Genomic DNA, 57,671 nt, shown 5'->3' on the forward strand with positions numbered 1-57,671 from the left:
CGCCGGCACCGTCGCCGAACTCGGCAACAACGGCATCGGCATGGCCGGCGTGGCCTTCGACGCCAAGGTACTGCCGGTCCGCGTGCTCGGCCGCTGCGGCGGCTACACCTCCGACATCGCCGATGCCGTGGTCTGGGCGTCCGGCGGCAGCGTGGACGGAGTACCGGACAACGAGAACCCGGCGGAAGTGATCAACATGAGCCTGGGCGGCGGCGGCAGCTGCGGCGCGGCGATGCAGAGCGCGATCGACGGTGCCGTCGCGCGCGGCACCACCGTGGTGGTCGCCGCCGGCAATTCGGCCGCCGACGCGGCCGACTTCTACCCGGCCAGCTGCGGCAGCGTGATCGTGGTGGGCGCGAACCGGATCAACGGTGGAATCGCCGGCTATTCCAACTACGGCGGCACGGTCGACCTGTCGGCGCCGGGTGGCGGTGGCGGCGTCGACGGCAATCCGGGCGGGTATGTCTGGCAGTCCTGGAACGACGGCGAGACTTCCCCGGGCGAGCCCGCCTACGTCGGCATGACCGGCACCTCGATGGCTGCGCCGCACGTCGCCGGCGTGGCGGCGCTGGTGCAGAGTGCGGCCGAGACTCCGCTTGCGCCGCAGGCGCTGGAGCAGCTGCTGCGGGACAGCGCGCGCCCGTTCCCGGTGGTGATCCCGACCGGCACGCCGATCGGCGCGGGCATCGTCGACGCGGCCGCCGCGCTGGAGGCGGCGCTCGCCGAGCCTTGCGATCCGGAGGTCGAGGAGTGCGGCCCAGAGGCGATGCCGCTGGTCAACCGGGTTCCCGTCAACGGGCTGATCGGCGGCGGCGGCGCGCAGCTGCTGTTCAGCATCGACGTGCCGGCGGGGACGCGCAGCCTCAACCTGCGCAGCTACGGGGGCAGCGGCGACGTCTCGCTGTATGTCGCCCATGGCCGCGCGCCGACCGTGCAGGTGCACGATCGCGCATCGACCCGGCCCGGCAACAGCGAGGCGGTGGTGATCACCAATCCGGCCGAGGGCAGCTACTACCTGCTGGTGGTCGGCGACTACGCGTTCACCAACCTGAGCGTGCTGGGCCTGTTCCAGTAACCGTTTCCGGTTGCGGTGCGGCTCGATTCCGTCGGGCCGCACCGCATTTTTTTGCTCTTCCTCCGTTTCCGGGAGAGCGTGCGGAGTCGCCTCCGCGAAGCGATGCTTTCTCCATGAAGGGAGAGGACAGGCAGATCGATCGAGAGCCGAGCCGCTCGCTTTCGTGGCCTGCCTTCGAGGAAAGACAGGCACCGCACGCGAAAAAAACCCCCATGCTGTCCCGGAGATCGGAGCAGAAGCATTCTTTCCCGTCGGCAGGCGCACGCCGGAGTGCTAAATTCCGAGGCTGTTTCCGTTGCATGGGGTGTCGCGGCGCCAGATGCCGGTTCGTGTTGCCAGGAGTCGCGGCTTTTCGCTGCTGGAAGTGCTGATGGTGGTCGCGCTGATCGCGGTCGCCAGCGTGCTTGCCGTCGGCGTGCTCGGCGGCGGCATCGAACGCCTGCAGCTGCGCTCCAGCGCCAAGGAGCTCGCGGCGAACCTCCGCTTCACCCGTGCGCATGCGCTGGCGACCGGCGCGCCGCAGCGGTTCGTGATCGATCCCGTCGCCCACACCTGGCAGGGGCCGGCTGGGCGCCAGGGCAGTGTTCCGGACACGCTCGATATCGTCTTCACCGGCGCGCGCGAGGTGCAGCCGCGCACGGACCAGGGTGCGATCGTGTTCTTCGATGACGGCGCCTCCACCGGCGGGCGCGTGCAGCTGCGCTCAGGCGACGTGGCCTGGAACGTCGACGTAGCCTGGTTGACCGGCGAGGTGCGGCTGCACAGGGGAGAGCGGCGGCGATGAGGAGTGGAGCGGCAAAGCGCCGGCGAGTTGTTGTCGCAAGCCGTGCCGATGGCGTCGTTCGAACCGGTTCGGTAGATGGATGGGAGTCGAAAAGCGGCTTGGATCGGCGATTCATTGGCGTCAGCCGTGGCGACGGCATCATTCGGACCGGTTCGGTAGGTGGACGGCAGCGCAGTGGGCGGGGGCTGAAAAGTGACTCCAGTCGGCGATTCATTGATGTCAGCCGTGGCGACGGCCTCATTTCAACCCGTTCGGTGGGTGGACGGCAGCGCGGCTACACCCTGATCGAGGTGCTGGTCGCCTTCGCGGTCCTGGCACTGGCGCTGACATTGCTGCTGGGCACGCTGTCCGGCGCCACCCGCCAGGTGCGTTGGTCGGCCGATGCCGGGCGCGCGGCGCTGCATGCGCAATCGCTGCTGGCGCAGGTGGGGGTGGGCGAGGTGCTGCAGCCCGGACGCAGCGACGGCACGTTCGACGACGGCCGCTATCGCTGGGTGCTGGAGGTTGCGCCCTACGTCGACCCGGAGTTGCCGCCGGCGGTGACCGTCGATCCGTTCGCGCCGCAGATGCTGGCGCTGCAGCTGACGGTGACATGGGGGCGGGGCGGCGCGCGCGAGCGCCTGCAGGTGCAGTCGCTGCGGCTGGTGCAGCCGGATCCCGACACCGGGTTGACGCTGTGATGCGGCGGCGCGTGGAGTCGAAAGGCGGTTCCTGCCGGCGATTCATTGACGTCGGCCGTGGCGACGGCATCACTGGCGCGGGAATGGCAGGAGGGTGGCAGCGCGGCGTCAGCCGTGGCGACGGCATCATTGGCGCGGGTTCGGTAGATGGACGGGCGCGCGGTGGACGGGAGCCGAAAAGCGGTTTGGATGGGCGATTCATTAGTGTCAGCCGTGGCGACGGCATCATTGGCGCGGGTTCGGTAGGTGGACGGGAGCGCGGTGGACGGCAGCGCGGTTTCACCCTGATCGAGATCCTGCTGGCGACGGTGCTGCTGGCGGCGGGCCTGGCGCTGGCCTTCGCCACCCTGCGCGCGGCCACCGCGACCGTCGAGCGCGGCGACGACCTGGCGCGGCGCAGCGAGCGCATCCGTGCCGCCGAGGGTTTCCTGCGCCGGCGGCTGGTCTCGGCGCAGCCGATCAGCTTCGCCGTCGACGAGCGTACCGGTGCCCCGGTCCGTTTCCTCGGCGAATCGCAGCGGATGCGCTTCGTCGCCGACCAGCCGAACTACCTCGGCCGCGGCGGCCCGGCGCTGCACGAGATCGACGTCGGCCGGGACGACGAGGGCGTGCGCCTGCAGGTCGCCTTCTCCACGGTGCTGGCCGGCGAGACCGTGGAGGAGCGCGATCCGCGTCCGCCGGAGCCGCTGGCGACGGGCCTGTCCGGCGTGCGCTTCAGCTATCGCGGGCTGAACCAGGACGGCCGCCTGACCGGCTGGCTGGACGCCTGGACCGCCAGCCAGCAACTGCCGGTGCAGGTGCGGGTGGAAGTGGAAAGCGAGCGCGACGGTCCCTGGCCGGTGCTGGTGGTGGCGCTGCCGCAGGGCAGCGGCCGGATCGCGGACGACGCGTTGCAGGAAGTGGCGCCATGAGGCGTGTTGCGTCGGCGAAGACGAGGACACGCACGCGCGGTGCCGCGCTGCTGCTGGTGCTGTGGCTGATCGCGTTGCTGACGGCGCTGGTCGGCGCGTTCGCGCTGACGGCGCGGATCGAGCACATGCAGGGCCGCGTGCTGCATCGCGGCGTGGCCGGCGACCAGGCCGCGCGCGCCGGGCTGGAGTACGCGATGGCGCGCCTGTCGGACCCGAATCCGGCCACGCGCTGGCTGCCGGACGGCCGCGACTACGCGTGGACCTTCGCCGGCGCGCCATTGCGAGTGCGGATCGTTGACGAGAGCGGCAAGGTCGACCTGAACGCGGCCGACCAGCCGCTGCTGTCGGCGCTGCTGCGGGTGGCCGGTGCCGATCCCGGCCAGGCCGAGGCGCTGGCCGGCGCGATCATGGACTGGCGCGACGCCGACGACCTCGGCCAGCCGCAGGGCGCGACCGAGGATCCGCAGTACACCGCCGCCGGGCTGCCGTACGGCGCCAAGGACGCACCGTTCGAGAGCGTCGCCGAACTGGAGCTGGTGCTGGGCATGACCGCGGACCTGTACGCCGGCCTCGCCGAGCACGTGACGGTGCACAGCGGCCAGGCGGTGCCCGACCAGCGCTTCGCCGGCGCCGAGGTGCTGCAGGCGATGGGCGTCGACGCGGCACCGTTCCTCGCCCAGCGCGGTGAAACACCGGGCCCGGAACTCGAACCGGACCTCGTGGGCGGCGGCACCGGCACGTATAGTATCGACAGTCGCGCGCGGCTGCCGGACGGCCGCGACGCGGTCTTGCAGGCGGTGGTGCGCATGGGCAGCAATGGTCTGCCGGGCGCGGTCTACACGCCATTGCGCTGGAAGGAGGGGACCTCGGCACCTGATGGCTGACGCCGACGACATCGCTGCGCGACCTTCGATCCGGCAGCGTTTCGGGCGCGTCGGCGGGCGGCTGCGTCCGGGCGTGCAAGGCTTCTGGTCGTGGTGGACCGGGGCGCTGCTCAGCTGGCTGCCGTTGCGGGCGCGGGAAGTGCTGGGACTGGTGGAGCAGCGGCTGCTGCTGCGCCGCGAAGGCGACGGTCTGGCGGTGATCCTGGAGCGTGGCGGACAGCCGCGCGCGCTTGGCCATCTGCCGTGGCCGGCATCGCCGCCGGACGAGGATCTGCTGGGCCGCGTGCTGCGGCCGCAGGCCGCCGAACTGCCGCGCTGGCTGCTGTTGCCGGTGTCCGCTGGGCTGCGCCGGCGCATGGCGCTGCCGGCGGCGGCGGCCGACCGGCTGCGCGAAGTGCTCGGGTTCGAGATCGACAGGCAGACACCGTTCGCCGCGACCGAGGTCTGTTTCGACGCGCGCCTGCTCGGCCGGCGCGACGACGGCCAGCTCGATGTCGAGCTGGTGGTCGTGCCGCGGGCGGCGCTGGATGCCGCGCTCGCCGCGCTCGGCCCGCTCGCCGACGGACTGGCCGGCGCCGACCTCGACGACGGCCGCGGCGAGACCCTCGGCATCAACCTGTTGCCGGAAGCGCGCCGCCACCGCCGGGCCGACCCGTGGCAGCGCTGGAACCTCGCCCTGGCCGTCGTCGCCGTGATCGCGGCGGCGGCGGGGCTGTGGCAGATCCTCGAAAACCGCCGCGCCGCCGCCGAGGTCTTCGCGCAGGCCTCGCAGCCACGGATCGAGCAGGCGCGTGCCGTCTCGGCGCAACGCCAGCAGCTGGACGACCTGATCGAGGGCATGCGCTATCTCGAGGACATGCGCGCCGCGCGCCCGACCATGGTCGAACTGCTGGACGAACTGAGCCGGCGCCTGCCCGACAACACCTATCTGGAGAAGCTGGCGATCGAGAACGAACGCCTGCTGCTGATCGGCCTCAGCAACGAGGCCTCGGCGCTGATCAAGCAACTGGAGGATTCGCAGCTGTGGCGTTCGCCGGCCCTGACCGGTGCGCTGCAGCCCGACCCGCGCAGCCGCCGTGACCGCTTCACCCTGACCGCGGAGGTCGCCGTGGCCGCACCGCCGGCGGCGCCGGCCCGCGACGCGGCAGCGGCCGACACGGGAGGTGCCGATGCGCAACGAGATCGCTGACCGCGAGCGTTGGGTGGCGCTGGCGATCCTGCTGGCGCTGCTGGCGCTGGGCTATCTGGTGCTGATCCATCCCTGGTGGACGCGGCCGATGCTGGAACTCGGCGAGCGCATCGACACCCTGCAGCAGCGCGACCTGCGCGCGCGCATGGTGCTGTCGCAGGCGCCGCAGTTGCGCGAGCGGACCGAGGTCTTCCAGGAGCAGGTGGCGCGGCTGCCCGGCTTCCTGCCCGAGCGCAGCCCGGAGCTGGCCACCGCAGCGCTGGTGCAACGGCTGGAGACCGCGGTGCTCGAGGCCAGCCCGGGCAACCGCAGCTGCGCGATCATCAACCGCTCGCCGCTCAGCGACGTGCGCCAGCAGCGATTCCCGCGGGTGGTGGTGCAGGCGCGCATCCGCTGCGGCAGCCCGGAACTGGCGGCGGTGCTGCACGCGCTGGAGAGTGGTTCGCCGCGGTTGTTCGTCGACAACCTCAACATCCTCTCGCAGGCGCATTACATGGCCGCCGAGCAGGTGGACCAGGGCCTCGGCCTGGACGTGAGCTTCGACCTCTACGGTTATCTGCAGCCGCTGCCGGGGAGCGCCGATGCGCGCTGACACCGCCGGCGCCCGTACCCGATTGCTGGCGGCGATGGCGCTGTGGGCGGTCTGCGTCTGGCTGCTGGCGCTGTTCGGCCTTGGCGGTCGGGTCCAGCCATTGCCGGAGGACCCGGCATTGCTGCAGCCGCTGCCGCAGGGCAGCGCCGGCGCCGAGGAGCGTCTCGGGCCGCTGTCGCAGTACACCGAGATCGGCGAGCGCCCGTTGTTCGCCAGCGACCGCCGCCACCGCCCGTTCTTCCTCGAGCCACAGGCCGAAGGCGAGGAAGGCCCCGGTGAATTCGATGTCGTGCTTACCAGCGTGCTGATCACGCCGGGCCTGCAGATGGCGATCGTGCAGCCGCGCGAGGGCGGCGAGCCGTTGCGGGTGAAGGTCGGCGAATCGCCGCGCACCGCGCCGGCATGGTCGCTGCTCTCGGTCGCGCCGCGCAGCGCGGTGTTCGCCGGCCCCGAAGGTGAACGCACGCTGGAGTTGCGGGTGTTCGACGGCGTCGGCGGACAGCCGCCGACGCCGATCACGAGCGGCGACGACCGCCGGGCGCAGCGCCTGCCCGCGCCGCCGGCCGCCACGCCGGCGCGCCGGGCGCCGCAACCGCCGCCGCCGCCGCAATCCGGCGCCGAAGCCGCCGCCAACGAAGCGGCCGAAACAGCCGCCGCCGAAGCCGAAGCCGAAGCCCAGGAGATCACCCCGGCAGCGCAGGCCGAGGCGATCCGCAGACGCATCGAAGCCCGTCGCGCGCGGCTGCGCCAGGAGGCGCAGCAGCCACCGGCAGGCCGGCAGCAGAACCCGTAGAGTGCATGCAATGAAGCTTCCCACCCCGACCAAGGCGGCGATCGCCGCTCTTCTCGCCACCCTGCTCGCCGCCTGCGCCACGGTGCCGGTACCCGACGTGCGCCGTGAAGGCGAGCTGGCGCGTTCGTCGTCCGAAGGTGTGCAGGCCGAGCAGTTGGAGGACGACGGCCTGCCACAGGCGCAGATCCGCCGTGGCACCGGCCAGGTGATCAACCAGAGCGCGGCGGCCTCGCCGCCGCCCGGCATCGGCGGCACCAGCGGCTCGGCCCAGTTCAATTTCGAGGGCGAGTCGGTGCATGCGGTGGTCAAGGCGATCCTCGGCGACATGCTCGGCCAGAACTACGTGATCGCGCCGGAAGTCCAGGGCACGGTGACCCTGGGCACGCCCAAGCCGGTCAGCCCGGCGCAGGCGCTGAGCCTGCTGGAGATGGTGCTGGGCTGGAACAACGCGCGCATGATCTACAGCGACGGCCGCTACAACATCGTCCCCGCCGACGGCGCGGTGGCGACCGGCACGGTGGCGCCGCGCACCGGCACCGCCACCGGCGCCCGCGGGTTCGAGGCGCGCACGGTGCAGCTGCGCTACATCTCCGCGACCGAGATGGAGAAGGTGCTGGAGCCCTACGCGCGGCCCGATGCAATCGTCGGCGTCGACAACGCGCGCAACGTGATCACCATCTCCGGCAGCCGCTCCGAACTCGAGAATTACCTGCGCACGATCGAGATCTTCGACGTCGACTGGCTGTCCGGCATGTCGGTCGGCGTGTTCCCGATCGATTCGGGCAGCGCCGCGCAGGTGGTCGGCGACCTGGAGAAGGTGTTCGGCGAGGATAGCGGCTCGCCGGTGGCCGGCATGTTCCGCTTCATGCCGCTGGAGGGCGCCAACGCGGTGATGGTGATCACTGCGCAGCCGGCCTACCTGGACGAGATCCAGCGCTGGCTCGAGCGCATCGACAGTGCCGGCGGCGAGGCGCGCCTGTATTCCTACGAACTCAAGTACGTCAAGGCCATCGACCTGGCCGACCGACTGGCCGAGGTGTTCGGCGCCGGCGGCGGCCGCCGCAGCGGCGGCGGCAGCGCCTCGCTGATGCCGGGGCTGGAGTCGACCCAGGTGCGCGGCAGCGGCGTCGGCGGGCGCGACAGCACCGTTCCGATCGGCGGTGACAGCGGCAACGGGAGCGGGAGCCGCAGCCAAAGCCGCGGCGGCGGGACGACTGGCGGCGGTAGCGGCAGCGGCGGTCAGCTGCAACTCGGCGACAGCGGCCCCGGCTCGGGCAGCGTCACCCTCGAGGTCGACGGCAACCAGGTCGGCGTGTCGGCGGTGGAGGAGACCAACACCCTGCTGGTGCGCTCCACCGCGCAGGCGTGGAAGTCGATCCGCGATGTGGTCGAGCGCCTCGACGTGATGCCGATGCAGGTGCACATCGAGGCGCAGGTGGCGGAGGTCACGCTGACCGGCGACCTGCGCTACGGCGTCAACTGGTTCTTCGAGCGCGCGGTAACCGATGCTGGCTTGCCGGACGCATTCCGGCGAACGACCTGGAGCGGCCTGGCCGGGAACATCAGCGGTACGACGACGGGCAGCGTCGGACCCGGACTGAGCTGGACCTTCCTCGGCCGCAACGCGGCGGCGATTATTTCCGCATTGGACGAGGTGACAGACCTGCGTCTGCTGCAGACGCCGTCGATCTTCGTGCGCAACAATGCCGAAGCCGAGCTCAACGTCGGCAGCCGGATTCCCGTATCGTCGGTCTCGATCAACCCGATCGCCGGCAGCGACAACGCGATCAGCCAGGTGCAGTACCTCGATACCGGCATCATCCTCAAGGTGCGTCCGCGCGTGACCCAAGACGGCATGGTGTTCCTCGACATCGCGCAGGAAGTCAGCTCACCGCAGAGCGAGGTGGATGCCAACGGCAATGTGCGCATCGACACCCGCTACATGAAGACCGAGGCCGCGGTACAGGCCGGCGACACGGTGATGCTGGCCGGGCTGATCAGCGACGGCTCCACCCGCGGCTCGACCGGTTTCCCGGGCCTGAGCCGGCTGCCGGTGATCGGCGGCCTGTTCGGCCAGCAGCGCACCCGCAACGAGCGCAGCGAGGTGATCGTGCTGCTGACCCCGACCATCGTGCGCAATCCGGCGGAAGCGCGCCGCTTGACCGACGAGTACGGCCGCCGCTTCCGCTCTTTGGAACCACTTAGGGAAGACTAGATAGCAGCACCTATAGAATTCAAGGCAGTCAAGCGTCTAATTCATCCTTGATTTAGATCACACATAGAAAAGAAAGTAAAAAAAAGCACCAAAGTTAACAAAACAATAACGCGCCACATGGAAGCGTGGAATTGCTGAGTAATCCTACCTCAGCCAAGGAGAAATGAAATGAATCGGAAATATACGTGGGGTCTGATCTTTACAGTAATGGTTGCACTTCCTGTGTCAGCAGTGATTCGGAATGTGGAAGGCCATTATATTAATAACTTTACGGATCAATCTGGAACAGAAACAAAGGCGAAGCATCAAGCAAACTTTAACTGTGTATATGGGGGAGGGTCTCCTGTAGGAAATGCATATATCAGTTACAGTTCAGCGATTGAGTTTGGGGGGTGGCATGCAGTTGCTATCCAGCCTTGTGATTTTTGATTAAGTGCGATGCGCAATAAGCTAAAAATAGTTTGATTAGTTTCGCTTTAGTCTGAATTCGTGTTGTAGTGGGTGAGCCCGTATGAATTCAAAGTGTGCGGTCATTTGTGCGGGTCCCCTTTTCCGCTAAGGGATTCGGGTCTGTTTTATCTTCAGTTTGGCAGGGCGCAGGGGTTACTCATGGCCTGCCCGTAGGGGTCGACGCAAAGCGCAGCCTAGGTAGTGAATCAGCCTATGATGTTGTATGACTGACCTGCCGGTCGTACTGCTGCCGCTCGGCGCCGACGACGACGCGCTCGACGCCTGCCTGGCGGCGCTCGATGCCGGCACCTCGGCGGGCACCCGCGTCTGGCTCGCCGACGACGCGCGCGCCGGTCCGCGCGGACTGGCGATCGTCGAGCGCTGGCTGGCGGGCACGCGGCTGCGTGCCGACTACAGCCGTCGCCAGCGCGGCATCGGCGAGGTCGCGCACCTGGACGAGGCGCTCGCCGCTTGCGGCGACGCCGACGTGCTGGTGCTCGCACCCGACGCGATCCCGGCGCCGGGCTGGGCCGCCGCGCTGGTCGCCTGCTTCGCCCGCGACGCCTCGATCGCCACCGCCACGCCCTGGTGCAATGCCGGCGAGAGCGCGGCCTGGCCGCGGATCGGCGAGATCTCGCCGATCCCGGACGACCTGGACCGCCTCGCCCGCGCCTGCGATGCGCTGCCGCCGCTGCATCCGGAGTTGCCGGCTGCGGTCGGGCATGCGGTGCTGCTGCGCGGGAGCGCCCGGCGCAAGGCCGGCGGCCTGGACGCCAGCAGCTATGTGTCGTGGTATGCGGCGCTGATCGACCTGTCACTGCGCCTGTCCGGCCTGGGCTGGCGCAACGCGCTGTGCGAGACCGCGTTCGTCGCCCGCGGCGGCGAGGGCGGCCCGGGCGAGGGCGACATGGAGGTGCTGGCCGCACGCTGGCCGGACTGGCACGCACGGCTGGCGAATTTCCTGATGCGCGATCCGCTGGGCGACTGCCGCGAGCTTCTGTCGCGCCACTGCGCGCGGCTCGATACGCGCCCGCCGCAGCGCGAGCTGTTCCCCGCGGCGCCGAACGCGCGCGACCCGGCGCCGAAGACGCCGAATGCAGCGGCCGCCGCCCGGCAGGAGCCGCCGCCGCCCACCGACCCGGATGACGGAGCCGCCACGGCACCCGCGGAAACGCGGAAAGGATGAGGCGCCGGTCATGAGCGTCCCCGCCCTCGCCCCCGACGGCATCGCCGCCGTCGTCGTCACCTACCGCAGCGCCTCGACCATCGACGATTGCCTGCAACGGCTGCGCGCGGCCGACGGCGTGGTCCAGATCCGCGTGGTCGAAAACGATTCCCGCGACGGCACCCTGGCGATCGTGCAGCGCCATGCCGCCGCCGATCCGCGCCTGCGCTTCATCGCGAATCCCGACAACCCGGGCTTCGGGGCGGCCTGCAACCAGGGTGCGCGCGCCTGCGACGCGCCGTGGATCGCCTTCATCAATCCGGACTGCCTGCCGGCACCGGACGCGCTGGCACGCCTGCGGGCGCATGCGCAGGCGGTTGCGGGCGAGGCGCTGCTGGGCGCCGATCTGGTCGACGAGGCCGGCACGCCCGACGGTGCCGCACGCCGCCGCGATCCGGACTTCGGCGCCATGCTGCTGGCCGCCTCGACTCGTGCGCTCGATGTCGCGGTGGATCCGGCGCAGCCGCTGCAGCCGGTCGAAGCGGTCTCGGGCGCGCTGATGCTGCTGCCGCGCGCGCTGTTCGAGCGGATCCACGGCTTCGACGAAGGCTACCGCCTGCACGCCGAGGATCTCGACCTGTGCCGGCGCGCGCGCCGGGCCGGCGCGTACGTCGGTGTCGCCAACGACGTCCGCGTGGTGCACGTGCGCGGCGTCTCCAGCCGTTCGCGGCCGCTGTTCGTCGAATGGCACAAGCACCGCGGACTGGCGCGCTACTTCCGCAAGTTCGAGGCGCCGCGGCGCGGGTTGCCGGTGCGCGCCGGGGTCTACGCGATGATCTGGCTCCGCTTCCCGTTCGCGGTCCTGCGCGCCGTCGCCCGCGCCATCGTCCCGTAGGAATACGTGGTGCGGGCGATGCCCGTGTGGCTGGAAACGGGATTGACGAGGCCGCCCGAGGCCGCCGGGCAGAGGCGCGCTGCGCGGCCGAAACATGCGGAAAATGGTGGTGCAATGCACAACATTCGGCCCCGGGCTTGGTTTCGGCAGCGTCGACAGAGCCGGCCCGTCGACGCGGCGGCGTGACCGCGGTCGCCGCCCGGCCGTGCGCTGCGGCAGGTTTCGATGCTACCGGTATCAATGGCGCCGTTACGAGCTTTGCACCTGTGCGGCCGGACGCTGCAAGTTAGCGTCCGCCGTCGGATTTCGGGCGCTCGAGTCCTGCGTTGCAACGACGGATTTGCCCGCCCGAGGCCGTTACGTCTGCAACCGAACGGCGGTTGCGGCGGGTCGTGCTGGACAAACAAAAAGAGAAGTGTTAGCGGTAACACTTGGCAGCGTTGTCATCGCCGGTGCGAGCGATGCGATGGCTGCCCCGCTCGAGGAGGGAGACATGTCCAGGAAGTGCGCAGGGGAATCGACGCAGTCCGGCGCGGACGAGGGTTCGGGCAACCGGGCCGGGAAGTCCGGGGGCATCGTTGTTCGGCGGCGGCGCGCAGGCGGCGCGGCGCGCCTTCCGACCTGCACCTGAGGATCGGCGCCGCCTGCGGGCGATGCCCGTCGCGTGGCAAACATGATCTGCAGGGGGCTTTTGCAAGCAATTGACAGCGCTATCAGGACCGGGCCACGTGATCCGGTTCGACGCAAAAAGGGAGGGAGACGATGAATTACCTGCGACACGAAAGGCTGGAACCCGGGCCATCGGCTGCGAGGCCGGGCCGGTATGCGCGTCCGAAGCCGAAGCGGCGCAACGCCATGCCCGATCTGCTTACTGACCGGTTCGGCACGGCCGGACCTCCCACCGACCGACATCCGCATCCGCTCCCGCGTCTTTCGTGAGCTTGCGGACAGTGCGCCTCTGCGCCCCCGAGGCGGCGGTCGCAATGAGTCGGTATCTCAAGACCAGCGATGCGATTTGCCAGGATCTCGGATCCGGTAATCGGTGCCGCTGAAAGGTCGCTGAAAAAGCGGGCGCTCGATGCGCACATCCATCCATCCATCAGCCAGGAATCAGGCACGCCCATGAATCACGACAAGTTCAAGCGATTCAAGTCGAAGGCCCTGTTCACCATCGTCGGCGGCGCGATCATCATCAATCCCGCCTTCGCGCAGGAACCCCAGGACACCCAGGAGGAGGCGCAGACGCAGACCGTGCCGGATGCGACCACGCTCGATGCGGTGACCGTCATCGGCATCCGCAACAGTCTCGAGCACGCCATGAACATCAAGCGCGACGCCACCGGCATCGTCGACGCGATCAGTGCCGAGGACATCGGCAAGTTCCCGGACACCAACCTCGCCGAATCGTTGCAGCGCATCACCGGCATCTCGATCGAGCGCCGCGACGGCGAGGGCGCGACGGTCACCGCGCGCGGCTTCGGTCCCGAATACAACCTCATCACGCTCAACGGCCGCCAGATCCCAGGCGCCGACGGCTTCAGCAGCGGCGGCCTGGAAATCGGTGGCGTCGGCGCGGGCACGCGTGGCTTCAACTTCGCGCAACTGGCCTCCGATGCGATCAGTGGCGTCACCGTGTACAAGACCGGCCGCGCCCACACGCCAAGCGGCGGCATCGGCGCCACCATCGATATCCTGACCGACCGCCCCTTGAACCACGATGGCGTGGTCGCGAATGTCGGCGCCAAGGCCGTGATGGACGAGTCGGCGCTGTTCCACAACGGAGCCACCCCCGAGCTGTCCGGCATCTTCAGCTACACCAATCCGGACAAGACCTGGGGCATCGGCGTGAACGGCAGCTACCAGAAGCGTCACGGTGGCTCGGTGCAGGCGACCGAGAATGGCTGGAACGTCGCCCGCTGGACCGGCACCGACGGCAAGCTGCTCCCGGGCGCCGTCGTCGAGAACGCGCCGGAGATCGGCCAGCTCTACAGCATGCCCAACGACCTGCGCTATGCGTTCTCGGACTTCGAGCGCGAGCGCGTCAACGGCCAGGCGGTGCTGCAGTTCGCCCCGACCGATGCCTTCACCTTCACCCTGGACTACACCTACTCGACCAACGAGATTTCCCAGGTCCGCGGCGAGCAGACCATGTGGCTGCAGAACCGCCTCAGCCATGTCACCTTCGACGGGAACGACCAGGTCGCCACGCCGATCTACATCCGCGACATCACCGGCAGCGCCAAGGATTTCGGCTTCGAGCAGCAGCGCGACGAACAGGAGGCCAAGCTGGGATCGCTGGGCTTCAATGCGCGCTGGGACGTCAACGACCGGTTCAACCTGACCTTCGACGCGCACAACACCAAGGTCGACAGCCGCCCGAACGATCCGATCACCGGCGGCAGTTCCACCGCCTTCAGCCTCGCCGGGCTCGCCCCGAATCGCGCGACCAACGACTGGACACAGGAGTACTGGTTCAACAGCGGCCTGCCGATCATGGCGCGCACGCTCTTCCCCACCGAGGGCGACGCGGAGGCCAACACCAATGGCGTGCTCAATCCGGACTTCCCTCCGGAGCAGCTGGGCACCCAGATCATGCGCATCTGGTCGACCCGCCAGGATTCCGAGGTCAAGCAGGGGCGCATCGATGGCGAACTGCACTTCGACAGTGGCCGCTTCCAGTTCGGCATCGATTCCTCGGATGTGTCGATGCGGCGGCTGACCGTGGACGGCCATGGCCACCTGATGACCCTGGGCAACTGGGGCGTGGGCGACGTCGGCCAGGCGCCGGGCATGATCGAGCTGCTGAACACGATCAACATCGGCGGACTGTTCAAGGACTTCAGCGCCAACGGCTCGCCCACGGGGGCGTGGTGGGGCGACGCCAGCGCGCTGGCGCAGTGGGCGGAGGATGCCTGCGCCAGCGGCACCACGCCGGCGGCGTGGCAGTTTGAAGATGGTACTCATGCTTGCGACAGCATCAGCGCCCGTGTGCGCACGACCTATGACAACGACGACCTGATCGAAGAGAAGACGAAAGCGGTCTACATCCAATGGGTCCAGGACTTCATGCTCGGCAGCATGCCGGCCAATGTCGTCGTCGGCCTGCGTTACGAGGAGACCGACCTGACCTCGACTTCGGTCATCCAGGTGCCCAGCGCGATCAACTGGATGTCCAACAACGACTTCGGCTACGTCCAATCGGATGAAAAGATACCGTTCTCCGAGGAACACAGCTACGACTACCTGCTGCCGAACCTCGACTTCAGCATTGACCTGACCGACGACATCAAGGGCCGCGTATCAGCAAGCAAGACCATAGCCCGCCCGCCGTACGGCAATCTGTACGCGGGTCCGACCGCGGGCGGACCCAGCGGCTCGGTCCTGTTCGGCGAGCAGTTCCGCGCGACCGGCAACGCGCAGACCCCGACGCTGTCGCCGCTGGAGTCGAAGAACTTCGACCTCGGCGCCGAGTGGTACTTCGCGCCGTCCAGCTTCGTGGGCGTGACCTACTGGCGCAAGAAGGTCGACAACTTCATCGGCAACACGGTGGTCCGCGAGAACCTGTACGGCATCACCGACCCGACCTCCGGGCCCGATGCGCAGGCGGCACTGGCGTTCATCGACAGCCAGGCATGTATCGACCAGGTGAGCGCGGCGGGCAACAACGTGAGCAGAGGCTGCACCGGCGACTACACCACGCTGTTCACCGCGTTGGCGATGCTGCGCAACGACGCGGCGACCGGCGGCCTGGCGGCCTACGACGGCAGCAATACCCAGCAGATCAGCATGGAAACCCGTTTCGACATCTTCGGCCAGGCCGACGATCCGCTGTACATGTACGACGTCAACCGCCCGGTGAACCAGCGCGAGGCCACGCTCGATGGCTGGGAGATCGGCGGGCAGTACTTCTTTGGCGACAGCGGCTTCGGCATCCTGGCCAACTACACCATCGTCGAAGGCGACGTGGGGATCGACCGTGCGGCCGATCCTGGCACGGACGTGTTCGCGTTGGTGGGCCTGAGCGACACCGCCAATGCCGTGCTGATGTACGAGAAGTACGGCTGGTCGGCCCGCCTGGCCTGGAACTGGCGCGACGAGTACCTGCTGGCGGCAAACCAGAACGGCAACAACCGCAACCCGTACTTCGTCGAGGAGTACCAGCAGTTCGACCTTGCCGTGTCGTACAACTTCAGCGATAACCTCTCGGTGTTGCTGGAAGCGATCAACCTGACCGGCGAGGACGTCCGCTGGAGCGCCCGATCGCACAACCAGATGGTCCGTCTGGTGGATCAGTCGCCGCGCTACATGATGGGTGTCCGCTACAAGTTCTGATCCCGCCCAGGCCAGTGTGCTGGCACGGGCCGGTACCGCCGCGGTGGAAGCGGCGATACCGGTCGTCCTCCCCGGATGGCCGAGGAGGGCATCCGGGCCCGGCCATGCCGGGCATCGAATTCCCCACTGCGGAACGCAAGGGCTCGCCTTGCGATGTCTGCGCCATTCCGGAATATTTGGCATCGTGGGCAGGGCCGTGCGTCCGCTCTCTCGACGGAATCGAAATGGCACGATACGAACTGCTCAACAACATGGCGCACAAGGACCTGCGCGTGGTCACGCGCTTCGGCCGCGAGTTCGGCGACCAGGTCGGCATGGTGCCTGCGTTCCCGACCGAGTACGCAGAACTGCAACGCGAATATCCGATCTTCTTCCGCAAGGAGCGGGAAGGTGGCGAATACCAGTCGGTGGCGATGCTCGGCTTCGACAAGCAGGAGAACCTGTTCCTGCAGGGAGACCACTGGAACGCGGCCTACCTGCCCGGCTATGTCGCCAGGGGACCGTTCCTGATCGGCTTCCAGGAGCAGTGGGACGAAGGCGAGCTGCGCAAGGAGCCGGTGATCCATGTCGATCTCGACCATCCGCGAGTCAGTTTCGACGAGGGCGAGCCGGTATTCCTCCCGCAGGGCGGGCACAGCCCCTACCTGCAGCACATCACCACCGTGCTGGGCGGCATCCACGACGGCGTGGAGGGCGGCAAGGCGATGTTCGCCGCGTTCGAGTCGATGGGCCTGATCCAGCCGGTCAAGCTGGAGGTCAAGCTGGATGCCGAGCACGGCGTGGACCTGACCGGGTTGTACGGCATCGACCGCGAACGGCTGGCCGCGCTGGAGGCCGACAAACTGCATGCCCTGCACCGCTGGGGCTTCCTTGAAGGCGCCTTTCTCGTGCTGGCCTCGATGCACAACATGCGCCGGCTGATCGCCGAAAAGCAGCGCCGCCTGCGCCTGCAGGCCGAAACCGGGCCGACGTAGAATGCGGCGTGAGGCGGCCTGAGTAGTAGCATGGACGCCATGAGCATGGGTGTCACAAGCACGGGTGTCACCAGCACGGCCGTCACAGACAGCGGTGGTGCAAGCGCGGCCATCGGCGGCCGGGTCACGGCCCATGTCCGCGAACGCGAGGCCGGCGGGCCAGACGCGCTGCCACTCGACGAACTGCTGGCCGCAGGCGAGCCGGTGGTGTTGCGCGGACTGGCGCGCGACTGGAGCCTGGTGCGTGCCGGCCTGGAATCGCCGCGGGTGGCGATGGACCTGCTGCGCTCGCATTACAACGGCCGGCCGGTGCAGTACAACTGGGGCGAGCCGGAGACCGCTGGCCGGCCCTTCTACCGGGAAGACTTCACCCGGCTGAACTGCGAGGTCCGCCGCAACGGACTGGACCAGGTGCTGGACGAGCTGGCCTCGCTCCTGGACGAGCCGCGCCCGCCGACGTACTACCTCGCCTCTCTGCCGGTGGACAGCGTGTTGCCGGGGCTGCGCCAGGCCAACGACCTGGATTTCGCCGCCCACGGCGTGGACGCGCCGCCGAGCATCTGGATCGGCAACCGGGTGATCGCGTCCTGCCACTACGACGCGCCGAACAACATCGCCTGCGTCGCCGTCGGCCGGCGTCGTTTCACCCTGTTCCCGCCCGACCAGATCTGCAACCTCTACCCCGGCCCGCTGGAGCCCACGCCCGGCGGGCAGGCGGTCAGCGTGGTCGATTTCGTCGAGCCCGATTTCGAGCGCCACCCGCGCTTTCGCGAAGCGCTCACGGTCGCGCAAACGGCACTGCTGGAGCCGGGCGATGCGATCTTCATCCCGAGCATGTGGTGGCACCACGTCGAGGGGCTGGATGCATTCAACGTGCTGGTCAACTACTGGTGGAGCAGCATGCCGGCGTACATCCCGACTCCGATGCATGCGCTCTATCACGCGCTGTGGACGATCCGAGATCGCCCGGAGCGGGAGAAGCAGGCCTGGAAACAGGTGTTCGAACACTACATATTCGGCCCTGCAGACGGGGCGGGCGCGCACCTGCCGGAGCAAGCGCGTGGCGTGCTCGGGCCGGTCGACGAGACGATGGCGCGACAGCTGCGGGCGATGCTGATCGGCAAGCTCAACCGCTGAGGCGGGAGCGACATCCGGGCGCGGCGGGGAAAACCGCGGGGCACGGGACGAAGGGTGCGACGCTCGCGCCACAACCATTCGAACGGGGAGTACGGATTTGGACAGCGTCGAGAAGGGCAGGATCCGTAAGGTCGTCATCGCCGGCGGCGGCACCGCGGGCTGGGTGGCCGCCTGTGCGCTCACCCACCAGTTCCGCGACCTGCTCGACATCACCCTGATCGAATCCGAACAGATCGGCACGGTCGGCGTGGGCGAGTCGACGATCCCGACGATACGCACCTTCCACCGCCTGCTGCAGATCGACGAGCGCGAGTTCCTCAGTTCGGTCGCCGGCAGCTTCAAGCTGTCCATCTCCTTCGAGAACTGGAAGCGTCCGGGCGACCGTTACTTCCATCCGTTCGGCACGACCGGGATGAACACTTGGTCGTGCGACTTCCACCAGTTCTGGCTGGACAGCCTGCGTCGCGGCATGAAGTCCGAACTGGGCGATTTCTGCCTGGAGACGGTCGCCTCGCGGGCCGACCGCTTCGCCCTGTTCGACCAGGCCGGTGCCGGCGCCCAGCAATGGTCCATGCGCTGGGTCAAGCCGGCCGCGCTGGAGCGCGCCGACGTCAGCTACGCCTACCATTTCGACGCGGTGTTGTACGCCGCGTTCCTGCGCCGCAAGTGCGAGGGCCGCGGCCTGACCCGCGTGGAGGGCAAGATCCGCGAGGTGCGCCAGGACTCGGGCAGCGGCTACGTTCAGGCGCTGGTACTGGAGGACGGGCAGGTGGTCGAGGGCGACCTGTTCATCGACTGCACCGGTTTCCGCGGCCTGCTGATCGAACAGACACTCAAGACCGGCTACGAGGACTGGAACAACTGGTTGCCGTGCGACCGCGCGGTGGCCATGCAGATCGAATCGGTCGAGCCGCCGGTGCCCTACACCCGCGCGATTGCCCACGAGGCGGGCTGGCGCTGGCACATCGCCCTGCAGCACCGGGTCGGCTGCGGCTGGGTGTTTTCCAGCGCGCACATGTCCGACGACGAGGCCGCGGCGAAGCTGGCGGCCGCCAACGACAATGTGCCGGTGGTGCGCGAGCCGTGGATCGTGCCGTTCCGCACCGGCCGCCGGCTCAAGGTCTGGAACAAGAACGTGGTCTCGTTGGGCCTGGCCAGCAGCTTCATCGAGCCGCTGGAGTCGACCAGCATTCACCTGACTCTCAGCGCGGTGACCCGGCTGGTGCAGATGTTCCCGCACGCCGGCATCGACGAATCGATGGTGGACCGCTACAACGACGTCAGCCGCGCGGAACTGGAGCACGTGCGCGACTTCGTCATCATGCATTACCACCTCAACCAGCGCGACGAGCCGCTGTGGCGCGAATGCCGCGAGATGCGCCTGCCCGACGAGTTGGCGCGGCGCATCCAGGTGTTCCGCGACAGCGCCTACGCCTGGCAGGGCGAGGACGAGCTGTTCCGGCTGGATTCGTGGACCCACGTGATGCTGGGGCAGGGCGTGGTGCCGCGCGACCACCATCCGCTGACGCGGGGGCTGGGCGATGCGGACCTGACGCGGCTGTTCGATGCCGTGCGCCAGCCGATCAACCGGGCGGTGGAGGCGATGCCGTCCCACGGGAAGTTCATCGAGCGCTACTGCCCGGCCGATCCGTCGGTATGGAGCCTGCGCCGCGCACCGATGCCGGCGCCGGCCGGCGCCTGAGCGGACCGCGCGCAGCATGATCCTGGAACCGCATCCGGACCTGCGCGTCGAGCGGCGCGCGATCGGAGCCGAGCAGGCCCCGCTGCTGGTCATCGACAATGTCGTCGCCGACCCGCAGCGGCTGGTGCGCAAGGCCGCCGGCCGCCATTACACCGGCCAGCACAGCATGTTCCCCGGCATTCGTGCGCGGGCGTCGCTGTCGTACGAGTATTTCCTGGAAGCGTTGCTGAAACCGCTGCTGGATGACGGCTTCGGGATCAAGACGGGGCGGTTCCGGTTCCCGATGGCGCACTACTCGCTGGTGACCCTGCCGCCGCAACGGCTGGCCTTCCTGCAGCGGATCCCGCACATCGACTCGGTGTCCGGCAACGGGTTGGCGACGGTGCACTACCTGTTCCACGGCGACTGGGGCGGCACCGCCTTCTATCGCCACCGCCGGACCGGGTTCGAATACGTCGATGCGGAGCGTCGCGAGGCGTACTTCCGCTGCCTGGACGGCGAAAGCCGCAGCAGCGACGCCCCTTCCGGCGGCTACATCGACGGCGATACGGCCCTGTTCGAGCAGATCGAGCGGGTGGACGGCGTGTTCAACCGGATGGTGGTCTATCGGCGCAATTCGCTGCATTCGGGCAACATCGACGACGGCCGCATACCGCCGGCCGACCCGCTGGCCGGGCGGCTGTCGATCAATACGTTCATCGATGTGATGTCCTGAGCGTCAGCGGTAGCGGTTGATCGTCTCGCGCAGCGCGCTGGCCGCCGCCGCGGCCGCTTCGGCATAGTCGTCGCCGCTGGACGCATACAGCACTGCGCGCGAGCTGCTGACGATCAGGCCGGTGCCGTCGGCGGTCTTCGCATTGCGCACCACCGCCTCGACATCGCCGCCCTGCGCGCCGACACCCGGTACCAGGAACGGCATGTCGCCGACGATCCCGCGGACCTGCTTCAACTGCTCCGGCCAGGTCGCGCCGACCACGAGGACGCAGTTGCCGTTGCCGTTCCACTCTCTCGCGATCGTTTCGGCGACGTGCTGGTACAGCGGGCGATTGTTGCCGCCGCTATCGGACACGATGAGGTCCTGCAGGTCGCCGGCGCCCGGGTTCGAGGTCCGGCACAGGATCACCACGCCCTTGTCGGCGCGGTCCAGGAACGGCTGCAGCGAGTCGCGGCCGAGATACGGGTTGGCGGTGACCGCGTCGGCGCGGTAACGGTCGAAGGCCTCGACGGCGTAGTGCTGCGCGGTGCTGCCGATGTCGCCGCGCTTGGCGTCGAGGATCACCGGGATGCCAGGATGCGCGGCGTGGATGTGCACGATCAGGCGGGCGAGGGCGTCCTCGGCGCCGAGGGCGGCGAAATGGGCGATCTGGGGCTTGAAGGCGCAGGCGTGTTCGGCGGTGGCGTCGGCGATGTCGCGGCAGAAATCGAACACCGCATCCGGGTCGTTGGCGAACTTCGACGGGAACCGTGACGGTTCCGGGTCGAGGCCGACGCAGACGAGGGAGTCTGCGTCGTGCCAGCGGCGCCGCAGGTTCTGCAGGAACGTCATGGCATTGCGCTCCGAACCGAGAAGTGAGGAGTGAGAAGTGAGAAATGAGAGCAGTGCATTGTGCCGGGAGACATCTGCCATACACGGGGGTTCCCTCTTTTCTCACTCCTCACCACTCGTTTCTGCCTCATTTCAGCGCTTTGAACCGCAGCCGGTGCGGCTTGGCGCCTTCCTCGCCCAGGCGGCGCTTCTTGTCTTCCTCGTATTCGCGGTAGTTGCCCTGGAAGAACTCGACGTGGCTGTCGCCCTCGAAGGCGAGGATGTGGGTGGCGATGCGGTCCAGGAACCAGCGGTCATGGCTGATCACGAACACGTTGCCCGGGAATTCCAGCAGCGCGTCTTCCAGCGCGCGCAGGGTCTCGATGTCGAGGTCGTTGGACGGCTCGTCCAGCAACAGCACGTTGCCGCCCTGCAGCAGGGTCTTGGCCAGGTGCAGGCGGCCGCGTTCGCCGCCCGACAGGTTGCCGACCAGCTTCTGCTGGTCCTGGCCCTTGAAGTTGAAGCGGCCGATGTAGGCGCGCGACTGGATCTCGATGCCGTTGATGTTGAGGATGTCGGCGCCGCCGCTGACTTCCTGGAAGACGTTGTGGTTGCCGGCCAGGGCTTCGCGGCTCTGGTCGACATAGGCCAGCTTGACGGTCGGCCCGGTGGCGATCTCGCCCTTGTCCGGCTGTTCCTGGCCGATGATCATCCGAAACAGGGTCGACTTGCCGGCGCCGTTGGGGCCGATGATGCCGACGATTGCGCCCGGCGGCACGATGAAGCTGAGATCGTCGATCAGCAGGCGGTCGCCGAACGACTTGGTCACGCCCTTGAACTCCATCACCGAGTTGCCCAGGCGCTCGCCCGGCGGGATGAAGATCTCGTTGGTCTCGTTGCGGCGCTGGTAGTCGACCGACTGCAGCTCCTCGATCCGCGCCAGGCGCGCCTTGCCCTTGGAGCGGCCGCCCTTGGCGTTGCTGCGCGCCCACTCCAGCTCGCGGGCGATCGCCTTCTGCCGCGCCTTCTCCTGCGACTCCTCGCGCTTGAGGCGGTCTTCCTTCTGCACCAGCCAGTCGCTGTAGTTGCCCTTCCACGGGATGCCGCGGCCGCGGTCGAGCTCGAGGATCCACTCGGCGGCGTTGTCGAGGAAGTAGCGGTCATGGGTGACGGCCACGACGGTGCCGGAGTAGCGGGCCAGGAATTCCTCCAGCCATTCCACCGACTCGGCGTCGAGGTGGTTGGTGGGCTCGTCGAGCAGCAGCATGTCGGGCTTGGACAGCAGCAGCCGGCACAGCGCCACGCGGCGTTTCTCGCCGCCGGACAGCGGGCCGATCTTCGCGTCCCAGGGCGGGATGCGCAGCGCGTCCGCGGCGACTTCCAGCTGCTGTTCCAGCAGATGCGCATCGCCGGAGGCGAGGATGGCTTCCAGCCGCTGTTGCTGCGCGGCGAGCTTGTCGAAGTCGGCGCCTTCCTCGGCATAGGCGGCATAGACCTTGTCCAGCTCGGCCTGCGCCTGCAGGATCTCGCCGACGCCTTCCTCCACCGCTTCGCGCACGGTCTTCTCCGGGTCCAGCTCCGGCTCCTGCGCCAGGTAGCCGACCTTGATGCCGGGCTGCGGGCGCGCTTCGCCGGAGTAATCGGTGTCGACGCCGGCCATGATCCTGAGCACCGTGGACTTGCCGGCGCCGTTCAGGCCCAGCAGGCCGATCTTGGCGCCGGGGAAGAACGACAGCGAGATGTCCTTGATGATCTGGCGCTTCGGCGGCACGGTCTTGCTGACGCCGTTCATGGTGTAGATGTATTGCGACATGGAGGCTCCGGTGCAACGAAGCCCGCCGCGCGGCATCGGCACGCGGGGCGGGTGGGGTACGGGGATACCGGCAATTATACCGGGCCCGCCGCGGCCGGGCTGCCCCGCGCGCGCGGTTGCTGCGGTCCGCTGGCTGGGGATTCAGCCTCCGAAGGCAGTATCTGAAGCAAAAGCCGGCACCGCAGGGGGCGGGCCGCGGGATCCGCGCCAAGTCGCTCCCCGATACTCGCTTGGTTGGCGCGAATCCCGCGGCCCGCTCCGACCATCGTCGCGGTCGGCAGGAAGAGCGGCAGTCGGCTGCGATGGAGTGGCGGCACGATTCCGGTGCGCAGGGCCGATGTTGCGAGGGCGGGCCGCGGGATCCATGCCAAGTCGCTCCCCGATACTCGCTTGGTTGGCACGAATCCCGCGGCCCGCTCCGACCCTCGTCGCGGCTGGCGGGAAGAGCGGCAGTCGGCTGCGGCGGAGTCGCGGCACGGTACCGATGCGCAGGGCCGATGTTGCGAGGGCGGGCCGCGGGATCCATGCCAAGTCGCTCCCCGATACTCGCTTGGTTGGCACGAATCCCGCGGCCCGCTCCGGACTGTGCCGCGATCTGGCGGGAAAGCAGGCTGGGCACGCTCGCCGGCGCTACTGTTGCTGTTGCAGCCAGCAGCGGTGAACTTTCGACCATCGGGCGGGGTGGCCCCGCAACCAAGCGAGTATCGGGGAGCGACTTGCGGGGCCACCCCGCCCGATGGCCCGCGGCGACCGGTCACAGGCTCCGACCGCACTGTCGCCCCCGCCCGCAGCGTGACGGGCGGTACAATCGCTGCTCGCCGAACCCCTGGAGCCGGAATGTTCCCGCGTGATGCCCGCATAGAAGGTTACGACCCCGAACTGGCCACGGCGATCGCCGACGAGCGCCGTCGCCAGGAGGATCACGTCGAGCTGATCGCCTCGGAGAACTATGCCAGCCCGCGCGTGCTCGAGGCCCAGGGCAGCGTGCTGACCAACAAGTACGCCGAAGGCTACCCGCGCAAGCGCTACTACGGCGGTTGCGAATACGTCGACGTCGCCGAGCAGCTGGCGATCGACCGGGTCAAGCAGCTGTTCGGCGCCGACTATGCGAACGTGCAGCCGCATTCGGGCTCGCAGGCCAACCAGGCCGTGTACCTGGCGCTGCTCCAGCCCGGAGACCGCATCCTCGGCATGTCGCTGGCCCACGGCGGCCACCTGACCCACGGCGCCAAGGTCAATGTCTCGGGCAAGCTGTTCGACGCGGCGCAGTACGGCGTCGACGACGACGGCCTGATCGACTACGACGAAGTCGAGCGCATGGCCGTCGAGCACCGGCCGAAAATGGTCGTCGCGGGATTCTCCGCCTATTCGCAGGTGGTCGACTGGGCGCGGTTCCGCGCCATCGCCGACAAGGTCGGCGCACTCCTGTTCGTCGACATGGCCCACGTCGCCGGCCTGATCGCCGCCGGGGTTTACCCGAGCCCGCTGCCGCATGCGCACGTGGTCACTTCCACCACCCACAAGACCCTGCGCGGCCCGCGCGGCGGCATCGTCGTGGCCAGCCGTGCCGCCATGGGCCCGGCCGCCGAGGAGATCGAGAAGAAGCTGCAGTCGATCGTCTTCCCCGGCATCCAGGGCGGGCCGCTGATGCACGTCATCGCCGCCAAGGCGGTGGCGTTCAAGGAAGCGCTGGAGCCGGAATTCAAGGCCTACCAGCAGCAGGTGGTGAAGAACGCCCAGGCGATGGCGGAAACGATCGTCGCGCGCGGCTACAAGATCGTGTCCGGCGGCACCCGCAATCACCTGATGCTGGTCGACATGATCGGCAAGGGCATCACCGGCAAGGCAGCGGAGGCCGCGCTCGGCAAGGCGCACATCACCGTCAACAAGAACGCCGTGCCGAACGACCCGCAGAAGCCCTTCGTCACCTCCGGCCTGCGCATCGGCACCCCCGCGGTGACCACCCGCGGCTACGGCGAGCGGGACTGCATCGACCTGGCCGGCTGGATGTGCGACGTGCTCGACGCGCCGGAGGACGAGGCCGTGATCGCCGCCGTGCGCGAGAAAGTGACGGCGCAATGCCGGAAGTGTCCGGTCTATGGCTGAAGGCGAGGAACGAGAGATGAGGAACGAGGAACGAGTGAAGGCATCGTTGCGGGTTCCCGCCGGCTCCGGTCCGTCGGCCGGCTCCCGGGTTTCCACTCGTTTCTCGTTCCTCTTCACTCGTTTCTAGACCATGCATTGCCCCTTCTGCCAGCACGTCGACACCCGCGTCATCGACTCGCGCGTTTCCGAGGACGGTGCGACGATCCGTCGCCGGCGCGAGTGCGAGGCCTGCGGCGAGCGCTTCAGCACGCTGGAGACGATCGAGCTCAAGCTGCCGGTGATCATCAAGGGCGACGGGCGCCGCGAATCGTTCGACGCGCGCAAGCTGCGCCTGGGCTTCGATCGCGCGCTGCACAAGCGGCCGGTGTCGGAGGAACAGATCGAGGCGGCGGTGCGTGCGGTGGTGCACCAGCTGCGCATGACCACCGAGCGCGAGATCTCCTCGCGACGGGTGGGCGAGTTCGTCATCGCCGAGCTGCGCAAGCTCGACCACGTCGGCTTCGTGCGCTTCGCCTCGGTGTACCGCTCGTTCGAGGACGTCGCCGACTTCCGCGAGGAACTCGACCGGCTCGAGCGCGACCTGCCCGGCGAAGGCCAGCTGCCGCTGCTGACGGGCGACGTGGTGCCCTTCGAGAAGGGCGGCGGCAAGGGCCGCAAGCGGTGAGCGGAGCGGCGTGCGGTGCGTCTGCGAAACAAAAATCCTTGCCGCGGATCGACGCGGATGAACACGGACAAGGCAAAAACCTGCTGTGAATATCCGTATTCAGCCGCGTCGATCCGCGACTGAAGCATTGCCGTACGGATGCAGCCAGACGAGAACAACAGGAGCCAGATGACCGAATTCACCGCTACCGACCACGCCTTGATGGCCCGCGCGCTGCGGCTGGCCGAGCGCGGCGCGTACACCACCAAGCCCAATCCGATGGTCGGTTGCGTGCTGGCGCATGGCGACGAGGTCGTCGGCGAAGGCTGGCACCAGCGCAAGGGTGGACCGCACGCGGAGGTGTTCGCGCTGGAGGCCGCGGGCGGGCGGGCGCAGGGCGCCACCGCCTACGTCACCCTGGAGCCGTGCGCCCACACCGGTAGCACCGGACCCTGCGCCGACGCGCTGGTCGCGGCCGGCGTGGCGCGGGTGGTCGCGGCGATGCGCGATCCTTTTCCGCAGGTCGACGGCAAGGGTTTCGAACGGCTGCGTGCCGCCGGGATCGACGCCGTCTCGGGGCTGATGGAGGAACCGGCGCGCGCGCTCAACCGCGGTTTCCTGTCGCGGATCGAGCGCGGCCGGCCGTGGCTGCGGGTGAAGCTGGCCATGAGCCTGGACGGCCGCACCGCGTTGGCCAACGGCGATTCGCAATGGATCACCGGCGAGGCCGCGCGCGCCGACGTGCACCGCTGGCGCGCGCGCAGCGGCGCGATCCTGTCCGGCGCCGGTACCATCCTCGCCGACGATCCGCGGTTGACCGTGCGCCTGCCAGATGGCGCGGAGTTCGTGCCGCCGCTGCGCGTGGTGCTGGATCCGGGCCTGGCCACCGTCGCCCGCGGCCGCGTGCGCGAAGGCGATGCGCCGACCCTGTACCTGCACGCGCCCAACGTGAAGCCGCCGCGCGAACTCGACGCGGCGCGTGCGGCGGTCGCCACGCGCGACGGCTATCTCGACCTGGAGGCGGTACTGAAGCTGCTGGCCGAACGCGAGATCAACGAGGTCCATGTCGAGACCGGCGCGACCCTGGCGGGCGCGTTCCTGTCCGCGGGCCTGGTGGACGAACTGCTGCTGTACGTCGCCCCGGTGCTGCTCGGCGATCGTGCGCGGCCGCTGTTCGCGGGCCTGCACATCGAGGAAATGGCGCAACGGTGGCGGTTGCGGGTGATCGAGACGCGTACGGTCGGCGACGACCTGCGGATGCTGCTGCGGCCCGCGTAGAGCCGAGCTTGCTCGGCTGCGGGGGCTCCGGAGCCCAAAGCAGCGGAGCAAGCTCCGCTCTACGGCGGTGGCGGACGGTCTTCGGCATTGGCGGCAGGCATGACGGACAAGACAGCATTCCACGACCATTTCTCCGCGGTCGCCGCGGACTACGCGCAGGCGCGGCCGGAGTATCCCGAGGCGCTGTTCGACTGGATCGCCGGCGCCGCGCCGCGGCGCGGCCGCGCCTGGGAGGCCGGCTGCGGCAGCGGCCAGGCCAGCCGCAGCCTGGCGAGGCGTTTCGCGCAGGTCCATGCCAGCGACCCCAGCGCCGCGCAGATCGCACAGGCGCATGCGCCGGAGAACGTGCATTTCGCGGTCGAGCCCGGCGAGCGCTGCGGCTTGGCGGATGCCTCCGTGGATGCGGTCTGCGTGGCGCAGGCGCTGCACTGGTTCGACCGCCAGGCGTTCTTCGCCGAGTGCATGCGGGTGCTGCGGCCGGGCGGGCTGCTGGTGGCCTGGGGTTACCAGGACATCGAGACCGACCCGGCGATCCGCGCCGCGGTCGATGCCTTTCGCGACGACATCGCCGCCTGCTGGCCGCCCGAGCGCGCGCTGGTCGACAGCGCCTATGCCGGCTTCGAGTGGCCGTTCGCCGCGGTCGAGGCGCCGTCGTTCGCCATGACCGCGGACTGGCCGCTGGCGCGCTTGCTGGGCTACTTCGGCAGTTTTTCGGCGACCAAGCGCTATCGCGAGCGGCGAGGCGAGGATCCGGTGGCCCGCCACGCGCCGGCGATCGCCGCGGCCTGGGGCGATGCGGACCGCCCGCGCCACCTGCGTTGGCCCCTGTTCGTTCACGCCTGCCGCAAAGCCCCGTAGGAGCGCGCCATGCGCGCGATGCCGCGGGCATTTCGCCGCCACGGGACTCCGGCCGCCGGCGTGCCTTCCGGCTGGCGACGGGACCGCCCATGGCCGAGACCGGATACGTCGCCGGCTTCGCGCGCATGGCGCGCTCCTACGGAAATTTGGTTCGCGCGATGTCTGGGTGCGAGGCCGCCATTGATGGAACATTGTGTCCCTGTCGGTGCCGGGTCTTGTCTCGTGACGAAGAGGACTGCCTGGCGCGGCTAGTCATTCACACTGCCCGTGGCGACGGGTTCTTGTTTCACTGCGACGGATAGACCTGCCTGGCGCGGTCTTTTCTCACCGTGACGGATAGATCTGCCTGGCGCGGCGCGTGTAGAATCCACGGTGCCGGTTCGCCGGCGATCCAGAACACAACCAGACGTCTTCAGGGCGGGGTGGAAGTCCCCACCGGCGGTAGGCGTGGCGCTTCTGCGAAGCCGCCGCGCGAGCCCGCGAGCGCTTGCGGCGGTTCCTTCGGGGGCGACGCAGGGTCAGCAGATCCGGTCCGATGCCGGAGCCGACGGTCCGGGAATCGATGCGCGGCGCGGTGCGCCGGACACCGGTTCCCCACAGTCCGGATGAAAGAAGACGACATGCGCGGCCGGCGGCTGCGTGCATGTCCCGCGCCCGGGACGTTTTTCGCTTCCACTGCGGGAAACGTGCATGTCCCAACCGTTCCGTTCCGTCCCGTTCACCGTCCTGCGCGGCCGCGTCGCACGAGAGGCGTGCTGATGTTCACCGGCATCATCGAAGGCGTCGGCCGCCTGATCGCGCGCGCGCCGCGCGGTGGCGATGCGCGCCTGCACGTCGACGCCGGTTCGCTGCCGTTCGACGACGTGCGCACCGGCGAGAGCATCGCGGTCAACGGCGTCTGCCTGACCGTGGTGGCGTTCGATGCCGCCTCGTTCCAGGCCGATGCCTCCAACGAAACCCTGGCCCTGACCACCCTGGGCGGGCTGGCCGACAATGCCGCGCTCAACCTCGAGCGCGCGATGCGGCCCGACGACCGCCTCGGCGGGCATCTGGTCAGCGGCCACGTCGACGGCGTGGGCCGGGTCGAGCGCATCGAACCGGACGCGCGCGCGCAGCGCTGGCGCTTTTCCGCGCCGCCCGGCGTGCTGCGCTACGTGGCGAAGAAGGGTTCGATCTGCGTCGACGGCGTCAGCCTCACCGTCAACGCGGTGGACGATGCCGGGTTCGAGGTCGCGCTGATCCCGCACACCGTCGCCAATACCGCCTTCGCGTCCACGGCGGTCGGCGATGCGGTGAACCTGGAGGTCGACCTGGTGGCCCGCTACGTGGAGCGGTTGATGGGAGCAGGGTTGATGGGAGCAGGGTTGATGGGAGCAGGCGCCGGGCGCTGAGCCGCCGCCCCTGCCATCCGACGATGTCGTTCCGCCGCCGCCGAAAACCGCCGTCGTCCCAGCGCAAGCTGGGATCCATTTTGATCTTGGCCCAGGCCGTACGAGCGCGAAAGCAACCGCAAATGGATGACCAGCCTTCGACTGTCGTGAAGCGCCTCCAGCCCGTGCCGGGATGACGAGCAAAAGCAGCCGGGTTTTCCAGAGCCCTCCGATACCCGAACCAGATTCAAGACCCAACCTCCAACTTTCCGGCCCCTGACCTCATGCCCTTCTCCCCGATCCCCGAACTGCTCGAAGAGATCCGCGCCGGCCGCATGGTCGTCATCGTCGACGACGAGGATCGCGAGAACGAAGGCGACCTGATCATGGCCGCCGAACTGGTGCGGCCGTCGGACATCAACTTCATGGTCACCCACGCGCGCGGCCTGGTCTGCCTGTCGCTCACGCGCGAGCGCTGCACGCAGCTCGGGCTGCCGCCGATGGTGCGCGACAACACCTCCGCCCACGGCACCAACTTCACCGTCAGCATCGAGGCCGCCGAGGGCGTGACCACCGGCATCTCCGCCTACGACCGCGCCCATACCATCCGCACCGCGGTGCGCCCGGACGCGCGGCCGCCGGACCTGTCGCAGCCCGGGCACATCTTCCCGCTGCAGGCGCAGCCCGGCGGCGTGCTCAGCCGCGCGGGCCACACCGAGGCCGCGGCCGACCTGGCGCTGCTGGCGGGGCTGGAGCCGGCCGGGGTGCTGGTGGAGATCCTCAATCCCGACGGCAGCATGGCGCGACGCCCGCAACTGGAGACGTTCGCGCGCGAGCACGGCCTGAAGACCGGCTCGATCGAGGACCTGATCCGCCACCGGCTGGAGACCGAGCACACCATCGAGCGCGTCGATGAACGCGGGATCGACACCGTGCACGGCCGGTTCCGGCTGGTGACCTACCGCGACCGCCTCAGCCAGGGCCTGCATCTGGCGCTGGTGCACGGCACGCCCGATCCCGAGGTTCCGGCGCTGGTGCGGGTGCAGCCGCTGAATCCGCTGGCCGACGCGCTGCACTGGCGTCGCGACGACTTCGGCCCGGCGACCGGCAACGTGCTGGCACGGCTGGTCCGGGAACCGGCGGGCGCATTGGTGCTGCTCGAGGAACGCGCGGATGCCGACGCGCTGCTGGCGCGCATCCGCCAGGCGCCGGGCGACGGCCCCGCCGCGCCCACGCGTGCCGGGGCGCTGGCGGAATGGCGCCGCAACGGCGCCGGCAGCCAGATCCTGGCCGACCTCGGTTTCGGCCGCCTGCGCGTGCTCGGCACCCCGCGCAAGCAGGTCGGGCTGGCCGGCTTCGGACTCGAGGCGGTGGAATACGTCGAGCCGTGATGCCCCGCCAGCCCCGTAGAGCGGAGCTTGCTCCGCTACTCCAGTCTCCGGAGCCCGTGTAGCGGAGCAAGCTCCGCTCTACGGCATTGCGGTGGCAACCGGGCAGGCGCGCTAAACTGATCACCCCTGTTCGAATCCCGTCCGCATGACCCATTACGAAGGCGACCTGCGTGCCGCTGAAGGCACGCGTTTCGCGATCATCGCCAGCCGCTGGAACCCGCGCATCAGCGACACCCTGGTCGCCGGCGCGCGCAAGGCCTTCGCCGACAACGGAGTGGCGGAGGACGCGATCGACGTGGTCCGCGTGCCCGGCGCCTGGGAAATCCCGGCGGCAGCGGCCCGGGTCGCGGCCGCCGGCGGCCACCGCGCGATCGTCGCGCTCGGCTGCGTGGTGCGCGGCGACACCCGCCACTACGAGCAGGTCGCCGACGGCTGTTCCGACGGGCTGATGCGCGTCGCCCTGGATTCCGGCGTCCCGATCGCCAACGGCGTGCTCGCGGTCGACCGCTTCGAGGACGCCGAGCGCCGGGCCGGCGGCAGCCACGGCAACAAGGGCGAGGAGGCCGCGCTGGTGGCGATCGAGATGGCCGAGCTGATGGGGAAACTGCCGTGATGGCACCGGGATGCGGAAAGCGGAGAACGAAGGCCGGCATTCCCGGGGTTGCGCGCGCGCCATGGATGGACGCCGGCCCGGGAGCTGCGGCATGAACCGGCCGCACCGCAAGGGCGGCATCGATCCGGCACTGCGCACCCGTGCGCGCCGACGGGCGCTGCAGGCCGTCTACGCCTGGCAGCTGTCGGGCGGCTCGGCGCAGGACGTCATCGCCCAGTTCGCGCACGAGCAGGCGCACGAAGTGGCGGACCTGGAGTACTTCGAGGACCTGGTGCGAGGCGTCCTGACGCAGCACGCCGCACTCGATGCGTCGCTGCAACCGTTCCTCGATCGCGACATCGGCGAGGTCGACCAGATCGAGCGCGCCATGCTGCGCATCGCCGCCTACGAACTGCAGCACCGCCTCGACGTGCCCTACCGCGTGGTCATCGACGAGGCGCTGAAGACGGTCAAGCGTTTCGGCTCGGAGCACGGCCACACCTATGTCAACAGCGTGCTCGACCGCGCCTGCGCCGAATGGCGCGCCGTCGAAAGGCGAGGAGCGGGAGGCGAGGAGTAAGCAATGAGCGACACGCTCATGGCATTGAGCCACCCTTGACCTTGAAATGCCGCACTCAGCCCCCTTGAGTCAAGGGGGCGGCATCGGCGCGTAGCGCCGATGCGGGGGTTGTGGAAGCATGTCGCAAGCGCGCTTTGCACCGCAAAGCGCGCGTCCTTCCGGAGCCAGGCTCCAACAAGCTCGCCACGTATCGCACTAATGGAATTCGACCTGATCGCCCGCATCCGCGCCCGTGCCGGGCAGCGCGACGACGTCGTGCTCGGCATCGGTGACGACGCCGCGATCCTGCGGGTGCCCGAGGGCAGGCATCTGGTCGTCGCCACCGACGCGCTCAACGCCGGGGTGCATTTCCCCGCCGCGACCGCCGCGGCCGACATCGGCTGGAAGGCGCTGGCGGTGAACCTGTCCGACCTCGCGTCGATGGCCGCACAGCCGGCTTGGTGCATGCTGTCGCTGTCGCTACCGCAAGCCGATGTCGACTGGATCGACGGCTTCCTCGACGGCTTCCTCGCACTCGCCGCGCAGCACGGCATTGCCCTGGTCGGCGGCGACACCACGCGCGGGCCGCTGTCGGTCTGCGTCACCGCGCACGGCCTGGTCGAGCCGGGCCGCGCCCTGCGCCGCGACGGCGCCCGCGTCGGCGATGATGTCTGGGTCACCGGCAGCCTGGGCGATGCCGCGGCCGCGCTGGCGCTGCTGGCCTCGCCGGAATCCGCGGACGGGCATCGAACGGAAGCGGGCGATGCCGCCGCCGGCGCGTCGGCATGGCTGCGCCTGCGTCTCGACCGGCCGCAGCCGCGCCTGGCCGTCGGCGCCGCCCTGGCCGGCGTCGCCCATGCCTGCATCGACGTCTCCGATGGCCTGCTGGCGGACCTCGGCCATGTCTGTGCCGCCAGCGGCGCCGGCGCCGAGGTGCGGGTCGATGCGCTGCCGGCATCGGATGCGCTGTGCGCCCGCTTCGGCCACGAAGCCCGACGCGAGTTGCAGGCGGCTGGCGGCGACGATTACGAGTTGTGTTTCACCGCGCCGCAGGAGATGCGCGATGCGGTGGCGGGCATCGGCCTCGAGGCGGCTGTCGCCGTCACCCGCATCGGACGCATCGTCGCCGGTGACGGGGTGCGCGCCTGCGACGGCGACGGACGGACCTGGCGGCCTGGCCGTGCCGGCTACGCGCACTTCGCGGGTTGAACGCCGGTAACGCCGTGCTCAGGCGGCAATCGCCGCAACCGCTTCGGCCATCCGCGCGAGCGCCCGTTCCAGGACCGGCCGCGGCATCGCGAAGTTGATCCGCACATGGCCGGCGCCGGCCTCGCCGCATTCGCCGCCGTCGGTCAGCGCCACGCCCGCCTTGTGGCGGAAGAACAGGTGCGGCGCCTCGGGCAGCGGCAGCCGGCGGCAGTCCAGCCACGCCAGGTAGGTGCCCTCCGGCTCGACGCAGTCGACCAGCGGCAGCCGCTCGCGCAGCAGCTGCATCATGCGTGCGCGGTTGCCCCGCAGATAGTCCACCACGCCGTCCAGCCACGGACCGCCTTCGCGATAGGCGGCGATGTTGGCGATCACGCCGGGGGTGGCGGTGGCATGTCCGGCCAGCGGCGCCATCCGCCGCCACTGCCGCAGGTCGTCGTCGTTGCTCAGGATCAGCTGCGCGCACTTCAGCCCGGGCAGGTTCCAGCCCTTGGAGGCGGAGGTGGCGGTGATCGCCTGCGCCGCGGCCCGCTCGCCGAGCGCGGCGTAGGGCAGGTGGCGGTGCGGCGCGAACACCAGCGGGGCGTGGATCTCGTCGCAGAACACCCGGCCGTCGTGGCGCGCGACCACCTCGCAGAAGTGGTCCAGCTCCTCGCGCGCGAACACCCGCCCGACCGGGTTGTGCGGGTTGCACAGGATCGCCAGCCGCGCGCCGTCGGCGAAGGCGGCGTCCAGCCCGGCGTAGTCGAAGCGCCAGCCGTCCGGCGTGCGCAGCATCGGCACCTGGATCACGCGGTGGCCGAGCATCCGCAGCAGCGGCAGGAACGGCATGTAGTTCGGCGTCGGCAGCGCCACCGCGGTGCCCGCGGGTAGCAGATGCCGCAGCGCCAGCTCCAGCCCGGTCAGCACGTCCGGAAGCGGCTGCACGCGCCGCGGATCCAACGCCCAGCCGTAGCGCTGTACGTGCCAGTGCGCGCAGGCCTCGGCCAGTTGGTCCAGCAGCGGGAAGGTGAGATAGCCGAACTGCTGGCGGTCCAGCATGGCCCGCAGCGCGGCGTGCACCGGTGGCGCGGTGCCGAAATCCATTTCGGCGACGAACGCGCCGATGCAGTCTGGATAGGTCGTCCACTTCAGGCCGTTGGCCGTGCGCAGCTGCGCCTCGGTCAGGGCGTCGAAATCGGCGGGATCGGAATGCGGGCGATCAGTCATGCCCGCAAAGGTACCAATGCCGGTTGCACGTGTCGCGAACGGCTGCGCCGCGCCAGGCAGCCCCTTCCGCCGCAGTGAAGCATGGGCCGTCGCCACGGGCGGTGTCAGTGAATAGCCCGCACCTCAACCAACGGGTGAGTGTTGGTCCATCGTGAAGGGCTCGGCGATTGATTGGCACCGCCCGTGGCGACGGTGTTTGTCTCGCCGCAACGGAGAAGGCTGCCTGGCGCGGCATCGCGCGCATGGCGCGCTCCTACGACAGACCGCGGCGTCAGGCCGCCGGCAGCACCTTGCCGGGATTGAGGATCCCGTCCGGATCGAGCGCCGCCTTCACCGCGCGCATCGCCGCGAGCGTCGGCGCATCGAACGCCTGCGCCATGAACGCGCGCTTGGCGACACCGATGCCGTGTTCGCCCGAGAGCGTGCCGCCGAGCGACAGCGTCAGCGCGAACAGCCGCGGCAGCGCCGCATGCGCGCGCGCGCGCTGGCCGGCATCGTCCGGGTCGTAGAGGATGTTGGCGTGCAGGTTGCCGTTGCCGGCGTGGCCGAAGGCGATGATCGGGATGTCGAACTCGCGCGACAGCGCCTCGATCCCGGCGACCAGCGCCGGAATCCGCGATACCGGCACCACCACGTCCTCGTTGAGCTTGGCCGGGGCGATCGCGCGCTGTGCGTGCGACAGCGACCGGCGCGCCGCCCACAGGCGCTCGCCCGCGGCCGGGTCCGGGGCCGTGTCGAGCGCGAGCAGGCCGTCGCCGCGCGCGGCGCGCTCCAGCGCCGCGACCGCGAACGGCAGCGTGTCGACATCGCCGTCGGCCTCGATCATCAGCAGCGCGCCGGCCTCGGCGATGTCTGCGCCGCCGACCTCGCGCGCCAGGCGGATGCAGGCCGCGTCCATGAATTCCAGCATCGACGGCGCCACCGGCTGCGCCATGATCCGCGCCACCGCGGCCGCCGCCGCCGCCGCGTCGGCGTAGAGCGCGCGCAGGCTGGCGCGCGCTGCCGGCAGCGGCGCCAGCTTCAGCGTCGCCTCGACGATCAGCGCCAGCGTGCCTTCGCTGCCGACGATCAGGTGGGTGAGGTCGTAGCCGGTGGCGTCCTTGCTGGTGGCGCTGCCGACGCGGACGATCTCGCCGCTGCCGGTCACCGCGGTCAGGCCGAGCACGTTGTCGCGGGTGGCGCCGTATTTCACCGCGTGCGGGCCGCCGGCGTTGCAGGCGAGGTTGCCGCCGACGGTGCAGTCGTCGGCGCTGGCCGGATCCGGCGGCCAGAACAGTCCGTGCGCCGCGAGTGCCCGCTGCAGGGCGCCGTTGATCACGCCGGGTTCGACGATCGCGACGCGATCGTCGGCGCGGATCTCCACGATGCGGTCCATGCGCGCGAACGAGACCGCGATCGCGTCGCCGGCCAGCGCCGCGCCGGTACTGCTGGTAGCGCTGCCCCGGGCGACCAGCGGCACGCGATGACGGCGACAGGCGCGCACCAGCGTGGCCAGCTGTTCGCGGTCGGCGGGCGTGGCGACGCCGAGCGGCAGCGCCACCCGCCGCGAGCCGTCGCCGGCATGCGCGGCGCGCGCATCGTCGTCGGCGCGCCAGCCGTCGCCGAGCAGGGCGGAGAGTTCGCCTTCGAGCACGGCGGGCAGGGTCGAGGCCATCGCGGCATTGTAGGCGTCGGAGCCCCGTAGAGCCGAGCTTGCTCGGCTGCATGGGCTCCGGAGCCGAGAGCAGCGGAGCAAGCTCCGCTCTACGCGTCGTCGGCGCGGAAGGCGTCGCGGATCCAGTTGAGCCGCGGCGCGGCGGGATCGCCGTCGGCCTCGATCACGTCGAAGCGGCATGGCGCGTTCGCAAGCCCACGATGCCCGAGCAGGAACGCTTGCGCCGCGCGCACGATCCGCCGGCGCTTGCCGGCAGTCACCGAAACCGCGCCGCCGCCGAAGGCGGCCGAACGCCGGTAGCGTACTTCGACGAACACCACGATCGCGCCGTCGCGCCCGCTCCCGTCGAGCATGACCAGATCGAGCTCGCCGAAGCGGAAGTTCGCGTTCGCCGCGACCTCGCGCAGGCCGGCGGCCAGCAGATGCGCGCGCGCGGCACGCTCGACGGCGTCGCCGCGTGCGCGGGTCGTGCTCAACCGCCGCTGCCGCCCAGCGGCACCACGTGGCCGCCGCTGAAGGTGGCCCAGGCCGGCGTGCGCAGCACGTTGCCGAAGCCGTCGATCCGCAGGGTGCCGGTGGCGCCGCGCAGTTCGGCGTCGGTGCCGGTGACCAGGCGCTCCATGAACGCGGTCAGCATCCAGGCGTCGTAGCCGAAGGCGAACAGCCGCGCCGCCGGACCGCGCGCGGTCGGCAGCACGCCCGCCACGCTCGAGGCCGTCGGCAGGCCCGCCACCCCGGTCGCGGTCCAGCGCTCGGTTGGGAATACGATGCCGTCGAGCGCGGCATCGTCCTCGTTCCTGCCGCTGCCGTAGAGCTGCGAGGTCCCCACGCGCGGACGCGTGGCGTAGCCGGCGGCCGCCAGCTGCGGCGCGACCGCCCGTGCCTGCGTTCCGCGCAGCGCCAGGAACACGGCCTCGGCGCCGTCGGGCTTGAGCATGGCGTTGCGGAACATCTCGGTCATGTCCGCCGGCGTCTCGCCGGTGACCACGAACATGTCGCTCACCGCGCCGCCGCCGGCTTCCAACTGGCGCCGGAAGGCATCGACGCTGCGACGGGCGTTGTCATCGCCGCCGTTAAGCACCATCACCCTTTGCACGTTGCGGGCGAGCAGGTAGTCGGCCGCGGCGATGCCGTCGTCCTCCGGCGCCAGCGCGAAGCTGAAGCTGCCGGTCGGCGCCTCCTCGCCGACGCGGTTGAGCGCCAGCACCGGCACCCGCAGCAGCGCCGGGTTCGCCAGCACCGCCGCGACCTCGTCGCGTCCCAGCGGCCCGAGCACGTAGTCGGCGCCTTCGCCCACCGCACGTTCGTAGGCGGCGTTGGCGCCGCCGGCGGTTCCGGCGGTGTCGTAGAACACCACTTCCGGACGCTGCCGGCGCTCGCCGTAGTAACCGGCCAGCAGGCCGTCGCGCACCGGCGCCGCAGCGGTGGCCAGGTTGCCGGACAAGGGCAGCAGCACCGCCAGCTTCAGCGGTGGGCGGTAGCCGTCGCGATCGGCGGCGGGGCGGTTGCCGGCATGCACGTTCCACAGCGTGGCGAGGTCGAACGGCCGCGGCAGCGGCAGATTGCGGGCGAGCAGGGCGCGGCCGGCGAAGCTGTACAGCGGATCGCCCTCGGGCAGCGCGGCGGCCGCGCGCGCCAGGGCGTCGTCGTCGACCGCCGCCAGCAGGCGCTCGATCTCGCGCGCGCTGTCGACGCGCGCCTGGCCGCTGAGCGCGACATGGTCGCGGGCCAGCTGCGCCGCGGTCGCCAGTTCGGGGCTGGCCGGCGCGGCCGGCTGGGTCGGGCCGGTGACCCGCACCGAGGCGCAGCCCGCCAGCAGCAGGAACGCTGCCAGCAGCAGGAACATCCGGTTCGGCGATGGGTGCATGGGGTGCCTGTCCGTGGTGAAGAACGGCTACGATTCTAACGCCCTGGGGCCTGTTAACACCTATGGAGCATGCCGCGCCGGCCCGGCCCTCCGGGTTGCTTCCCAATGGCCGCCATGCGGCGCCGCGCCGCTTGACCTTGCAGGCAGCAAGGCGCGGCGCAACACCACCTGACGGCCATTGGGAAGCAACGCGGCATACTCCATAGGTGTTAACAGGCCCAGGCGAATAGACGATGCCCGACCTCGAATCCACCGCAGGGACGCTGCACGTCGTGGCCACCCCGATCGGCAATCTCGGCGACCTGTCGCCGCGCGCGCAGCAGATCCTGCGTGCGGTCGACGCGATCTGCGCCGAGGACACCCGCCACAGCCGCCAGCTGCTGGCCCACTTCGGCATCGAGACGCCGCTGCTGGCCCTGCACGAACACAACGAGGACCGGCAGGCCGGCCGCCTGGTGGCGCGGCTGCAGGCGGGCGACTCGCTGGCGCTGGTCAGCGACGCCGGCACGCCGCTGGTCAGCGATCCCGGCTACCGGCTGGTGCGCGCCGCGCGCGAGGCGGGGATGCGGGTCAGCCCGGTACCGGGGCCCAGCGCGCTGGTCGCGGCGCTGAGCGTGGCGGGGCTGGCGAGCGACCGGTTCGCGTTCGAGGGCTTCCTGCCGGCGAAGGCGGCCGCGCGCCGCGAACGGCTGGCGCGACTCGCGGGCGAAGCCCGCACGCTGATCTTCTACGAATCCGCGCACCGGATCGCCGAATCGCTCGATGCCCTGCGCGAGGCCTTCGGCGGCGAGCGGCCGGCGGTGCTGGCGCGCGAACTGACGAAACTGTTCGAGACCGTGCTCGACGGCAGCCTCGACCGGCTGGCTGAAGCGGTCGCCGCCGACCCGAACCAGCGCCGCGGCGAGTTCGTGATCCTGGTGCAGGGTGCCGGCGACGACACCGATGCGCGCCTGGCCGAAGGCCGGCGCACGTATGCCGCGCTCAGCGCCCACCTGCCGCCGTCCACGGCGGCCAAACTGGCGGCGGAGCTCACCGGCGCCCCGCGTCGCGCGCTCTACGGGGGCGGGGCCGGGTAGAGCGGGGGGCGGGAAACCGGCAACGAGAGGGGGGGCAGGTGCTTCGGGTCGGCGATGGAACGTCGCGCCTGCGGAGGCGGTCCAGGGCGGCGATCGCCTGCCGGCTTCGGCTTCGAAGTCCGGAACAGCCGGGCTCGGCTCGACGCCGTGGATACACGCGGCGTGCCGCGGGTTCGTTCATTCCCGAATCCGGGCTTCCCGTACAATGGATCGCGGCGGAGTCGGCCAGACAGTCGCGTCATCCGCGTCCATTTCGATGGCCGCGGGTGCCGAGGAAAGTCCGGGCTCCACAGGGCACGGTGCCAGGTAACGCCTGGGCGGCGCGAGCCGACGGAAAGTGCAACAGAAAGATACCGCCGATGGCCCGCAAGGGATCAGGTAAGGGTGAAATGGTGCGGTAAGAGCGCACCGCGAGTCCGGCAACGGACCGGTACGGCAAACCCCACCGGGAGCAAGGCCAAATAGGGACCTCATGACGTGGCCCGCGTCGGGTCCGGGTAGGCTGCTCGAGCGTAGCGGTGACGCTGCGCCTAGAGGAATGACTGTCCACGACAGAACCCGGCTTATCGGCCGGCTCCGCCGCTTTTCCTGGGCTATGCCCAGGAAAACCCAAAGTTCGCGCAGCGAACTTCGGGCCCGCTTCCGAAGCTCGAGGATTCCCCGGCGCCGCCCACGATGTCGACGGAGGGCGTCTCCTTCGTAGGAGCGCGCCATGCGCGCGATGCCGCGCCAGGCAGCCCTTTCCGCCGCACCGAAGCAAGGCCCGTCGCCACGGGCGGTGTCAGTGAATAGCCGCACCTCGAGCCAAGTTGAGGGCGTTGATCCATCGTGATGAGCTTGGCTATCGATGTACCGCCGATGGCGATGGGCCTTGTCTCGTCGCAACGGAAAAGGCTGCTTGGCGCGGCGATTCATTGACGGCACCCGTGGCGACGGCCCATTTCTCACTGCGGCGGAAAGGTTTGCCTGGCGCGGCGCGCTCCTACGAGAGCGGCCGGGTGGCAGACGGCAAACCCGATCGTCGTAGTCGCCGGTCTCGGCGGCGGCGGCTGGTCCCCGCCTCCCTTTCACACGGCCTTTACACGAGCCTGAACGGCGTCTCGCGCTGCCGGAGAATGTGCGCTGTCTCAAAATTTGAGACGAAACAGCAGCTTGTGGATAAAGCTTGAACAAGTCTCTGAAGTTGTCCGCAAGTCATTGACCTGATTGGTGAAAATCTGCCGGCAAAGTTGTTGACAACCCATTTGGCGGGTCATAAGGTGGCGAGGCGTGGGATTGCCGGGAAACTGGTGGTATTCCGCGGCATTGAAGCCCGCCGCAGACGGGCATACCGGGCAGGACTGTTGTGTTCCAGGGCGAGACCGCCATCACCATCGATGACAAGGGCCGGCTGGCGATCCCGACGGCCTACCGGGACCTGATCGCGCGCGCGTGCGGCAACCGCCTGGTCATCACCTACAACCCTTTCGAGTCCGGCTGCCTCTTCCTGTATCCGGAAAAGGAGTGGGAACGCGTGCGCGACGCGGTCAATGCCTTGCCCGGCACGCTGTCGGCGCACCGCCGCATGCAGCGCAACCTGGTCGGCTCCGCGGCGCCGGTCGAGCTCGACGGCAGCAGCCGGATCGGCATTCCCGCCAGCCACCGCAGCGCGGTCGGCATCGAGAAGAAGGCCGTGCTGCTGGGCATGGGCGACAAATTCGAGTTGTGGAGCGAGCAGGCGCATCACGCGCAGATCCGGCAGACGATCTCTGACGAGGATCTGAGCGAGCACATGCTCGAGCTGAGGTTGTGAGCGTGGGTGGCGCGGACGCCCGGTCCGGCCACCTTCCTGTGATGGTCGCGCAGGTCGTGGAGGCGCTGCGGGTGATCGAGGACGGAGCCTATCTGGATGGCACGTTCGGCCGCGGCGGCCATGCCCGCCGGGTGCTGGAGCGCCTGGGCGCGGGAGGCCGGCTGCTGCTGATGGACAAGGATCCCGACGCGATCGCGGTCGCCGAGCGCGAGTTCGGCGCCGACCCGCGCGTGGCGATCCGCCGCGGCAGCTTCGCCGCGCTGGCCGACTGGGACCTGGCGCGCGCCGGCCTGGACGGGGTGCTGTTCGACCTCGGTGTCTCGTCGCCGCAGCTCGACGTCGCCGAACGCGGCTTCAGCTTCGGCAAGGACGGCCCGCTCGACATGCGCATGGACCCGGACGCCGGCGAAAGCGCGGCCGAATGGCTGGCGCATGCCGACGAGCGCGAGATCGCCGACGTGCTGTGGACCTACGGCGAGGAGCGCATGAGCCGGCGCATCGCCCGTGCCATCGTCGCCCGCCGCGCCGAGGCGCCGCTGACGCGGACCGCGCAATTGGCCGAACTGATCGCCGCAGTTGTGCCGCGCGGTCGGCAAGACATCCATCCGGCCACGCGCTCGTTCCAGGCGATCCGCATCCACGTCAACCGCGAGCTGGCCGATCTCGAAGCCGGGCTCGACGCCGCGCATGCGGTGCTGAAGCCGGGCGGGCGTCTGGCCGTGATCAGCTTCCACTCGCTGGAGGACCGGATCGTCAAGCGCTTCATCGCGGGCCGTGCGAAGGCGCCGCCCGGCAACCGCCGGCTGCCGGCAGCGGAGGATTTCGAGCCGACGCTGCACGCGATCGGCGGCGCGCGGAAGGCCGACGACGCCGAGATCGCCGCCAACCCGCGCGCGCGCAGCGCGGTGCTGCGGGTGGCTGAGAAGCCGGGAGTCGGGAATAGGGAATCGGGAATCGAAGAGCCGGGAATCGGGAATCGGGAGTCGGGAATCGGAAGGACAAAAGCAAAGAGCGCCGGCGCAGCGGCAGATCGTGGCGGCGCGCTTTTCCGATTCCCGATTCCCTATTCCCCATTCCCGGCCGCAGCGGAGCTGCGGCCATGATCACGCGCATCCTCCTGGCCGTGCTGCTCCTGGCCAACATGGTCACCGCGATCGGCGTGGTGCACGCGCGTCACCAGCACCGCCAGCTGTTCGTCGAGCTGACCCGGCTCGAGCGCGCACGCGACGAGCTCAACATCGACTTCGGCCGGCTGCAGCTGGAGCAGGCGACCTGGGCCGAGAGCAACCGCATCGACCAGGTCGCACGCCAGCGGCTGGGAATGAAGTTCCCCGAGACCGCGGACATCGTGGTGATCCGGCCATGAAGGCGACCGGCCCATGAAGTTCAAGCGCACCCCGGGCGGCACCGCCAAGCGGCCGCGCACCCGCGCGCAGTTCAACCTGCGCGGGCGGCTGGCGCTGGTCGCGGGCGCGCTCGGCCTGTGTTCGGTGGTGCTGGTTGGACGCGCGGTCGACCTGCAGCTGATCGACAACGCCTTCTACCAGCAGAAGGCCGATTCGCGCTTCCTGCGCGAACTGCCGATCGCGACCTCGCGCGGCATGATCACCGATCGCAACGGCGAGCCGCTGGCGATCTCCACCCCGGTGGCCTCGCTGTGGGCCAACCCGCAGGAGCTGGTCAAGCATCCCGAACGCATCGCCGAACTGGCCGCCGCGATCGGGGTGCAGGAGGAGGCGCTCGCGCGCAGTGTGACCCAGCGCGCCGACAAGGAGTTCATGTACCTGCCGGGGCAGCGCAGGATCCATCCCGCCGCGGCGCAGAAGGTGCTGGCGCTGAGCGTGCCCGGGGTCTTCAGCCAGCGCGAGTTCCGTCGCTTCTACCCGCAGGGCGAGGCGCTGGCGCACGTGCTCGGCTTCACCAACATCGACGATCGCGGCCAGGAAGGGATCGAGCTGGCGTTCGACGATTGGCTGCGCGGCAATCCCGGCGCGCAGAAGGTCATCCGCGACCGCCGCGGCCGCATCGTCGAGAACGTCGACCTGGTGCGTCCGGCCGAACCCGGCAAGGACCTGACGCTGAGCATCGACCGCCGCATCCAGTTCCTGGCCCACCGCGAGCTGCGCAGCGCACTGGCCCGCACCGGCGCCAGCGCCGGTTCCGTGGTGGTGCTCGACGTCGCCACCGGCGAGGTGCTGGCGATGGCCAACCTGCCGGGCTACAACCCGCACGTGGTCTCGGGCGGCGATCGCGACGCGCGCCGCAACCGCGCGGTCACCGACCTGATCGAGCCGGGCTCGACGATGAAGCCGCTGACCGTGGCCGCCGCGCTCGAGGCCGGCGTGGTGACGCCGACGACGCGGGTGGATACCAGCCCCGGCTGGATTCCGAACGGGCGCTATCGCACCAGCGATTTCCGCAACTACGGCGTGCTCGACGTCACCGGCGTGATCACCAAGAGCTCCAACGTCGGCGTCTCCAAGCTGGTGGCCATGCTGCCCAACCGGCAGTTCTACGAGTTCCTGCGCCGCTTCGGCTACGGCACCAGCACCCGCAGCGGTTTTCCCGGCGAGGCCTCGGGCCTGTTCCCCGAGCCCGAGAACTGGAGCGGCACCACCAAGCAGACGATGTCCTATGGCTACGGGTTGTCGGCGACGCCGCTGCAGATCGCCGTCGCTTACGCCGCGCTCGGCAACGGCGGCCGCGCGCTCGCGCCGACCTTCGTCAAGGGCCAGCACAACGAGCCGCGCCAGGTGCTCGATCCGGCGATCGCGCAGCAGATCGTGTCGATGATGCAGACGGTCACCGAGCTTGGTGGCACGGCGACGCGCGCCGCGATCCTCGGCTACCACGTCGCCGGCAAGACCGGTACAGCGCGCAAGGCCAGCGGCGGCGGCTACGCGCGCCGCTACGTGGCGTTCTTCGCCGGCCTGGTGCCGGCCGTGAATCCGCGCTTCTCGATGGTGGTGGTGATCGACGATCCCGATACCTCCACCAACATGTACGGCGGTGGCTGGGTGGCGGCGCCGGTGTTCAAGAACGTCATGGAAGGGGCGCTGCGGCTGATGGACGTGCCGCCGGACGACATCGAGACCTGGCTGGCGGCACAGGCCAAGGAAAAGCCGGAGCTCGGGACTCGGGGGTCGGGGACCGAAAGCACAAGAACAGAAGCGGGGCGTCCCGCGCCGCGCGCAGGCGATGCATCGACCACGCGTGCCGGTGCGGCTCTGCCGCGCCCGATCCCCGAGTCCCGAGCTCCGGCCTCCGCGGGAGGTGCGCGATGAGCGCCGCCATGCGCCTGGCCGACCTGCTTCCCGACATCGCAGCTATGCCGCCGGCGCTGACCGTGAGCGGGCTGGCGCAGGACAGCCGCGAGGTGCGCGAGGGCGATGCCTTCCTCGCGATCCCGGGCTTCGGCAGCCATGGCCTGCGCTTCGTTGCGCAGGCGCGGGCGGCCGGCGCGCGCGCGATCCTGTTCGAGCCGCCGGCGCCGGACGACGCGCCGCCGCCCGCCGACGCCATCGCGGTGCCGGCGCTGCGCACACGCATGGGCGCGATGGCCGATCGCCTGTACGGCGCGCCCTCGGCGGCGATGACCACCGTCGGCGTCACCGGCACCAACGGCAAGACCTCGACCGTGCAGCTGCTGGCGCAGGCGTGGACGCTGCGCGGCCGCCGTGCGGGCAGCATCGGCACGCTCGGCGCCGGGCTGCACGGCGAAGTCGAGGCGACCGGCTTCACCACGCCACAGGTGGTGCAGATGCATGCGCTGCTGGCACGGCTGCGCGATGCCGGCGCGACCGCGGTGGCGATGGAGATCAGCTCGCACGCGCTCGACCAGGGCCGGGTCGACGGCGTGCACTTCCGGGTCGGGGTGTTCACCAACCTCACGCGCGATCATCTCGACTACCACGGCGACATGGACGCCTACGGCGCCGCCAAGGCACGGCTGTTCGCCTGGCCTGGCCTGCGGGCCGCGGTGATCAACCTCGACGACGACTTCGGCCGCGCGCTGCACGCGCGGCTGACGGCGGCTACTGCCGTACCTGCCGAGGAGGATTCCACTCCCCCGACGGAGAAGGTCGGAAAGCCACAGGTGGTCGGCGTCAGCGCGCGCGGCGATGCCGCGGCGATGGTGCGGGCCGGCGACCTGGCGCTCGACGGCGAAGGCATCGCCTTCGACCTGCGCATCGGCGATACCGTGCACCGGCTGCGCTCGCCGCTGCTGGGGCGCTTCAACGTCGACAACCTGCTTGCCGTCGCCGGCACCCTGCACGCGCTGGGCGAGGCCCCGGCCGACATCGCCGACGCGCTGTCGCGGCTGCAGCCGGTGGCCGGGCGCATGAACCGGCTCGGCGGCAGCGGCGGCGCGCCGCTGGTGGTCATCGATTACGCGCATACGCCGGATGCGCTGGAACAGGCGCTGGCCAGCCTGCGCGCGCATGCGCGCGGCCGCATCGTCTGCGTGTTCGGCTGCGGCGGCGAGCGTGATCGCGGCAAGCGGCCGCAGATGGCGGCGATCGTCGAGGCCGGGGCCGACCGGGTGATCGTCACCGACGACAATCCGCGCGGCGAGGACGGCGACGCGATCGTCGCCGACATCCTGCCGGGCTTCGCCGATCCGGCCGCGGTCGTCGTGCAGCGCGACCGCGCGCGGGCGATCGCGCGCGCCATCGGCGAGGCCGGCGCCGGCGACATCGTGCTGGTCGCCGGCAAGGGCCATGAGCCCTGCCAGGAGATCGGCGGCGTGCGCCATCCGTTCGACGATGCCGCGATCGCGCGCACGGCGCTGGAGGGCAGGGCATGAACCCGCTGCCACTGTCGCGGATCGCCAAGTGGACCAACGGCCGCCTGCAGGCGGACCAGGGTGCCGGCGACGTGCTGATCGACGCGATCGAGACCGACACCCGCCGCTTCGACGCCAGCGACGGCCGCGCCGCGTTGTTCGTCGCCCTGGTGGGCGAGCAGTTCGACGGCAACGACCACGTCGGCGCCGCCGCGGAACTGGGCGCGCGCGCGGCGCTGGTGTCGCGCCCGGCCGCGATCGGCCTGCCGCAGATCGTGGTCGCCGACACCCGCCAGGCGCTGGCCGCGTTCGCGGCGGCCATGCAGCACGGGCGCCCCGCGCGCGTGGTCGCGATCACCGGCAGCAACGGCAAGACCGGCGTCAAGCAGATGCTGCTGCCGATCCTGCGGCGCGCGGGCAAGGCCTACGCCAATCCCGGCAACCGCAACAACGAGATCGGGTTGCCGCTGGCGGTGATCGACGCGCCGGAAGACGCCGATTACGCGATCTACGAGATGGGCGCCGGCAAGCCCGGCGACATCGCCTGGCTGACCGCGATCGCGCGGCCGCACGTGGCCGTGGTCAACAACATCGCGCCGGCGCACCTGCAACGTATGGGCAGCCTGCTCGGCGTGGCCGACACCAAGGCGGCGATCTATGACGCGCTCCCGGTCGACGGGGTCGCGACGATCAACGCCGACGACGCCTTCGCGCAGTACTTCGCCGAGCGCGCGCACGGCCGGCGCCTGATCCGTTTCGGGCTGGAGGCCAGTGCCGAGGTCACCGCGCGCGAGGTGCGCCTGGACGAGGACGGCGCGCGCTTCGTGCTGGTCGTGCCCGGTGGCGAGGCCGAGGTCGCGCTGCCGCTGCCCGGCCGCCATAACGTGCGCAATGCGCTGGCCGCGGCGGCGCTGGCGGTCGGCGCCGCCGGACTGGACGCGGCGACGATCGCCGCCGGCCTGTCCGAGGCGCGGCCGGTGGCCGGCCGCCTGGTGCGTCGTCGCCTGCGCGGCGGCGCGCTGCTGATCGACGACAGCTACAACGCCAATCCCGGTTCGGTCGCGGCCGCGATCGACATCCTTGCCGCCGCCCGCGAGGGCGACAACTGGCTGGTGCTCGGCGACATGGGCGAGCTCGGCGCCGACGCCGAAGCGCTGCACGCCGAGATCGGCCGCCGCGCCGGGCGCGCCGGCATCGCGCGGCTGTACGCGCTCGGGCAGCTGAGCGCGGCGGCGGCGGATGCCTTCGGCGAGGGCGCGCGCCGCTTCGACACGCATGCGGCACTGGCCGAAGCGCTGCGCGCCGATCTCGCCGCCGCGGACCCGCCGGCCCGCGTGCGCGTGCTGGTGAAGGGGTCGCGCGGCAGCGCGATGGAGCGGATCGTCTCCGCGTTGCTGGCCGACGAACACACCCCAGGGGAGGAATCCGCCGATGCTGCTTGAGCTCGCGCGCTGGCTGCAGGGTCTGGAGAACTTCTTCTCCCTGTTCAACTATCTCACCTTCCGCGGCATCCTCGCCGCGCTGACGTCGCTGTTCCTGTCGCTGTGGTGGGGGCCGGCGCTGATCCGCAGGCTGGCGCAGTACAAGGGCGGCCAGCCGATCCGCCAGGACGGCCCGCAGACGCATTTCTCCAAGGCCGGCACGCCGACCATGGGCGGCGCGCTGATCCTGATCGCGGTGCTGGCCTCGGTGCTGCTGTGGGGCGACCTGCGCAACAAGTACGTGTGGGTGGTGCTGGCGGTGATGCTGGCGTTCGGCGCGATCGGCTGGTACGACGACTGGATCAAGATCGTCAGGCGCGATCCCAACGGCCTGAAGTCGCGCTGGAAGTACCTGCTGCAGTCGCTGTTCGGCCTGGCCGCCGGCCTGTTCCTGTTCTACAGCGCCGACGTGCCGGCCGCGACCACGTTCTACATCCCGCTGTTCAAGGCGATCGCGCTGCCGCTGGTGGGGGTGAGCTTCGTCGCCATCGCCTACTTCTGGATCGTCGGCTTCTCCAACGCGGTCAACCTCACCGACGGCCTCGACGGCCTGGCGATCATGCCGACGGTGCTGGTGGCGTGCGCGCTGGGCGTGTTCGCCTACGCCTCCGGCCACGCCGAGTTCTCCGAGTACCTGCAGATCCCGCGCATCCCCGGTGCCGGCGAGCTGGTGATCATCTGCGCCGCGATCGCCGGCGCCGGGCTCGGCTTCCTGTGGTTCAACACCTATCCGGCGATGGTGTTCATGGGCGACATCGGCGCGCTGGCGCTGGGCGCGGCCCTCGGCGCGATCGCGGTGATCGTGCGCCAGGAACTGGTGCTGGTGATCATGGGCGGGATCTTCGTCATCGAGACGCTGTCGGTGATGATCCAGGTGGCGTCGTTCAAGCTCACCGGCCGGCGCGTGTTCCGGATGGCGCCGATCCACCACCACTTCGAACTCAAGGGCTGGCCCGAGCCGCGGGTGATCGTGCGCTTCTGGATCATCTCGGTGATCCTGGTGCTGGTCGGCCTGGCCACGTTGAAGGTGCGCTGATGGACGGCAACTTCCACCAGGCGACCCGGCTCGACGCCATCCACGGCCGCTTCGACCCGTGGCTGCTCGGCGCCGCCATCGCGCTGGCGGCGCTGGGCGTGGTGATGGTGGCGTCGAGCTCGATCGCCATCGGCGAGGACCTGGCGGTGGGACCGTTCTATTTCCTGATGCGCCATCTGGTGTTCCTGGCGGTCGGCATCGGCCTGTGCGCGTGGCTGATGCGCACCGAGCTCAAGAGCATCGAGCGCTTCGATCGCCTGCTGCTGCTGCTGTGCTTCGGGCTGCTGCTGGCGGTGTTCATTCCCGGCCTGGGCAAGAGCGTCAACGGCGCGCAGCGCTGGATCAACCTCGGCGTCTCCAGCTTCCAGACGGTCGAGGCGGTGAAGCTGATGTACATCGTCTGGCTGGCGAGCTACCTGGTGCGTTTCCGCGACGAGGTCAACGCCACCTGGGGCGCGATGCTCAAGCCGCTGGGCGTGGCGGTCGGCCTGATGGCGCTGCTGGTGCTGCAGCCGGACTTCGGCTCGCTGGCGCTGATCCTGGCGATCACCGCCGGCATGCTGGTGCTCGGCGGCGTGCACATGCCGCGGATGGCGGCGCCGGTGCTGGTGGTGCTGCCGTTGCTTGCGATCGTGGCGATCGCCGAGCCCTACCGCATGCGGCGGCTGACCTCGTTCATGGATCCGTTCGCCGACCCGTTCAACAGCGGCTATCAGCTGGCGAACGCGCTGATGGCGGTCGGCCGCGGCGAATGGTTCGGCGTCGGTCTCGGCGCCTCGGTGCAGAAGCTGTCGTACCTGCCGGAGGCGCACACCGACTTCATCCTCGCGGTGATCGGCGAGGAACTGGGCTTCTTCGGCGTGTGCGTGGTGATCGGCCTGTACACGCTGCTGTGCGGGCGCGCGTTCTGGATCGGATTGAAGTGCGTGGAGATGCGCCGCCACTTCGCCGGCTACTGCGCGTTCGGCGTGGCGCTGTGGATCGCGCTGCAGAGCCTGGTCTCGATCGGCGTCAACCTCGGCGTGCTGCCGACCAAGGGCCTGACCCTGCCGCTGGTGTCCTATGGCGGCTCCAGCGTGCTGATGACCTGCGCCGCGGTCGGGGTGCTGCTGCGGGTCTCCTACGAACTCGATCGCGCCCAGCGCCAGGTGGCGCGGCTGCGCGGCGAGGCGGCGCAGCCGCCGGTCGTCGATGCGTCCCGCACGACGCAGGCGCAAGCCCCGGCCGTCGGTGCGGTGCGCGGCACCAGCCGCCTGCGCCAGCGGATCGAGCCGACCCTGGGGAAGACCGCATGATCCGCCGCCTGCTCGAGACCCATGCGTTGTCCACGGCGGATTTCGCCCGCGCGTTCTCGCGCGTGCACTTCGTCGGCATCGGCGGCGCCGGCATGAGCGGCATCGCGGAAGTGCTGTGCACGCTCGGCTACGAGGTCTCCGGCTCCGACCTGGCCGACAACGCCGTCACCCGCCGGCTGCAGTCGCTCGGCATCGCCGTGCATCGCGGACACGCGGCCGCCAACGTGCTCGGCACCGACTGCGTGGTGGTGTCCAGCGCGATCAAGCCCGACAACCCGGAACTGCTGGAGGCGCGTTCGCAACGCATCCCGGTGGTGCCGCGCGCCGAGATGCTGGCCGAGCTGATGCGCTTCCGCCGCGGCATCGCGGTGGCCGGCACGCACGGCAAGACCACCACCACCTCGCTGCTGGCCAGCGTGCTGGCCGAGGGCGGGCTGGATCCGACCTTCGTCATCGGCGGCCAGCTGCTCGCCGCCGGTGCCAACGCGCGCCTGGGCGGCAGCGACTGGCTGGTGGCCGAGGCCGACGAGAGCGACGGCAGCTTCCTGCGCCTGAATCCGCTGATCGCGATCGTCACCAACATCGACGCCGATCACCTGGAGAACTACGGCGGCGATTTCGCCCGCGTGCAGGCGGCGTTCTCCGAGTTCCTGCACCGGTTGCCGTTCTACGGACTGGCGGTGCTGTGCATCGACGACGCCGAGGTCGCACAGCTGGCGAAGCAGACGCCGCGCCACGTCACCACCTACGGCTTCGATTCCAAGGCCGACGTCCGCGCCGAGGACGTCGACCAGGACGGCCCGCGCATGCATTTCGTGCTGCGCCTGCCCGACGGCTCGCGCACGCCGGTATCGCTGGCGCTGCCCGGCCGCCACAACGTGCAGAACGCGCTGGCCGCCGCCTCGGTCGCCTGGCAGCTGGGCGTGGCGCCGGAGGCGATCGCCGCCGCGCTGCAGAAGTTCGCCGGCATCGGCCGGCGCTTCAACCTGCTGGCCGAGCTGCGCACCGCGCAGGGCGCGACGGTGCAGCTGGTCGACGACTACGGCCATCACCCGAAGGAACTGAAGGCGGTGTTCGAGGCGGCGCGCGGCGGCTGGCCCGACCGGCGCCTGGTGGTGGCCTTCCAGCCGCACCGCTACAGCCGCACCCGCGACCTGCTGGACGACTTCGCCGGGGTGCTGTCGGAGGTCGACGCGCTGGTGCTGACCGAGGTCTACGCCGCCGGCGAGGCGCCGATCGCCAACGCCGACGCCAAGGCGCTGGCACGCGCGATCCGCGCGCGCGGACGCCTCGATCCGGTGCTGGTCGCCAGCGCCCAGGACCTGCCGCGGATCCTGCCGGACTTGCTCGAGGACGGCGACCTGCTGCTGATGATGGGCGCCGGCGACATCGGACAGGTGGTGCAGCAGCTGGCCGCCGACGGTTTCGAGGCGGGGGCGGCATGAGCATGCTCGCGCCCGCGCGCCATTCCGACCCGGCGGTGTTCGGCCGCGTCGCCGTGCTGATGGGCGGCAGTTCGTCCGAGCGCGAGGTCTCGCTCGATTCCGGCGCCGGCGTGCTTGCGGCGCTGCGCGCGCGCGGGATCGACGCGCACGCGGTGGACGGCATTCCGGCCCTGGCGAAGGCGCTGGCCGGCGGCGAGTTCGACCGCGTGTTCAACATCCTCCACGGCCAGCACGGCGGCGGCGAGGACGGCGTCGTGCAGGGGCTGATGGAGGCGCTCGGTATGCCGTACACCGGTTCCGGCGTGCTCGGCTCGGCGCTGGCGATGGACAAGATCCGCACCAAGCAGGTGTGGTTGAGCCTGGGCCTGCCGACGCCGGCGTACGTGCGCCTGGGCCGGGGCGACCCCGGATCGGGTCCGGGGCAGGCTGTCCATGCCGCCGCATGCGAACTCGGCCTGCCGGTCATCGTCAAGCCATCGCAGGAAGGTTCGAGCGTCGGCATCAGCCGGGTGTTCGATGACGCTGGCCTCGATGCTGCGGTTGCACTGGCCGCGTGCTACCCGGGCGAGCTGCTGATGGAGAAGATGGTCGAAGGTGACGAGCTGACCGTCGGCATCTTGGACATCGGCGGCACGCCGCGCGCGCTGCCGTCGATCCGCATCGTGCCCAAGGGCGAGTGGTACGACTACGAAGCCAAGTACGTCTCCGACGAGACGCAATACATCTGCCCCGGCCTGGAAGGTGAGGACGAGGACGCCCTCGGTGCGCTCGCGCTGCGCGCCTTCGCCGCCGCCGGCTGCCGCGGCTGGGGCCGGGTGGACGCGATGCGCGACCGCGACAGCGGCGCGCTCTTCCTGCTCGAGGTCAATACCGCGCCCGGCATGACCAGCCATTCGCTGGTGCCCAAGGCTGCGGCGCAGCTGGGAGTGGACTACGAGGAACTGTGCTGGCGGATCCTGGAGACGACGTTGTGAAGCCGAGATTGGAGATTCGGGATTCGGGATTCGCGAGGCGAGCTCCGCCGACCCTCCGTAGAGCGGAGCTTGCTCCGCTGCTCTTGTGTCCGGAGCCCGCGCAGCAGCCGAGCAAGCTCGGCTCTACGACGGCTACGGTTTACCGAGTCCCGAGTCCCGAGTCCCGAGTCCCGGGACTTCCCGGTGGAGGCGCACGATCGTGAGCGCCATTCTGCGGATCATCGCGTGGACGTTGGCCCTGGCGCTCGTAGCGCTGCCGGTGGTGGCGGTGCTGCAGGGCTGGATCGGCAGCGAGCGCTGGCCGCTGCGCACCTTGCGCGTGGTCGGCCAGGTCGAGCGCGTCGAGGACCGGGCGCTGCGCGAGGCGGTGCTGCCGTTCGCGCGCCATGGCTTCTTCGCCATGCGCCTGAGCGACGCGCAGGCGGCGGTGGCGCGGCTGCCGTGGGTGGAGCGCGCCGAGGTGCGCAAGCGCTGGCCGGACGTGGTCGAGGTGCGGATCGTCGAGCACCGGCCGTTCGCGCGCTGGGGCGAGGACCGGCTGCTGTCGGAGCAGGGACGGCTGTTTCCGATCGCCGGGATCGACCCGCCGCCGCAGCTGCCGTTGCTGCATGGGCCGGACGCGCGCGTGACCGACGTGGTCGCGCTGTACAACGAGGCGCGGGTGCTGTTCACCCCGGCCGGCTACCGGGTGCGGCGACTGGCGCTCGACGAGCGCGGCAGCTGGTCGCTGACGCTGTCCAACGGCACCGAGGTCACGGTCGGCAGCCAGCAGGCACGCACGCGCCTTGAACGCTTCGCGCGCCTGCTGCCGCAGCTGCTGCAGCAGAACGCCGCGCCACTGCGGCGCGCCGACCTCCGCTACACCAACGGCTTCGCCCTCGAGTGGGCCGAAGAGCCGGGAATCGGGAATAGGGAATCGGGAATGGCAAGAGCCGTGAATCGGGAATCGGGAATCGGGAATCGAAAAAGCAACAGCCCGCATCCGATGACTGTCGCGGATGCGGCGTTGGTAAGCGCCGAGAGCGTTTCGGCCGTTGCCTTTCCTCCGATGCTTCCTCGCCCGCCTTCTTCATACCTGGCTTCCGGTCTCCGCTTCCCGGCTCTTGCCATTCCCGATTCCCCATTCCCGATTCCCGGCCCAAACACATGAACCGAAAAGGCGACAAAGCCCTCATCGTCGGACTCGACATCGGCACCTCCAAGGTGGTGGCGCTGGTCGGCGAGTATTCGCCGGGCAACCCCATCGAGGTGATCGGCATCGGCTCGCACGAATCGCGCGGTCTCAAGCGCGGCGTGGTGGTCGACATCGAGTCGACCGTGCAGTCGATCCAGCGCGCGATCGAGGAGGCCGAGCTGATGGCCGGCTGCGAGATCCGCTCGGTCTATGCCTCGATCTCCGGCAACCACGTGCAGTGCAAGAACTCGCCCGGCATCGTGCCGATCCGCGACAGCGAGGTCACCTGGGCCGACCTGGACCGGGTGCTCGAGGCCGCCAAGGCAGTGGCGATCCCGGCCGACCAGCGCATCCTGCACGCGATCCCGCGCGAGTACGTGCTCGACGATTCGCAGGAAGGCATCCGCAACCCGGTCGGCATGACCGGCGTGCGCCTGGAGGTGCATGCGCACCTGGTGGTGTGCGCGCAGTCGGCCGCGGCCAACATCAGCAAGTGCGTGCAACGCTGCGGGCTGCAGATCGACGACCTGGTGCTGTCGTCGCTGGCCTCGAGCACCGCGGTGCTGACCAGCGACGAGCGCGAACTCGGCGTGGCGCTGGTCGACCTCGGTGCCGGCACCACCGACCTGGCGGTGTTCGTGCAGGGCGCGATCTGCCACACCGCGAGCCTGCCGATCGCCGGCGACAAGGTCACCGAGGACATCGCGCACATGCTGCGCACGCCCACGCCGGAGGCCGAGCAGATCAAGGTGCGCTACGCCTGCGCGCTGGCGCAGCTGGCGACCAGCGAGGAGTCGATCCAGGTGCCGAGCGTCGGCGACCGTCCGCCGCGGCGGCTGCCGCGGCAGTCGCTGGCGCAGGCGGTGCAGGCGCGCTACGAGGAGATCTTCGAGATGGTGCAGGCCGAACTGCGCCGCTCGGGCTTCGAGCAGCACGTGCGCGCCGGCATGGTGCTCACCGGCGGCGCCGCGAAGATGGAAGGCGTGGTCGAGCTGGCCGAGGAAATGCTGCAGATGCCGGTGCGCGTGGGCATCCCGCAGCACGTCACCGGCCTGGGCGAGGTGGTCGGCAACCCGGTGCACGCCACCGGCGTGGGCCTGCTGCTGATGGGCAGCCAGATCGAGAACCCGCGCCGCCCGGTGATCCCGACCGGGCGCGCAGGGACTTTCTTCAAGAAGTTGAAGGACTGGTACAGGGGCGAGTTCTGACGAACTTGCCCGGGAATGGGGAATCGGGAATGGGGAATCGGAAGAGCAGGAGCAGGGGCGAAAAGCGGAGAAGCGAGGCAGCTGAGTAGCGAGGCAAATGCGAAATGACAAAACACAAAAGCGGCACACAACAGTAACGCCGGTGCCGGGCAATGAGGTTAGACGGGTAGAAGCGCTTTTTCCGATTCCCGATTCCCCATTCCCGATTCCCGGCCCTTCATGAGGACACGGACATGGCACATTTCGAATTGGTAGAAAAGATGGCGCCCAACGCCGTCATCAAGGTGATCGGCGTGGGCGGAGGCGGCGGCAACGCCGTCGGACACATGGTCAACAGCAGCGTCGACGGGGTGGAGTTCATCACCGCCAACACCGACGCGCAGGCGATCAAGAACTGCGGCGCCAAGCTGCAGCTGCAGCTCGGTGGCAACGTCACCAAGGGGCTGGGCGCGGGCGCGAATCCGGAAGTCGGCCGCCAGGCCGCGCTCGAGGATCGCGAGATCATCATGGATGCGCTGCAGGGCGCCGACATGGTGTTCATCACCGCCGGCATGGGCGGCGGCACCGGCACCGGCGCCGCGCCGGTGGTGGCGCAGCTGGCCAAGGAGATGGGGATCCTGACCGTCGCCGTGGTCACCAAGCCGTTCCCGTTCGAGGGCCGCCGCCGCATGCAGGTGGCGCTCAAGGGCATCGAGGACCTGTCGCAGCACTGCGACTCGCTGATCACCATCCCCAACGAGAAGCTGATCTCGGTGCTCGGCCGCAACGCCACCATGATCCAGGCGTTCCGCGCCGCCAACGACGTGCTGCTCGGCGCCGTGCAGGGCATCGCCGACCTGATCGTCCGTCCGGGCCTGATCAACGTCGACTTCGCCGACGTGCGCACCGTCATGTCCGAGATGGGCCTGGCGATGATGGGCACCGGCACCGCCCGCGGCGACGACCGCGCCCAGGCCGCTGCCGAATCGGCGATCCAGAACCCGCTGCTCGACGACGTCAACCTGGCCGGCGCCAACGGCATCCTGGTCAACATCACCGCCGGTCCCGACTTCACCATGTCGGAATTCGACGAGGTCGGCCGCACCGTGGAGAACTTCGCCAGCGAGGACGCCACCATCGTCATCGGCACCGTGCTCGACCAGGACATGCAGGACGAGGTCCGCGTCACCGTGGTCGCCACCGGCCTCAACCGTGCGGCGTCGCGGCAGAGCCTGCGCGGCAGCGAGCGCGATTATGTCCAGGAGCCGGCACGCCGCCCGCAGGTGCAGCTGATCCACACCCAGGTCAAGCGCGACGGCACCACCGGGCTGCCGATCGACGACGCCGTCGGCGGCGGTTCGCAGGCGCCGAGCATCGCCTCGAGCCTGCGTGGCCGCAGCGAGGAACCGGCGGCGAAGCCGGACGTCGCCGATTTCGGCAGCGACAGCAGCTACCTGGACATTCCCGCGTTCTTGCGCCGACAGGCGGATTGAGCCGGGTGATGCCGCTGCCGTCCATGGCGAGCCTTGGCGGGGACGGAAGGTCCGGCCCGGCCTTGCAGGGCTTCGCATCCTGCTTCGCCGGCAAGGCCGGGGCGCACATCCTTGTGCGCCCGCCGCTGGCAGTGCCAGCGGCCCATGGCCGGGCGTTCGGCAGTGCGCGAGGCAGTGCCTCGCAAGCGCACCGCCTCACCCAGGCCGACTGACCGCACTCCCGCGGGACGGGCGATGTCCGCATCGAGGGGCCGGCGCGCCGGTCCGATGGGTCCATCGCTGTTCCGCGGCGCGATATCCGTGCAGGTGCGTCCGTGCGCACCGGCATGTCCTCTTGCCACCGGGCCCGTGCCGGCCCGGTGGACTTTTCCTCCTGCAGCGCCGCAATCCTGGATCTCGTACCCGGTTGCGCGCCGGCCGCGTCGGCCGCATATCGGATCCACGCCGCCAGCGGCGGACCCCTGAATCGCGGCACGCGTGCGCCGGGGCGATCGCCACCACTTCCGTTCAGGTTCAGCCACGCGCGTGCTAACCTGCGACCCGTTGGGCCCAGGGCTGCCAGCCGCCGCGAGGCTTCCGGACCCCCACTGACCTGACCCCGCCGCCATGCCCCAGCAACGCACCATCAAGAACATCATCCGCGCCACCGGCGTGGGCCTGCACAGCGGCGAGAAGGTCTATCTCACCCTGCGTCCGGCCCCGGTGGACGGCGGCATCGTGTTCCGCCGCATCGACCTCGAGCCGGCGGTGGACATTCCCGCGCGCGCCGACCTGGTCACCGAGACCATGCTCTGCACCGGGCTGACCCGCGATGCCGGCAAGGTGATGACCGTCGAGCACCTGATGTCGGCCCTGGCCGGCCTCGGCATCGACAACCTGTTCGTCGACCTGTCGGCGCCCGAGGTGCCGATCATGGACGGCTCGTCCGGCCCGTTCGTGTTCCTGCTGCAGTCGGCCGGCATCGTGCTGCAGGACGCGCCCAAGCGCTTCATCCGCATCAAGCGACCGGTCGAGGTGCGCGACGGCGACAAGATCGCCCGTTTCGAGCCCTACGACGGCTTCCGCCTCGGCTTCACCATCGAGTTCGACCATCCTGCGATCCCGACCGCACAGTCGCGCGCCGTGGTCGACTTTTCCACCGAGGCCTACATCCGCGAGGTCAGCCGCGCGCGCACCTTCGGCTTCATGCGCGACCTGGAATTCATGCGCGAGCGCAACCTAGGCCTGGGCGGGTCGATGGACAACGCCATCGTGCTCGACGAGTTCCGCGTGCTCAACGACGACGGCCTGCGCTACGCCAACGAGTTCGTGCGCCACAAGATCCTGGACGCCATCGGCGACCTGTACCTCACCGGACATCCGATCCTCGGTGCGTACGAGGGCCACAAGTCCGGCCATGCGCTCAACAACAAACTGGCCCGCGCCCTGATGGCCGAGCGTTCGGCCTGGGAGGAGATCACCTTCGGCGAAGACGCTCCGGCGCCGCTTGTCTACGGCGCTCCCGCCGCGGCCTGAGTGAGCTTCGCCCCTCCGTGAGGTGGCGCTGTCATTGGGCGATCGGCGTCAAACCGAGCTGGACATCGCTGAATCGCATCGTCGAAGGCTGGCCGTGTCTCCCGCCGCCGTCCGGGGGCGAAGGCTCACTGGGCTGAATCACGGCCGCGGGCCTCGATCACAAATGTGAGTCCGCGCGAACCAGTAACGAATAATTAACAATTTATTGTCGAAATGTTCCTGGTCTGTTAACCCGGTGTGAGTACATGCCCGGTAGCATGCCTCGGTCGCCTGCTTCCTCGTTCCGGCTGCGGGGCAGGGGAGGGGCGGCTCAGGAGGTATCCTTGCCGGGGTCGTCATCGGCCAGGAGTGCCAACGCATCGCGCAGTGCTGCATCCGCGCGTGCCGACATTGGACGTGAGGTCGATGCGGACTGGGGAGGTCGCGGCATCGGCCGGGTTGTCTTGACGACGAATTCCGTGACATCCAGCCCGATGGAACGGGCCCCGTCGAGCAGTTCCGGGCCGGCCAGCCGCATGCGGGCGTGCCAGACCGGGGCGTCGACGAGGTAGACGAGCCTGCGGCCGTC

Annotated in this window: 47 protein-coding genes, 1 other RNA gene, 1 pseudogene and 1 riboswitch (2 of these 50 running past the window's edge); of the genes and pseudogenes, 42 read left to right on the top strand and 7 right to left on the bottom strand. The window is 69.8% G+C overall.

Annotated elements, in window-relative coordinates; genetic code table 11:
* The 17 genes from AB5T46_RS00880 to AB5T46_RS00960 form a co-directional block, all read left to right on the top strand.
* Window positions 1-1,075 carry the 3' portion of a S8 family peptidase gene (locus tag AB5T46_RS00880; protein ID WP_370561913.1) on the top strand. The gene continues 749 nt to the left of window position 1, outside the view, so the window shows 1,075 of its 1,824 coding nt (coding positions 750-1,824); the start codon falls outside the window, past its left edge; its stop codon occupies window positions 1,073-1,075.
* Between the two features lie 319 nt (window positions 1,076-1,394).
* Window positions 1,395-1,859, top strand: a complete 465-nt coding sequence (xpsH, locus tag AB5T46_RS00885) for a type II secretion system protein XpsH (protein WP_370561915.1) — start codon at window positions 1,395-1,397, stop codon at window positions 1,857-1,859.
* A gap of 254 nt (window positions 1,860-2,113) precedes the next feature.
* Window positions 2,114-2,539 (top strand): type II secretion system protein XpsI, encoded by a 426-nt coding sequence (gene xpsI, locus AB5T46_RS00890; protein ID WP_370561917.1) that lies wholly within the window; start codon window positions 2,114-2,116, stop codon window positions 2,537-2,539.
* Window positions 2,540-2,766: 227 nt separating this feature from the next.
* Entirely contained in the window at window positions 2,767-3,450 is a 684-nt protein-coding gene (locus AB5T46_RS00895; RefSeq protein ID WP_370562422.1) for a prepilin-type N-terminal cleavage/methylation domain-containing protein, read from the top strand.
* The gene (locus AB5T46_RS00900; protein ID WP_370561918.1) at window positions 3,447-4,334 is read left to right on the top strand and encodes a type II secretion system minor pseudopilin; all 888 of its coding nucleotides are present in this window, start codon (window positions 3,447-3,449) and stop codon (window positions 4,332-4,334) included. Before AB5T46_RS00895 ends, AB5T46_RS00900 begins: the two co-directional genes overlap by 4 nt.
* Entirely contained in the window at window positions 4,327-5,523 is a 1,197-nt protein-coding gene (locus tag AB5T46_RS00905; protein ID WP_370561919.1) for a PilN domain-containing protein, read from the top strand. Before AB5T46_RS00900 ends, AB5T46_RS00905 begins: the two co-directional genes overlap by 8 nt.
* The gene (gspM, locus tag AB5T46_RS00910; RefSeq protein WP_370561920.1) at window positions 5,504-6,115 is read left to right on the top strand and encodes a type II secretion system protein GspM; all 612 of its coding nucleotides are present in this window, start codon (window positions 5,504-5,506) and stop codon (window positions 6,113-6,115) included. Before AB5T46_RS00905 ends, gspM begins: the two co-directional genes overlap by 20 nt.
* Window positions 6,105-6,908 (top strand): hypothetical protein, encoded by an 804-nt coding sequence (locus tag AB5T46_RS00915; protein WP_370561921.1) that lies wholly within the window; start codon window positions 6,105-6,107, stop codon window positions 6,906-6,908. The genes gspM and AB5T46_RS00915 overlap by 11 nt, the downstream gene beginning before the upstream one ends.
* 10 nt (window positions 6,909-6,918) lie before the next feature.
* Complete coding sequence (gene gspD / locus AB5T46_RS00920; protein ID WP_370561922.1) at window positions 6,919-9,123, top strand: type II secretion system secretin GspD; 2,205 nt, start codon at window positions 6,919-6,921, stop codon at window positions 9,121-9,123.
* A 168-nt stretch (window positions 9,124-9,291) separates the two neighbouring features.
* Window positions 9,292-9,552: a hypothetical protein gene (locus AB5T46_RS00925; protein ID WP_370561924.1), complete on the top strand. Its 261-nt coding sequence runs from the start codon at window positions 9,292-9,294 to the stop codon at window positions 9,550-9,552.
* Between the two features lie 244 nt (window positions 9,553-9,796).
* Window positions 9,797-10,759, top strand: coding sequence for a glycosyltransferase family 2 protein (locus AB5T46_RS00930; protein WP_370561925.1), 963 nt, complete (start codon window positions 9,797-9,799; stop codon window positions 10,757-10,759).
* A 10-nt stretch (window positions 10,760-10,769) separates the two neighbouring features.
* Complete coding sequence (locus AB5T46_RS00935) at window positions 10,770-11,633, top strand: glycosyltransferase family 2 protein (protein ID WP_370561927.1); 864 nt, start codon at window positions 10,770-10,772, stop codon at window positions 11,631-11,633.
* Window positions 11,634-12,755: 1,122 nt separating this feature from the next.
* Window positions 12,756-15,965: a TonB-dependent receptor gene (locus tag AB5T46_RS00940; protein ID WP_370561928.1), complete on the top strand. Its 3,210-nt coding sequence runs from the start codon at window positions 12,756-12,758 to the stop codon at window positions 15,963-15,965.
* 224 nt (window positions 15,966-16,189) lie between these two features.
* Window positions 16,190-16,939: a SapC family protein gene (locus tag AB5T46_RS00945; protein ID WP_370561929.1), complete on the top strand. Its 750-nt coding sequence runs from the start codon at window positions 16,190-16,192 to the stop codon at window positions 16,937-16,939.
* A gap of 45 nt (window positions 16,940-16,984) precedes the next feature.
* Window positions 16,985-18,076, top strand: coding sequence for a cupin-like domain-containing protein (locus AB5T46_RS00950; protein ID WP_370562423.1), 1,092 nt, complete (start codon window positions 16,985-16,987; stop codon window positions 18,074-18,076).
* Window positions 18,077-18,173: 97 nt separating this feature from the next.
* Entirely contained in the window at window positions 18,174-19,778 is a 1,605-nt protein-coding gene (locus AB5T46_RS00955; RefSeq protein ID WP_370561930.1) for a tryptophan halogenase family protein, read from the top strand.
* 16 nt (window positions 19,779-19,794) lie between these two features.
* Entirely contained in the window at window positions 19,795-20,493 is a 699-nt protein-coding gene (locus AB5T46_RS00960; protein ID WP_370561931.1) for a DUF6445 family protein, read from the top strand.
* A gap of 3 nt (window positions 20,494-20,496) precedes the next feature.
* Here the strand turns inward: AB5T46_RS00960 and pyrF are convergent, their stop codons facing one another.
* Complete coding sequence (gene pyrF, locus AB5T46_RS00965; protein ID WP_370561932.1) at window positions 20,497-21,324, bottom strand: orotidine-5'-phosphate decarboxylase; 828 nt, start codon at window positions 21,322-21,324, stop codon at window positions 20,497-20,499.
* Window positions 21,325-21,451: 127 nt separating this feature from the next.
* Complete coding sequence (gene ettA, locus AB5T46_RS00970) at window positions 21,452-23,116, bottom strand: energy-dependent translational throttle protein EttA (protein ID WP_370561933.1); 1,665 nt, start codon at window positions 23,114-23,116, stop codon at window positions 21,452-21,454.
* A gap of 837 nt (window positions 23,117-23,953) precedes the next feature.
* On the opposite strand from ettA, the gene glyA reads away from it, so the two are divergent.
* The 9 genes from glyA to thiL all read left to right on the top strand — a co-directional run bounded on the left by glyA (window position 23,954) and on the right by thiL (window position 33,122).
* Window positions 23,954-25,222, top strand: a complete 1,269-nt coding sequence (gene glyA, locus AB5T46_RS00975) for a serine hydroxymethyltransferase (protein ID WP_370561934.1) — start codon at window positions 23,954-23,956, stop codon at window positions 25,220-25,222.
* A gap of 130 nt (window positions 25,223-25,352) precedes the next feature.
* Entirely contained in the window at window positions 25,353-25,886 is a 534-nt protein-coding gene (nrdR, locus tag AB5T46_RS00980; RefSeq protein WP_370561935.1) for a transcriptional regulator NrdR, read from the top strand.
* Window positions 25,887-26,054: 168 nt separating this feature from the next.
* Window positions 26,055-27,143 (top strand): bifunctional diaminohydroxyphosphoribosylaminopyrimidine deaminase/5-amino-6-(5-phosphoribosylamino)uracil reductase RibD, encoded by a 1,089-nt coding sequence (ribD, locus tag AB5T46_RS00985; protein WP_370561937.1) that lies wholly within the window; start codon window positions 26,055-26,057, stop codon window positions 27,141-27,143.
* Between the two features lie 99 nt (window positions 27,144-27,242).
* Entirely contained in the window at window positions 27,243-28,001 is a 759-nt protein-coding gene (locus AB5T46_RS00990) for a class I SAM-dependent methyltransferase (protein WP_370561938.1), read from the top strand.
* A gap of 404 nt (window positions 28,002-28,405) precedes the next feature.
* Window positions 28,406-28,622: riboswitch (FMN riboswitch) on the top strand.
* 137 nt (window positions 28,623-28,759) lie between these two features.
* Window positions 28,760-29,392 (top strand): riboflavin synthase, encoded by a 633-nt coding sequence (locus AB5T46_RS00995; protein WP_370561939.1) that lies wholly within the window; start codon window positions 28,760-28,762, stop codon window positions 29,390-29,392.
* Between the two features lie 314 nt (window positions 29,393-29,706).
* Complete coding sequence (gene ribB / locus AB5T46_RS01000; protein ID WP_370562425.1) at window positions 29,707-30,762, top strand: 3,4-dihydroxy-2-butanone-4-phosphate synthase; 1,056 nt, start codon at window positions 29,707-29,709, stop codon at window positions 30,760-30,762.
* Window positions 30,763-30,907: 145 nt separating this feature from the next.
* A complete protein-coding gene (ribH, locus tag AB5T46_RS01005; protein ID WP_370561940.1) occupies window positions 30,908-31,375 on the top strand; it encodes a 6,7-dimethyl-8-ribityllumazine synthase in 468 nt (155 codons plus the stop codon).
* Window positions 31,376-31,436: 61 nt separating this feature from the next.
* On the top strand, window positions 31,437-31,934 hold the full coding sequence (gene nusB, locus AB5T46_RS01010) for a transcription antitermination factor NusB (protein ID WP_370561941.1): 498 nt from the start codon (window positions 31,437-31,439) through the stop codon (window positions 31,932-31,934).
* A gap of 198 nt (window positions 31,935-32,132) precedes the next feature.
* The gene (gene thiL / locus AB5T46_RS01015; RefSeq protein WP_370561943.1) at window positions 32,133-33,122 is read left to right on the top strand and encodes a thiamine-phosphate kinase; all 990 of its coding nucleotides are present in this window, start codon (window positions 32,133-32,135) and stop codon (window positions 33,120-33,122) included.
* Window positions 33,123-33,140: 18 nt separating this feature from the next.
* On the opposite strand, the gene AB5T46_RS01020 is transcribed toward thiL, so the two are convergent.
* From AB5T46_RS01020 to AB5T46_RS01035, 4 genes and pseudogenes are all read right to left on the bottom strand, one after another.
* Window positions 33,141-34,328: a MalY/PatB family protein gene (locus tag AB5T46_RS01020; RefSeq protein ID WP_370561944.1), complete on the bottom strand. Its 1,188-nt coding sequence runs from the start codon at window positions 34,326-34,328 to the stop codon at window positions 33,141-33,143.
* 271 nt (window positions 34,329-34,599) lie between these two features.
* Window positions 34,600-35,982, bottom strand: a complete 1,383-nt coding sequence (locus AB5T46_RS01025) for an FAD-binding oxidoreductase (RefSeq protein ID WP_370561945.1) — start codon at window positions 35,980-35,982, stop codon at window positions 34,600-34,602.
* A gap of 89 nt (window positions 35,983-36,071) precedes the next feature.
* The gene (locus AB5T46_RS01030) at window positions 36,072-36,458 is read right to left on the bottom strand and encodes a YraN family protein (protein WP_370561947.1); all 387 of its coding nucleotides are present in this window, start codon (window positions 36,456-36,458) and stop codon (window positions 36,072-36,074) included.
* Window positions 36,455-37,399, bottom strand: a pseudogene (locus AB5T46_RS01035) (penicillin-binding protein activator); the annotation flags it as partial. The pseudogene AB5T46_RS01035 and the gene AB5T46_RS01030, both read right to left, overlap by 4 nt.
* A gap of 683 nt (window positions 37,400-38,082) precedes the next feature.
* On the opposite strand from AB5T46_RS01035, the gene rsmI reads away from it, so the two are divergent.
* The 16 genes from rsmI to lpxC all read left to right on the top strand — a co-directional run bounded on the left by rsmI (window position 38,083) and on the right by lpxC (window position 57,103).
* Window positions 38,083-38,925, top strand: a complete 843-nt coding sequence (gene rsmI, locus AB5T46_RS01040) for a 16S rRNA (cytidine(1402)-2'-O)-methyltransferase (protein WP_370561949.1) — start codon at window positions 38,083-38,085, stop codon at window positions 38,923-38,925.
* Window positions 38,926-39,142: 217 nt separating this feature from the next.
* Window positions 39,143-39,507, top strand: an RNA gene (gene rnpB, locus AB5T46_RS01045) — RNase P RNA component class A.
* Between the two features lie 763 nt (window positions 39,508-40,270).
* Entirely contained in the window at window positions 40,271-40,717 is a 447-nt protein-coding gene (gene mraZ / locus AB5T46_RS01050) for a division/cell wall cluster transcriptional repressor MraZ (protein WP_370561950.1), read from the top strand.
* A gap of 41 nt (window positions 40,718-40,758) precedes the next feature.
* Window positions 40,759-41,820 (top strand): 16S rRNA (cytosine(1402)-N(4))-methyltransferase RsmH, encoded by a 1,062-nt coding sequence (gene rsmH, locus AB5T46_RS01055; RefSeq protein ID WP_370561952.1) that lies wholly within the window; start codon window positions 40,759-40,761, stop codon window positions 41,818-41,820.
* Window positions 41,820-42,083: a cell division protein FtsL gene (gene ftsL / locus AB5T46_RS01060; protein WP_370562426.1), complete on the top strand. Its 264-nt coding sequence runs from the start codon at window positions 41,820-41,822 to the stop codon at window positions 42,081-42,083. Before rsmH ends, ftsL begins: the two co-directional genes overlap by 1 nt.
* A 13-nt stretch (window positions 42,084-42,096) precedes the next feature.
* Window positions 42,097-44,001, top strand: a complete 1,905-nt coding sequence (locus AB5T46_RS01065) for a peptidoglycan D,D-transpeptidase FtsI family protein (protein ID WP_370561954.1) — start codon at window positions 42,097-42,099, stop codon at window positions 43,999-44,001.
* Window positions 43,998-45,524, top strand: coding sequence for a UDP-N-acetylmuramoyl-L-alanyl-D-glutamate--2,6-diaminopimelate ligase (locus AB5T46_RS01070; protein ID WP_370561955.1), 1,527 nt, complete (start codon window positions 43,998-44,000; stop codon window positions 45,522-45,524). The genes AB5T46_RS01065 and AB5T46_RS01070 overlap by 4 nt, the downstream gene beginning before the upstream one ends.
* Window positions 45,521-46,945 (top strand): UDP-N-acetylmuramoyl-tripeptide--D-alanyl-D-alanine ligase, encoded by a 1,425-nt coding sequence (locus AB5T46_RS01075; RefSeq protein ID WP_370561956.1) that lies wholly within the window; start codon window positions 45,521-45,523, stop codon window positions 46,943-46,945. The genes AB5T46_RS01070 and AB5T46_RS01075 overlap by 4 nt, the downstream gene beginning before the upstream one ends.
* Window positions 46,935-48,020, top strand: a complete 1,086-nt coding sequence (mraY, locus tag AB5T46_RS01080; protein ID WP_370561957.1) for a phospho-N-acetylmuramoyl-pentapeptide-transferase — start codon at window positions 46,935-46,937, stop codon at window positions 48,018-48,020. The genes AB5T46_RS01075 and mraY overlap by 11 nt, the downstream gene beginning before the upstream one ends.
* Entirely contained in the window at window positions 48,020-49,315 is a 1,296-nt protein-coding gene (gene ftsW, locus AB5T46_RS01085; protein WP_370561959.1) for a putative lipid II flippase FtsW, read from the top strand. The genes mraY and ftsW overlap by 1 nt, the downstream gene beginning before the upstream one ends.
* Window positions 49,312-50,760, top strand: coding sequence for a UDP-N-acetylmuramate--L-alanine ligase (gene murC, locus AB5T46_RS01090; RefSeq protein WP_370561961.1), 1,449 nt, complete (start codon window positions 49,312-49,314; stop codon window positions 50,758-50,760). The genes ftsW and murC overlap by 4 nt, the downstream gene beginning before the upstream one ends.
* Window positions 50,757-51,734, top strand: a complete 978-nt coding sequence (locus AB5T46_RS01095; RefSeq protein ID WP_370561962.1) for a D-alanine--D-alanine ligase — start codon at window positions 50,757-50,759, stop codon at window positions 51,732-51,734. The genes murC and AB5T46_RS01095 overlap by 4 nt, the downstream gene beginning before the upstream one ends.
* Before the next feature lie 199 nt (window positions 51,735-51,933).
* Window positions 51,934-52,884: a cell division protein FtsQ/DivIB gene (locus AB5T46_RS01100; protein WP_370561964.1), complete on the top strand. Its 951-nt coding sequence runs from the start codon at window positions 51,934-51,936 to the stop codon at window positions 52,882-52,884.
* Entirely contained in the window at window positions 52,881-54,116 is a 1,236-nt protein-coding gene (gene ftsA / locus AB5T46_RS01105) for a cell division protein FtsA (protein WP_370561966.1), read from the top strand. Before AB5T46_RS01100 ends, ftsA begins: the two co-directional genes overlap by 4 nt.
* Window positions 54,117-54,349: 233 nt before the next feature.
* The gene (gene ftsZ / locus AB5T46_RS01110; protein WP_370561967.1) at window positions 54,350-55,588 is read left to right on the top strand and encodes a cell division protein FtsZ; all 1,239 of its coding nucleotides are present in this window, start codon (window positions 54,350-54,352) and stop codon (window positions 55,586-55,588) included.
* A gap of 606 nt (window positions 55,589-56,194) precedes the next feature.
* A complete protein-coding gene (gene lpxC, locus AB5T46_RS01115) occupies window positions 56,195-57,103 on the top strand; it encodes a UDP-3-O-acyl-N-acetylglucosamine deacetylase (RefSeq protein WP_370561968.1) in 909 nt (302 codons plus the stop codon).
* Between the two features lie 310 nt (window positions 57,104-57,413).
* Here lpxC and AB5T46_RS01120 read toward each other — a convergent pair whose 3' ends face one another.
* On the bottom strand, window positions 57,414-57,671 hold the 3' portion of the coding sequence (locus tag AB5T46_RS01120) for a DciA family protein (protein WP_370561969.1). 192 nt of this gene lie beyond the right edge of the window; the window shows 258 of its 450 coding nt (coding positions 193-450); the start codon falls outside the window, past its right edge — the gene reads right to left on this strand; it ends in the stop codon at window positions 57,414-57,416.

The organism is Luteimonas salinilitoris (genome assembly GCF_041300785.1).
Lineage (GTDB): Bacteria > Pseudomonadota > Gammaproteobacteria > Xanthomonadales > Xanthomonadaceae > Luteimonas > Luteimonas salinilitoris.

What these genes read in the sequence shown, in the direction of transcription:
- thiL (WP_370561943.1), top strand. Translation starts at nt 32,133, where the DNA reads ATGGAATTCGACCTGATCGCCCGCATCCGCGCCCGTGCCGGGCAGCGC.
- AB5T46_RS00900 (WP_370561918.1), top strand. Translation starts at nt 3,447, where the DNA reads ATGAGGCGTGTTGCGTCGGCGAAGACGAGGACACGCACGCGCGGTGCC.
- gspD (WP_370561922.1), top strand. Translation starts at nt 6,919, where the DNA reads ATGAAGCTTCCCACCCCGACCAAGGCGGCGATCGCCGCTCTTCTCGCC.
- AB5T46_RS00950 (WP_370562423.1), top strand. Translation starts at nt 16,985, where the DNA reads ATGGGTGTCACAAGCACGGGTGTCACCAGCACGGCCGTCACAGACAGC.
- AB5T46_RS00915 (WP_370561921.1), top strand. Translation starts at nt 6,105, where the DNA reads ATGCGCGCTGACACCGCCGGCGCCCGTACCCGATTGCTGGCGGCGATG.
- ribH (WP_370561940.1), top strand. Translation starts at nt 30,908, where the DNA reads ATGACCCATTACGAAGGCGACCTGCGTGCCGCTGAAGGCACGCGTTTC.
- nrdR (WP_370561935.1), top strand. Translation starts at nt 25,353, where the DNA reads ATGCATTGCCCCTTCTGCCAGCACGTCGACACCCGCGTCATCGACTCG.
- AB5T46_RS01070 (WP_370561955.1), top strand. Translation starts at nt 43,998, where the DNA reads ATGAGCGCCGCCATGCGCCTGGCCGACCTGCTTCCCGACATCGCAGCT.
- AB5T46_RS00960 (WP_370561931.1), top strand. Translation starts at nt 19,795, where the DNA reads ATGATCCTGGAACCGCATCCGGACCTGCGCGTCGAGCGGCGCGCGATC.
- ribB (WP_370562425.1), top strand. Translation starts at nt 29,707, where the DNA reads ATGGTCGTCATCGTCGACGACGAGGATCGCGAGAACGAAGGCGACCTG.
- ftsA (WP_370561966.1), top strand. Translation starts at nt 52,881, where the DNA reads ATGAACCGAAAAGGCGACAAAGCCCTCATCGTCGGACTCGACATCGGC.
- AB5T46_RS00940 (WP_370561928.1), top strand. Translation starts at nt 12,756, where the DNA reads ATGAATCACGACAAGTTCAAGCGATTCAAGTCGAAGGCCCTGTTCACC.
- xpsH (WP_370561915.1), top strand. Translation starts at nt 1,395, where the DNA reads ATGCCGGTTCGTGTTGCCAGGAGTCGCGGCTTTTCGCTGCTGGAAGTG.
- AB5T46_RS01025 (WP_370561945.1), bottom strand. Translation starts at nt 35,982, where the DNA reads ATGGCCTCGACCCTGCCCGCCGTGCTCGAAGGCGAACTCTCCGCCCTG.
- pyrF (WP_370561932.1), bottom strand. Translation starts at nt 21,324, where the DNA reads ATGACGTTCCTGCAGAACCTGCGGCGCCGCTGGCACGACGCAGACTCC.
- AB5T46_RS00995 (WP_370561939.1), top strand. Translation starts at nt 28,760, where the DNA reads ATGTTCACCGGCATCATCGAAGGCGTCGGCCGCCTGATCGCGCGCGCG.
- AB5T46_RS01095 (WP_370561962.1), top strand. Translation starts at nt 50,757, where the DNA reads ATGAGCATGCTCGCGCCCGCGCGCCATTCCGACCCGGCGGTGTTCGGC.
- ftsW (WP_370561959.1), top strand. Translation starts at nt 48,020, where the DNA reads ATGGACGGCAACTTCCACCAGGCGACCCGGCTCGACGCCATCCACGGC.
- gspM (WP_370561920.1), top strand. Translation starts at nt 5,504, where the DNA reads ATGCGCAACGAGATCGCTGACCGCGAGCGTTGGGTGGCGCTGGCGATC.
- ettA (WP_370561933.1), bottom strand. Translation starts at nt 23,116, where the DNA reads ATGTCGCAATACATCTACACCATGAACGGCGTCAGCAAGACCGTGCCG.
- AB5T46_RS00930 (WP_370561925.1), top strand. Translation starts at nt 9,797, where the DNA reads ATGACTGACCTGCCGGTCGTACTGCTGCCGCTCGGCGCCGACGACGAC.
- AB5T46_RS01075 (WP_370561956.1), top strand. Translation starts at nt 45,521, where the DNA reads ATGAACCCGCTGCCACTGTCGCGGATCGCCAAGTGGACCAACGGCCGC.
- rsmH (WP_370561952.1), top strand. Translation starts at nt 40,759, where the DNA reads ATGGTCGCGCAGGTCGTGGAGGCGCTGCGGGTGATCGAGGACGGAGCC.
- AB5T46_RS00905 (WP_370561919.1), top strand. Translation starts at nt 4,327, where the DNA reads ATGGCTGACGCCGACGACATCGCTGCGCGACCTTCGATCCGGCAGCGT.
- AB5T46_RS00935 (WP_370561927.1), top strand. Translation starts at nt 10,770, where the DNA reads ATGAGCGTCCCCGCCCTCGCCCCCGACGGCATCGCCGCCGTCGTCGTC.
- mraY (WP_370561957.1), top strand. Translation starts at nt 46,935, where the DNA reads ATGCTGCTTGAGCTCGCGCGCTGGCTGCAGGGTCTGGAGAACTTCTTC.
- lpxC (WP_370561968.1), top strand. Translation starts at nt 56,195, where the DNA reads ATGCCCCAGCAACGCACCATCAAGAACATCATCCGCGCCACCGGCGTG.
- AB5T46_RS01020 (WP_370561944.1), bottom strand. Translation starts at nt 34,328, where the DNA reads ATGACTGATCGCCCGCATTCCGATCCCGCCGATTTCGACGCCCTGACC.
- ftsZ (WP_370561967.1), top strand. Translation starts at nt 54,350, where the DNA reads ATGGCACATTTCGAATTGGTAGAAAAGATGGCGCCCAACGCCGTCATC.
- ribD (WP_370561937.1), top strand. Translation starts at nt 26,055, where the DNA reads ATGACCGAATTCACCGCTACCGACCACGCCTTGATGGCCCGCGCGCTG.
- AB5T46_RS00925 (WP_370561924.1), top strand. Translation starts at nt 9,292, where the DNA reads ATGAATCGGAAATATACGTGGGGTCTGATCTTTACAGTAATGGTTGCA.
- AB5T46_RS01065 (WP_370561954.1), top strand. Translation starts at nt 42,097, where the DNA reads ATGAAGTTCAAGCGCACCCCGGGCGGCACCGCCAAGCGGCCGCGCACC.
- AB5T46_RS00945 (WP_370561929.1), top strand. Translation starts at nt 16,190, where the DNA reads ATGGCACGATACGAACTGCTCAACAACATGGCGCACAAGGACCTGCGC.
- rsmI (WP_370561949.1), top strand. Translation starts at nt 38,083, where the DNA reads ATGCCCGACCTCGAATCCACCGCAGGGACGCTGCACGTCGTGGCCACC.
- glyA (WP_370561934.1), top strand. Translation starts at nt 23,954, where the DNA reads ATGTTCCCGCGTGATGCCCGCATAGAAGGTTACGACCCCGAACTGGCC.
- nusB (WP_370561941.1), top strand. Translation starts at nt 31,437, where the DNA reads ATGGATGGACGCCGGCCCGGGAGCTGCGGCATGAACCGGCCGCACCGC.
- AB5T46_RS00990 (WP_370561938.1), top strand. Translation starts at nt 27,243, where the DNA reads ATGACGGACAAGACAGCATTCCACGACCATTTCTCCGCGGTCGCCGCG.
- murC (WP_370561961.1), top strand. Translation starts at nt 49,312, where the DNA reads ATGATCCGCCGCCTGCTCGAGACCCATGCGTTGTCCACGGCGGATTTC.